The organism is Streptomyces sp. CB02980 (assembly GCF_014451325.2).
Classification (GTDB): domain Bacteria; phylum Actinomycetota; class Actinomycetes; order Streptomycetales; family Streptomycetaceae; genus Streptomyces.
Genome location: NZ_JACSCH020000004.1, coordinates 318,520 through 373,113, shown reverse-complemented (window position 1 = coordinate 373,113; position 54,594 = coordinate 318,520). Strand labels below are relative to the sequence as shown.

Sequence of the window (54,594 nt, the reverse complement as noted above, 5' to 3'; positions counted from 1 at the left end):
GGACTCCGATCACCTTGCCGGACTGCGCCGACAGTTCGATGCCGAAGCTGACGGCTACCTCCACGGACCCCTGCGGGTCGAGCCCGGCCCGCAGCGAGCCGACCACCCCGCGCACCACGTCCGTGAGTCCGCCGGCCATCGAGACCACCCGGTCCTTGACGCCGGTGTCCTGGAACCCACCGCCCCTGCCGAGTTCCTGCACGTCACTGACCCGGGCCCACACGGGCGTGCCGTCGTCCAGCCGAATACGCGCGATCCCGTGCGTCACAGCGCCCCCGCTCCCCGAAACGATGATGAGGAAGGCTAGTCGGTGGGACTGACGGGCGACAGGGGACGTGAGGTGTTCGGCCTATCCTGAACGCATGTACTTCACCGACCGTGGCATCGAGGAACTGGAGAAGCGGCGCGGCGAGGAGGAGGTCACCTTCGAGTGGCTCGCCGAGCAGCTGCGGACGTTCGTCGATCTCAATCCCGACTTCGAGGTGCCGGTCGAGCGCCTCGCGACCTGGCTGGCCCGTCTGGACGACGAGGACGACGAGGACGAGTAGGGCCCGCTCGCAGGAACGGCCGCGACCGACTGCGGGAGGGGTGACCCCGCGCGCGGGGTCACCCCTCCCGCAGTCGGTCGTAGACGAGGCCGAGCGCGCCGTGGGCGACGAGCAGCGCCCCGGCCGTCGCCCAGCCGCCACTGCGCCGGCCGAGGCCCCAGACCAGCAGCGGCACTCCCGCGGCGAGCTGGGCCCCGCCCAGTACGCGCGCCTTGGGGCCGCGCAGGTACGGGCCGAGGGGACCGCCCTCCACCACGTCGAGTTCGGCGCGTACGGCGTCCCTCCAGCCCGACCATTCGAGCTGCTCGGCACCCTGGGCCAGGGCCACGGAGCGGAGCCGGTCGGCGCTCTCGCCGGGGTGGAGCCCGGTCGGCAGGGCGAGCCCGACGCGGCCGAGGACGGCGACGACGCCGAGCAGCCGGCTGTGGGCGTCGGCCTCCGGATCGGGCTGGGTGAGCGGTCCCAGGGCCTGGACGTCCAGGACGGGGTCGAGCGCGAGCCGGGCGGCGAAGGTGCGCATGGCCTCGTCCTCGCCGACGGGGGTGCCGTCCGCGAGCCAGGTGTAGCCGACCGTGCGGCGGAAGCCTGCGGCGAGCGTGAGACCGGCCCGGTCGCGGTCCCACCAGAACGCGACGACGGGCCAGCCGGCGGCCGAGACGGCGAGTGCGGTGGCCCAGCCGGTGACGACCTGTTCGACCGGCTCCCCGCCGTGGAGCCAGGGCTTCCCCTCCGGTACGAGCACGCTCCAGTCGTCGCCCGCGGGAGCGAGCAGCAGGTGCTCGCGGAGCAGCTGGGCGGGTGGCCGGACCGCCGGGGGATCGGCACGGCAGAGGAGCAGCGCCCCGACGGGATTCGGTCCGGATGTCGCGTTCATGGACCCCACGCTAGGCCAATTTGTCCGTGTACGGAGGCAATTGCCCCCACCCTGTCAGGGGAGAGTCAGGGTTGACTTCCCTTCACCGCGATATATCGTGTCTATCGAGAAACACGATATGTTGCGTTGCCGAAACGGGAGGTCAGCACCATGACAGAGTGGTCCGTCACCGAGCCGACGAAGCTGGCCCCTGCCGACCCCGTGACCCGACTGCAGGTCCGCATCGTCAACGGCACGGTGAACGTGGTGGGGACGGACGAGAGTTCCGCCCGCGTGGAGGTCTCCGAGGTCGAGGGCCCGCCGCTGCTCGTGTCCCAGGACGGCTCCACCCTGACCGTGGGCTACGAGGACCTCCAGTGGAAGAGCGCCCTCAAGTGGCTCGACCGCAAGGAGTTCCGGCGCCGGGCCGTCGTCTCCGTAGCCGTCCCCGCGGGCGTCGACGTCGAGGTGACCGTGGTCGGCGCCGAGGCCGTCGTCACCGGCATCACGGGGCGTACGGAGGTGCGCGGCGTCTCCGGCGACACCACCCTCCTCCGGCTCTCCGGCCCGGTCCGCGCCGAGAGCGTCTCGGGCAATCTGGAGGCCCAGTCGGTCACGGGCGCGCTCCGGATCAACTCGGTGACCGGCGACGTGACGGTGATCGAGGGCGCGGGCGCCTCCGTGCGGGCCGAGACCGTCAGCGGCGACATGGTCATCGACCTCGACCCGGCCGAGCTCGACGGGCCGCCCGCCGACATCCGGCTCTCCAGCCTCTCCGGCGAGGTCGCCATCCGCCTCCCCCACCCGGCCGACGCCCGCGTCGAGGCCAACACGACGACGGGCTCCGTGTCGAACGCCTTCGAGGACCTGCGCGTGGCCGGGCAGTGGGGCACCAAATCCGTCACCGGCACCCTCGGTTCGGGGCGCGGCACCCTCAAGGCGACCACCGTCTCCGGCTCCATCGCGCTGCTCCGCCGTCCCGAGTCCGAAGAGGACGGCGGCTCCACCCCCTCCCCCACCCCCTCCGCGACCGGAAAGGTGCTCTGACATGCCGCCCGTCTTCGCGCACGGCCGCCTGCGTCTCTATCTGCTGAAGCTGCTCGACGAGGCGCCCCGCCACGGCTACGAGGTGATCCGCCTTCTGGAGGAGCGCTTCCAGGGCCTGTACGCACCCTCGGCCGGCACGGTCTACCCGCGCCTGGCCAAGCTGGAGGCCGAGGGCCTCGTCACCCACGCCAGCGAGGGCGGCCGCAAGGTCTACTCGATCACCGACGCCGGCCGTGCCGAACTGGCCGGGCGCGGCGCCGAACTGGACGACCTGGAGCGGGAGATCCGCGAGTCGGTGTCGGAGCTCGCGGCGGAGATCCGCGACGACGTGCGCGGTGCGGCGGGCCGGGTGCGCAGCGAGATGCGCGCGGCGGCGGGCCGGACCCGTGCGGCGGAGTCCTCCTCGTTCACCGAGGCCAAGGAGGAGCTGCGCCGGGTCGGGCAGGAGTGGAAGGAGCAGGCCCGCCAGGCCCGCGCCGAGGCGAAGTCCGCCCGCCATCAGGCGAAGGAGTTCCAGCGGATCGCCCAGCAGGTGCAGGAGGAGGTCCAGGACCGTTTCTCGCGCGGCGACTGGCCCAAGGGGGTCTGGGAGGGCCTCTCGGACATCACGGCCCAGCTCGGCGGCCTCGTGGCGGGCACGACCCACCCCAAGGCCGCAGGCCAGGAACCGCCGTTCGCGGCGGCCCCGGCCGGCGAGGTGCCGGAGTGGGCGCGGGACACGGAGGGCTCGGGCGACCCGGCCCGCGACCTGGACCGGCTCCTCGACCGCTTCCGCGACGAGATCAGGGACGCGGCCCGCGACCACGGGGTGAGCCAGGAGCAGCTGGCCGAGACCCGCGACCAGCTGTCGAAGGCGGCGATCCGGATCACGGGCCTGCTGCGGTCCCGGCCGAGAACGTGACCGCCGGGGTCACGCCGTCCGGGTCGAGAGCGTGACCGCCGGGGTCGCGAGGTCCGGGTCGAGAGCGTGACCGCCGGAGTCACGAGATCCCAGGCCGAGAGCGCGACCGCCGGAGTCACGAGATCCCAGGCCGAGAGCGTGACCGCCGGAGTCACGACGTCCCGGCCGAGCGTCTGACCCCAGCCTCCCGGCAGGGTCTCAGCGCCGGGTGACGGTCACCGTCACCCGGGCGCCCGGGACCGCGAGGACCAGGGCCCGGCCGGGGGTCGGGCGGAGCACCAGCGCCCCGCCCCGGGCCGTCACCCGCCAGTCGCCGGGCGGCAGGGCGAGCTCGGTGACCCGGGAGCCGCGGCGCCCCGCGGAGTCGTACGAGAGGCGGTAGACCCCGGCCCCCGGGTCGTAGGCGGCGGAGCGCACCGTGCCCGCGACCGCCTCCGCGTACGGCTCGGCGGTCAGCTCCTTGTTCGTACGGAACGCCCCCGTGCCGTCCACGGCGCAGTAGCCGCCGCCGTAACACCACTCCCATCCCGCCCAGCCGGAGCTGTAGCGGCCGAGCGAAGCCATGGCCTCCCGGTAGAAGCGGTTCATGTTCGGCTGGGAGTTGTTGAGCGGTCCCCACTCGCCCACCACCACGGGGACCTTGTACTCCTTCGGGTACAGGGTGACGGCCTGCTCGTAGTTCTCGATCCAGCGGGCTCCCGGGTCGTAGTCCCCACCGGCCTCCATCGCGCCGTTGTAGAAGTGCGGGGCGTAGACGATCTTCGGGTCGTCGATCCGGCCGAGCCCCGTGGGCACGCCCTCGCCCACGATGGGAGTCGGCTCGACGAAGATCCAGTTGTCCTTGTCGACCGAACGGATCGCGTCCGCGACGCGGTTGTACATCGGGGTGATCTGCTCCCGCTCGATGCGCCGGGCGGCGGTCGCCAGGTCCTCGCCCTCGCGCAGCTCGCCCATCGGCTCGTTGATCGGGTCGTAGCCGAGCACGGCCGGGTGGTCCTCGAAGCGATCGGCGAGCACCCGCCACATCCGGGCCTGGGCGCGCCGCAGGTCCGCGTCCTCGTACAGGTGGGTGAAGGCGCGCTGCACGGCGGGCTCGAAGTACTCGGAGAACCAGTCGTCGGGGTGCGGCGTGAACGGCAGTCCGTCGGTCCTGGTCGCCCAGGCGGGCACGCCACGATGACCGAAGGCGGGCCCGAAGACGTCCTGGTGCGCGTCGATGAGGACCTTGACGTCGTGCCTCTCGGCCCAGTCCAGGATCCGTTCGATCTTCCGCAGATAGGACTGGCTGTACTGACCGGGCCGGGGCTCCAGGTCGTCCCAGAAGACAAGGACCCGGGCGAAGTTGAAGCCCTTGGCCCGCATCTCGCGGAAGTGCTTCTCAGTGACGCCGGAGAGGGCGGCGTCACCGCTGTGCGCCTTGTCCCCGACGTTCCAGCCGCGCAGGGTGAGGACGCGGCCGCGCTCGTCGGTGAGGGCGGGTATCGCGTCCCCGCCAACCTCTCGGCGGTCGGCCGCGGCAACGGCAGGGACGGTGGGGGCGATCAGTGCGGCGGCGAGGGCGCCCGTGACAAGGGTGGTTCGCCACGCGTGGGTGGTTCGCGACAAGGTAGACCTCCGGCCCGACGAAGTGAGCGTTGTTCACGTTTCACGTGCCGGAGATCCCATCAGTCCTACCGACGAGTCATCAAGAGGTCGTCACGAGGTCTTCAAGACGATCTTTCCGAAGAGTTCGCCGGCGGCCAGCCGCTCGAAGCCCTCCCGCGCCCGGTCCAGCGGCAGGACCTCGTCGACGACCGGGCGGATCCCCGTCGCCGCGCAGAAGGACAGCAGGTCCTCCAGCTCGTCCTTGGAGCCCATGGTCGAGCCGACGACCTTCAGCTCCAGGAAGAAGATCCGGGTCAGCTCGGCGTGTGCGGGCCGGTCGCCGCTCGTGGCGCCCGAGATGACGAGCGTGCCGCCGGGCCGCAGCGACTTGACGGAGTGGGACCAGGTGGCGGCGCCGACGGTCTCGATGACCGCGTCGACCCGCTGCGGGAGCCGCGCGCCCGGCTCGAACGCCTCGACGGCGCCGAGCTCGACGGCCCGCTTCCGCTTCTCCTCGTCGCGGCTGGTGGCGAAGACCCGCAGGCCGGCGGCCTTGCCGAGGGCGATCGCGGCGGTGGCGACACCGCCGCCGGCGCCCTGCACGAGCACCGAGTCCCCGGGCCGTACGCCGGCGTTGGTGAAGAGCATGCGGTAGGCGGTCAGCCAGGCGGTGGGCAGACAGGCGGCCTCCTCGAAGGAGAGCTCCTTCGGCTTGGGCAGCACGTTCCAGCGGGGCACGGTCACCCGCTCGGCGAAGGTGCCCTGGTAGCGCTCGGTGAGGATGGACCGGGGCTCGTCGGGTCCGACGCCGTGGCCGGTCTGGCCGATCACGGAGTGCAGGACGACCTCGTTGCCGTCCTCGTCGATCCCGGCGGCGTCGCAGCCGAGGATCATCGGCAGCTTCTCCTCGGACAGCCCGACCCCGCGCAGCGACCACAGGTCGTGGTGGTTGAGCGAGGCGGCCTTGACGGTGACGGTGGTCCACCCCGGCCGTACCTCGGGTTCGGGACGTTCACCCAATTCGAGGCCGTTCAGGGGCTGGTCGCGGTCGATTCGGGCAGCGTAGGCAGCGAACATGGCCCGACCCTAGGCGGCCACGGGCAGGCCACGGAACCACGCACCCGTGTGACGCGCGTCCCTCCCCCGCCGGTACGGTGCCGGGCATGGCAGACATGCGCGGGTTCGCGGTCTCCTGGTGGGCCGCGCCGGAGAGCGGGACCGGCGCCCACGACGCGGTGAAGCCCTCGGTCGCGGCCCTGTTCCTCGCTGCCCGGTACCCGTCCGCGCACGGCTCCTGACCACCCCCGGGACTCGCCCGGCTCCTGACCGGCCCCGGGGAACTCGTACAGCTCCTGGCCGGCCCCGGGCACTCGTACATCCCCCGACCGGCCCTGGGCCGCCGTACCCGAAAGGGCCCCGTCCTGGGAGCAGGACGGGGCCCTTCACGGGGTGTGCGGCGCGTCAGCGGCGGGCGACGCCCTCCGCGCGGGCGGCGGCGGCGACCGCGGCCGCGACGGCCGGGGCGACCCGCTCGTCGAACGGCGACGGGATCACGCAGTCGGCGGCGAGCTGGTCGCCGACGACGTCCGCGATCGCGTTGGCCGCGGCGATCTTCATGCCCTCGGTGATCCGGGAGGCCCGGACCTGGAGCGCGCCGGCGAAGATGCCGGGGAACGCGAGGACGTTGTTGATCTGGTTCGGGTAGTCCGAACGCCCGGTCGCCACGACGGCCGCGTACTTGTGCGCGACGTCGGGGTGGACCTCGGGGTTCGGGTTGGCCATGGCGAACACGAAGGCGTTCGGGGCCATGGAGGCGACGGCCGCCTCGGGGACCGTACCGCCGGAGACGCCGATGAAGACGTCGGCGCCGGCGAGGGCGGTCTCCAGGGAGCCGCTGAGGCCCGCCTTGTTGGTGAGGTCGGCGATCTCGCGCTTGACCGGGTTGAGGTCGTCCCGGTCGCGGCTGACGATGCCCTTGCGGTCGGCGACGGCGACGTCGCCGAGCCCGGCCTCCAGGAGGAACTTGGCGATGGCGACACCGGCCGCACCGGCCCCGGAGATGACGGCGCGCAGGTCGCCGAGGGTCCGGCCGGTCAGCTTCGCCGCGTTACGGAGGGCGGCGAGGGTGACGATGGCGGTGCCGTGCTGGTCGTCGTGGAAGACGGGGATGTCGAGGCGCTCCTGGAGCTTGCGCTCGATCTCGAAGCACCGCGGTGCCGAGATGTCCTCCAGGTTGACGCCGCCGAAGGACGGGGCCAGCCGGACGACCGTCTCGACGATCTCGTCGGTGTCGGTGGTGGCGAGGGCGATCGGGACCGCGTCCACGCCGCCGAACTGCTTGAAGAGGATGGCCTTCCCCTCCATGACCGGGAGGGAGGCCTCCGGGCCGATGTCACCGAGGCCGAGCACCGCCGTACCGTCGGTCACGACCGCGACGACCTGGGACTTCCAGGTGTAGTCGTTGACCAGGTCGGGCTGCTCGGCGATCGCGGTGCACACCTTGGCGACGCCGGGCGTGTACGCGAGGGACAGGTCGTCCTTGTTCCGGACCGGAACGGTGGCCTGAATGGCCATCTTGCCGCCCCGGTGGAGGGCGAAGACAGGATCGAAGGGCTCCTCCGGAGCTCCTTCCGTACCGCTGTCATTGCGAGGATTGACGATCTCCGCTGCCATTGGGTTGACCCCTTAAGTCTGCTTCATTTGAGGGTTGGCCGCTCCTGGTGTGGAGCGGTGGGCGGGTCCCGCGGCCGCCGTGTCTGGTAGCCGCGCGGGCGCGCCGCACAACGCGCCCTGAGCCCCGGATGAGGGGTGTAAGGATCCTTCTTACCGGACGGACGGCACCGCAGACGAGTCCATATCCGCTCGGTGACGCGACTCATACCGAGCGCGTCCGGACACGGACGGAGGACGACACGTCACCCCATGTCCATATAGGTGCTTCAAGCACCCGATTGGTGGCCTTCGTGTCGTCCGAATGGCGAGATCAACAGGAAATTCTTCGGTGGCGTGGAAGGCATCCAGCAGAAGATCCGGCCCTGATGTACCGGCCTGTTGGCATTCGAGGGTCACCCGTTATCCGATTTTGACATCCGTGGCCGTCGGTTTGAGGCGGTCCGAATGGCAAGATGCCGTAATCACACGAGGTCACGACACTCGAAGAGACGTACGTGACCACTGGCAACTCCCTCACACGCCGGAGGAACCCGATCATGACCGCACGCTCCACGCGCTGTACGACCGCCAAGACCCGCACCTCCCGTCTTGCCGCGGTCGCCGCCATCGCGGTCGTCGGCTCCGTGCTGCTGACCGCCTGTGGCGACCAGACCGAGGGCGGCTCCTCCGCCACCCCGACGAAGGACGGCGGCTCCGCCAACGCCGCCCCGCTCTTCTCGAAGCTCCCCGCCGACATCCAGAAGGCCGGTGTCATCAACGTCGGCACGGACGCCTCGTACGCCCCGATGGAGTTCACCGAGGGCGGCAAGATCGTCGGCGTCGACCCCGACATCGCCGCGGCCCTGAGCAAGCAGCTCGGTGTCGAGCTCAAGTTCACCTCGGGCACCTTCGACGGTCTGATCACCTCGATCTACACCGGCCGCCAGGACCTGATCATGTCCTCGATGACGGACAACAAGAAGCGGCAGGAGGGCCTGGACGACAACGGGAAGAAGATCGGCAAGGGCATCGACTTCGTCGACTACTTCAGCTCCGGCGTCTCCCTGCTGGTCAAGAAGGGCAACCCGCAGGGCATCAACTCGCTCGACGACCTCTGCGGCAAGACCGTGGCCGTCCAGCGCGGCACGATCTACGAGGACACCTTCAAGGCCCAGGCCACGAAGTGCGGCGCCAACAAGCTGACGATCCAGGCCTTCGACACCGACGCCGAGGCGCAGACCCGCGTCAAGGCCGGCGGCGCCGTGGCCGACCTCAACGACTACCCGGTGGCCGCGTACATCGCGAAGACCTCGGGCGGCGGCAACGACTTCGAGGTCGTCGGCAGCCAGAGCGACGTCGGCCTCTTCGGCATCGGTGTCTCGAAGGAGAACACCCAGCTGCGCGACGCCGTCAAGGAAGCGCTCGACGCGATCATCAAGGACGGCACCTACGCCGATGCCCTGAAGAAGTGGGACGTCACGGACAGCGCCGTCAAGTCGGCCACCGTCAACGCCGGCGAGTGACCTTCCCCGTCAACGCCTGCAAGTGACCTCCCCGCTCCACTGAAGGGCAGTCGTCATGACTGACAAGATCTCCAAGGACCCGGCCGCCGCTCCGGCCGGGTCCGGCCCCTCGGGCACGCCGTACGAGGCGATCAAGGCCATCCCCGTACGCCACTACGGCCGCTGGATCAGCGCCGTCGTGGTCGTCGCGCTGCTCGGCTGGCTCGTCTACGCCTTCTCCCAGGGCAACATCATCTGGGACACGGTGTGGGACAAGCTGTTCGACCCGTCGATCCTCGACGGCCTGGCGAACACCGTGATCATCAGCGTCACCTCGATGGCCCTCGGCCTCGTCCTCGGTGTCGTCTTCGCCGTCATGCGGCTGTCCAAGAACCCCGTGACCGGCGCCGTCGCCTGGCTCTACATCTGGTTCTTCCGGGGCACCCCGGTCTACGTGCAGCTGCTGGTCTGGTTCAACCTGTCGCTGATCTTCGAGTACATCAACCTCGGGCCGATCTACAAGAACGAGACCGTCGACGTCATGACGCCGTTCATGGTCGCGCTGCTCGGCCTCGGCCTCAACGAGGGCGCCTACATGGCGGAGATCGTCCGGGCCGGCATCCAGTCCGTCGACGAGGGGCAGACGGAGGCCGCGCACGCGCTCGGCATGTCCCAGACCAAGACCATGGGGCGGGTCGTCCTTCCGCAGGCCATGCGGGTCATCGTGCCGCCGACGGGCAACGAGTTCATCAACATGCTGAAGACCTCGTCACTGGTCTCGGCCGTGCAGTACACCGAACTGCTGCGGGCCTCCCAGAACATCGGAAGCACGGCCGGCGCCGTGATGGAGATGCTGTTCGTCGCCTCCATCTGGTACCTGGTGCTGACCAGTGTGTTCAGCGTCGGCCAGTACTACCTGGAGCGTCGCTTCGCCCGCGGTTCGCTGCGGAGTCTGCCGCCCACCCCCTGGCAGCGGGTTCGTGCGAACCTGACTATGTTCAAGCGTTCGGAGGTGTCGGGATGACCGGCCAGCCCATGGTCAAGGCCGAAGGCGTCCACAAGTCCTACGGCGCGGCACACATCCTCCGGGGCATCGACCTGGAGGTCCAGAACGGAGAGGTCTTCTGCCTCGTCGGGCCCTCCGGCTCCGGCAAGTCGACCTTCCTCCGCTGCATCAACCACCTGGAGCGGGTCGACGGCGGCCGGCTGTCGGTCGACGGCCAGCTGGTCGGCTACCGGGAGAAGAGCGGCAAGCTCTACGAGCTGAAGGACAGTGAGGTCGCGGTCCAGCGCCGTGACATCGGCATGGTGTTCCAGCGCTTCAACCTCTTCCCGCACATGACTGCCCTGGGCAACGTCATGGAGGCGCCCATCCAGGTGAAGGGCGAGTCCAAGGCCGTGGCGCGCGAGCGGGCCCAGCGGCTGCTCGACCGGGTCGGCCTGGGCGACAAGATGGGCAACTACCCGTCGCAGCTCTCCGGCGGTCAGCAGCAGCGTGTCGCCATCGCCCGCGCACTGGCGATGGAGCCGAAGCTGATGCTCTTCGACGAGCCGACCTCGGCGCTCGACCCGGAGCTGGTCGGTGACGTCCTCGACGTCATGCGGGACCTCGCCGAGTCGGGCATGACGATGATCGTCGTCACGCACGAGATGGGCTTCGCCCGTGAGGTCGGCGACTCGCTGGTCTTCATGGACGGCGGTGTGGTCGTCGAGTCGGGCAACCCGCGCGACGTCCTGGGCAACCCGCAGCACGACCGGACGAAGGCGTTCCTGTCGAAGGTGCTGTAGGACAGAGGTGCCGTAGGACGAGTGCCGCGAGGCGCTTCCTACGGGAAGGGGCGGTACGGGAGAACCCGTACCGCCCCTTCCCGTATCCGCGCGGGCTACTTCACGGCGAGGAGCAGGGTGTCGGAGGGCGAGGCCCAGACGGTCCTTGCCTCGCCGAATCCGGCGGCAAGGAGGGTGTCGGCGTGCCAGCGCGGGGAGGGCGTGTCGCCGTCGGCGTGCTCGCCGTAGATCTCGAAGCGGCGGGCGGTGGGCTCGGCGAGGACGGGGTCCTTGGCGGCGAGGGCCCACCACTCGGCCCAGTCCAGGGCCCCGCCGGTCTTGGCGCGGTCCATGACGGCGTGGCGCTGGGCGCGCTCCGCGGCGTTGATCCGGGGGGTGGCCGTGTCGATCATGTGGTCGGCGTTCATGAAGACGCCGTCGTCGCGGACGAGACCGGCGAGCCGGCCGTAGAGGGCCGTCAGGGGCTCGCTGTGGAGCCAGTGGAGCGCGGTGGCGGTGAGGACGGCGTCGTACGAGTCGTGGGGCAGCCCGGCGGCCCAGTCGGGGTCCTTGAGGTCGGCGGTCACGAAGGTGACGCGCTCGTCGCCGGCGAAGTAGCCCTCGGCGATGGCGAGGAGGGCCGGGTCGAGATCGACACCGGTACTGGTCGCCTCCGGGAACCTCTTGAGGAGCCGATCCGTGATACTTCCCGTACCGCACGCGAGGTCGAGGACGCGGGGCTTCGGTCCCACCAAGGCCTCGACCATGTCGAGCATCACCCGGAAGCGCTCCTCCCGGTCCGGCATGTACCACTCCTGCTGACGGTCCCAGCTCTGCTGCCAGGCCGCCCAGTCGGTTCCGGTCATCGCCGTTCCTCCCCCTCTTTGTAATACCCTCAAAGGGTAAACAGTTGTTACCCCTTCCGACCGAGACACTAGCCCGCCGCAGTAAGGACTACAAGTGGAACTGGCCCATTACTCGGATTTCGCCGTACGTCTGGTCAACACCGAGGAGCCGGCGCGCGGCAAGGACTCCCTCACCTCCGTCGAGGTGATCCGGGAGCTCTTCGGCGCGGCCTCCCAGATGGCCCGGCGGGTCACGGAGGCGGACCTGCCCCGCTTCCGCGCGGTACGGACCCGGCTGCGGGCGGTCTTCGCCCTGGCCGACGAGGGCGACCACACGGGGGCCGTCGACCTCCTGAACTCGCTCCTCCTGGAGTTCCCGGTCAGCCCCCAGATCTCCGGCCACGACATCCTCGACGAGAACGGCCAGCCCCGGTGGCACATGCACCTCGCCGACCACTCCTCGAACGCGACCACGGGATACGCCGCGATCTGCGCGATGGGGCTGGCCTTCCACCTGACGGAGTTCGGCGCCGACCGGCTCGGCCTCTGCCAGGCACCGCCCTGCCGCAACGCCTACCTGGACACGTCCACCAACCGCTCCCGGCGCTACTGCTCGGACCGCTGCGCGACCCGCGCCAACGTGGCCGCCTACCGGGCCCGCAAGCGCCTGGAGGCCGACCGGCCGGACCGGACGGGCCTCACCGCCGAGAACAGCCAGGAGAGCGTCACCCCGGGCGACCGCTGACGCCCCGGCGTCAGCGGCCGGTAGCGCGCCCGCACCCGCCCGAGAACCAGCTCGGGCGGTACGGCCCCGAAGACCCGGCTGTCGCCCTCGGCGTCCGGGTTGTCGCCGAGCACCCACCAGCCGCCGTCACGTCGCTCGATCAGCCGCTTCACGATGAGCAGATCCTGCTGGAGCGGATGCCGCACCACGGCCACGCACCCCGGCCGCAGACGTCCTCCGTAGTGCACGAGCAGCTGATCCCCGTGGAGCAGGGTGGGCACCATGGACACCCCCGTCACCTCGGCGACACCGAACGGAGCCCCGGCCTCCGCCACCCGCTCCCGCCCCGATTCCCTCATCGGCACCTCCCGCTCCGCCCGCCGGTCCACACCCGCATCCACCCACACATCCGCTCGTTCACTCGTACACGAGTCCCATGGTGACCCTGGACTTTTGACCTAAGCCCCAGGGGGCGCCCGCGAAATCGCCCTTCTCACCGAGTAATGTCCCACCTGAGAAGACGATCACGAGGAAGGACGGCTCAATGCTCTCCCGCCTGTTTGCCCCCAAGGTGAAGGTCAGCGCCCACTGCGACCTCCCGTGCGGCGTGTACGACCCGGCCCAGGCCCGCATCGAGGCCGAGTCGGTCAAGGCTGTCCAGGAGAAGTACCAGGCGAACGAGGACGCGCACTTCCGCGCCCGCGCCACGGTCATCAAGGAGCAGCGCGCGGAGCTCGCCAAGCACCACGTCTCGGTGCTCTGGAGCGACTACTTCAAGGCCCCGCACTTCGAGAAGTACCCCGAGCTCAACCAGCTGGTCAACGACACCCTGAAGGCCCTCTCGGCCGCCAAGGCGTCGACGGACCCGAAGACGGGCGAGAAGGCGCTGGAGCTCATCGCCGAGATCGACCGCATTTTCTGGGAGACGAAGAAGGCCTGACCTTCTGGTTCTCTTCCGAAGGGGTACGACCGCCTGGCGGTCGTACCCCTTCGGACTTTCCCGCCGCAATACCGACGTTCCTACAGAAGGGTGATGCTCCATGCGCGTCAAAGCATTCGACCACCTGGTACTCAACGTGACCGACGTCGACAAGGCCCTCGCCTTCTACACCGGGCCCCTTGGGCTCGCCGGCGAGCGGGTCGAGGAATGGCGGGCCGGGAAGGTGTCCTTCCCGTCCGTGCGGATCGACGAGAGCACCGTCATCGACCTCTTCTCGCGCCCGCGCGGCGAGTCCAACGTCGATCACATATGCCTCGTCGTGGACCCCCTCGACTGGCAGGAGGTCCTCGACTCCGGGACGTTCGACGTCATCGAGGGCCCCGTCCCCCGCTGGGGCGCCCGCGGTTCGGCCCAGTCGGTCTACGTCAAGGACCCGGACGGCAACACGGTCGAGCTGCGCTGGTACCCGCAGGACGTCACGGAGTAGGGCCTACCCGCCCCTCCGTCGGCGCCGGCAGCACCAGGGCCCTGGCCAGCGCGGCTGCCACCGCGGTCGCGTGGCCGGGGACGTACCGGGTGGTCCACTCGGTTGCCGTCCGGAGGAAGCCGGCCAGATCGCGTTCCGCGCCGGCAAGGAGGCGCCGCAGGTCGGTGACGGGGAGCTCGATCACCGGGCTGTCGGCCCGTTCGGTGTCGACGGTCAGCCGCACCGTGTCGCCGACGCGCTCCGCGAGCGGCGAGGGGTCGTGGCCGAAGCCGGCCCACCCGTCCCCGTCGAGGACCTCGAACCAGTCGCGCCGCTCGTCCAGCCCGTTGCAGCAGCCGGGCAGGAGCGTGACGCCGGTCGCGGTGTCGGTGACCCGCAGCCCCCCGGCCGCGAAGAGGTCCTCCATGGTCAGCAGCCCATGAAGGAAGCCGCCCAGCGGATCGGCCGGGCGCTGCGGACGATCCTCGTCCACCGGATCGACGGTGTTGCACTCGGCGATGCGCATCACCGCCGTACCGACCTCCGCCGTACCGAGCCGGCCACTGAGCGGCAGGAAGCCGTACGTCCCCGAGTCCGCGACCGGCCAGAGGCCGAAGTCGCGCGTACCGAGGATCTCCAGGACGGGATGAAGGACGATCATCCGAAGAGTGTGCGTCACTGGGCTTCCCTGGAGCCCGCCCGTCGGGAGCTCGTGCGCTGGTGGCTGCGGGCCGGGCGGCTGCTCGCCGGGCCCTGGCCGCCGCCCCGCGGCTGAGCGCCTGCGGGCCGCCTACGCCTCCGTGCGGAGGCTGTAGCGCTGCTTCTCCTTCGACGTGGCGCCCAGCCGGTCGTAGAAGCGGATCGCGCTCTCGTTCCACGCGGGGGTCTGCCACTGGATCTCCGCGAGTCCGAGTCGGCTCGCCTCCGCGCGGACCGCCGCCATCAGGAGCGGGCCCAGGCCGTGGCCCCGGGAGGTCTCCGTGAGGTAGAGGCAGTCCATGTGGAGGTACTCCGTGCCGTCCCAGGTGGAGAGCTCCGGGGCGCAGCTCGCGTAGCCCGCGAGGGTGCCGTCGGGGAGGGCCGCGACAAGGCAGCGGAGGCGGGGCGCTTCGGTGCCGAAGAGGAGGCCGGTGAGCCGGTCCGCGAGGCCGGGCGCCGGGGGCGCCGCCTTCTCGTACGCCGCGTGCTCGGCGATGAGTTCCACGACCCGCGGCAGGTCCTCGGGGCGGGCGTGTCGGACCAGTGCCTGTGCCGGGTGTTCGCTCATGCCGTCATCATGCACGGCCCCACGGACAGCATCGCCGCCGTCCCCTGCCGCCGCAGCCACTCGCGGTACGGGGCCGCCCTCAGGGCCACCTCCCGGTAGGCCGCCGCGAGTTCCGCGTACAGCGTGTCCAGGGGCGCCCCGGGGCGCGCGTACAGCACGAGCCGGACGGCCAGCGGGTCGCCGCGCAGCGGGCGGACGGCCATGTCCTCGCGCGGGCCCGAGGTCGGCTGGCAGGGGGCGACTGCCTCGCCGAGGACGATGAGGGAGGCGGCCGTGTGGTAGTCGCCGTGCAGCAGCGGCGGGTCGATGCCGGCGGCGTCCAGGACCCGGCGGAGGCCGTCCCATTCGCCGTCCACGGTCGGGTCGACCATCCAGTGGTCGCCGGCCAGGTCGGCGAGGTCCACCACGGGCCGGGCGGCGGCCGGATGGTCGCGGGCCATGGAGACGAACTGCGGTTCGCGGGCGACCAGGACCCGCCCTTTGAGGCCCTCGGGGACCCGTAACGGGCAGCCCTCCACCTCGTGCACGAAGGCCACGTCGAGCTGCCCGGCGGCGACGCTCCGCAGCAGCGCGTTCGCGGAGACGTCCATCCGCAGGCCGATGTCGGTGCCGGGCAGCCGCTGGCGGAGCCGGCGCAGCCAGCCCGGGAGCGCCCGGCTCGCGGTGGAGCCGACGCGGAGCCCGAGTCCGTCGGTGCGGGCGGCGGCGGCCCGGGTCTCGGTGACGAGCGCCGCCATGTCGGCGACGAGCGGGCGGGCCCGGCTGAGCAGGGAGCGGCCGAGCGGGGTGGGGCGGCAGCCGGTGCGGCCGCGGGAGAAGAGCTCGGCACCCAGGGAGTTCTCGATGCGGCGCAGCTGGGTGGTCAACGACGGCTGGCTCATGCCCAGTTGCCGGGCCGCCTTGTGCAGGCTGCCCGTGTCCGCGATGGCGCAGAGCGCGCGCAGGTGTCTCACCTCCAGCTCCATGCCCCGAGGGTAGGGCGGCTCCATGGCTCGCACCAGATACCCGGAACCCCTCAATCACCTTTGATTTCAAGGGAGTTGGGGGTGTTTCGACCAGGTGATGCGGTGATGCTATCGCCGGTTGACATCATCCCCACGCGCCCCGGCTCCCCCGAGACTCTCTCCCATCCCCTACAGGAGGAGCCCCCCATGCGTCACCCCAAGGTCCTCACCTCTGTCCTGGCCACCGCCCTCGGCCTCGGTCTCGCCGCCTCCCTCGGCGCGGCCCCGGCCGTGGCGGCGAGCGCCCCCACCGGCGTCCCGTCCGCCGGCAACGCCGCCGTGGCGTACGCCGGTTCGGCCGAGGAGGCGAAGGCCAACCAGGCCTTCTTCGACGCCGTCGTGAAGTCGGTGGCGAAGAAGCGGGCCGCCGCTCCCGGCGCGGCCGCCGTCACCGTGGTCTACAGCGCCTCCAACGCGCCGAGCTTCCGCAGCCAGATCTCCCGCTCGGCCCAGATATGGAACAGCTCGGTGGCGAACGTCCGGCTCGTCGAGGGCGGCAACCCGGACTTCGCCTACTACGAGGGCAACGACTCCCGTGGCTCGTACGCGAGCACCGACGGCCACGGCAGCGGCTACATCTTCCTCGACTACCGGCAGAACCAGCAGTACAACTCCACCCGTGTGACCGCCCACGAGACCGGGCACGTCCTCGGGCTGCCGGACCACTACAGCGGTCCGTGCAGCGAGCTGATGTCGGGCGGCGGCCCCGGCACGTCCTGCCAGAACGCCCAGCCGAACGCCCAGGAGCGGTCCCGCGTCGACCAGTTGTGGCGCTTCGGCCTCGCCTCCGCGTTCAAGAGCTGAGCACGCGCAGAACGAGAAGCGGCGGCGCCCCCTCCCCGGGGCGCCGCCGTCCTCGTTCTCCGTTCCGGTACGGGTGCTCTCAGGCCGCCTGGAGCAGCCCTCAGGTCACCTGAAGCAGCTCTCAGGCCGCCTGGAGCAGTCGGCGGCCGAAATCCGCGCCGGGCGGCAGCTGGCGCCTGACCCGTTCGAGCGCCCCGTCGAAGTCACCTCCGGCGACGCACGCTTCGAAGGCGGCGCCCCCGTAGTGCAGCGTCAGGCTGAGGTCCGCGCGCTCACCGAGGGTCAGCAGGCAGCTCAGCGTGGCCTGCTGGGAGGCACCATCCATGACGACGGGGAGCGGCAGGTCCCACTCCAGGACGCAGGCGGTGAGGGCCTGCCCGCCCTCTGCCGCCGCGCTGAGCGCGGCGAATCCCTCGCCCGTGTACTCGATCCCCCTGATCCGGGTGGCGACATGCCGCCCGTCGGCCGTGATGACGATCGCTTCCGCGCCGCTGCGGTCCCGGTACCAGCCGGTCCAGACTTCCGTCGACTCCGATGACATGCGCGGACTGTAGCCGTATGACCGGCTCCGGCGCGCGTCCGGTCACCCCGTGGCCTGACTTCTCCCGATCTCGCCGTTCTTGCCGGTCACGTGCGTGCTCGCGGCTTCCGCACCCGCGACGGGACGCGTGCCCGCCACCACGTCGGCAGCCGTTCGCGCGCTCCCGCCCAGGTCCGCCTCCACGCCCTCGTAGAGCGTGCAGTCCGGGTTGCGGCAGGGCTGCACCTCCCACTCCGGCACCCAGGCCCCGAGGACCTTGTGCCGGGTGGCCGTCGTCGCTCGCGGCTGCCCGCAGGCCGGGCAGCCGTGCTCGCCCCGGGGGTCCCGCGTCGTGTGAGGCACCTCGTCACCCATAGATCCAGGGTAGGACGGCTCACACGGGAGCGCCTGCCGCCGTCTACCGCTTCCTGGTGTACGTACGGACGAACGCTCCGTTGCCGAAGACGCGCAGGTCCTTCAGCTCGAAGTCGCGGGGCTCGAAGTCGGCGCCGAACATCGGCATGCCGGAGCCGTACACCTGCGGATAGGTCTTGATGATCAGCTCGTCGATCTCCTCGATGAGCTCGCCGGCGATCGTGGAGCCACCGCAGAGCCAGACGTCCAGGGGACTGTCCTCGGCCTTGAGCTCGCGGACGCGGCCGACGAGGTCGTCGGCGATCAGCTCCACGTTCGCGTCGGGCGACTCGCCCAGCGAGCGGGTGGCGACGAACTCCCGCAGGTGGCCGTACGGGCTGGTGACACCGATGTCCAGGGCGATCCGGTACGACCCCAGCCCCTGGACGACGGTGTCGAACCGCTTGTTGTCGGCGTCGATCCCGAGCATCTCCCGGCCCTGCGCCGAGACGGTCTCCGGGTACTCGCCGGTCAGGAACTCCAGAAACGGGGCGTCCACGAACTGGTACATGGAGGTGGCATCACCCTTGGGGTCACCGATGAAGCCATCGATGGTGCAGGCGATGAAGTACGTGAGCTTGCGCAAACCGGTCCTCTTCCACTACTGATCGCGGCTGCGATCGCAACCACGACGGTTATAGTGCTTCATCTGTAGTGGTTGCGCAAGCTCTATTTTCGAAGAAGTTCGACGAAGGAGGAACACGACATGGCGAGAAACCCCGAACGACGTACGGCGCTGCTCGACGCCGCCATCCAGGTCCTGGCGGACGAAGGGGCCCGCGGGCTGACCTTCCGCGCGGTCGATGCCCGCGCCGGGGTCCCCACGGGCACCTCGTCCAACTACTTCCGCGACCGGGACCAGGTGCTCTCCGAGGTCGCCGACCGGATCTTCGTACGGCTCACCCCCGAGCCCGGAGTCATCGAGACCGCCATGCTGCCGGCGCCGAGCCGCGCCCTGGTCTTCGAGCTCATGCGCCAGGTCGCTCAGCGGCTCGCCGCCCAGCGCACCTGCTACCTCGGGCTCTTCGAGCTCCGCCTCGAAGCGGTGCGCCGCCCCGAGCTGCGCACCCAGCTCACCAAGGTGCTCCGGAGCGATCTGGACGCCAACATCCAGGGGCACCTGCAGGCCGGGATGCCCGGGGACGCGGACACCGTCCGGCTGCTCTACTTCGCCCTCACCGGGCTGCTGCTCGACCACTTCACGGTCCCCGGCCTGCACGGCGACCGGGACCTGGACGACCTGATCGAGACCGTGGTCAACCGGATCGTCCCCGAGGCGTGAAGAGGCCCCGGGGTCTCAGCGCGTGCGCCGCGTGACGAACTCCGCGAGCGCCAGCATGTCCCCCGCCGCCGCCAGGTCCGGGACCGCCTGGGCCAGATGCTCGACGGCGCGGCCCATCCGCTCGGCCGCCTGGTCCTGCGCCCAGTCGCGCCCACCGGCCCGCTCGACCGCCTCCGCGGCCGCCCGCACCGCCGCGGCGTCGAGGACCGGGCGGGCGTACAGCTCGGCCAGTTCGTCGCCCGCCGGGGTTCCCGAGGCGAGCGCCGCCACCACCGGCAGCGATTTCTTGTGGGCGACCAGATCGGCTCCGGCGGGCTTGCCCGTGCGGTCCGGGTCGCCCCAGATCCCGATGAGGTCATCGATCAGCTGGAAGGCGAGGCCCGCCTCCCGGCCGAACGCGTCCATCGCCGCGACCTCCTCCTCCCCCGCGCCCGCGTAGAGCGCGCCGATGGCACAGGAGGCGCCGAGCAGCGCGCCGGTCTTGGCCGTGGCCATGGCCAGGCACTCGTCGAGGGTGACCTCGCGCGGCGCCCGCTGCTCGAAGGCGCAGTCCGCCTGCTGTCCCGCGCAGAGCTCGATCACGCAGGCGGCGAGCCGGGCGGACGCGGCCGCCGAGGCGGGGTGCGGATCCTCGGCGAGCATCCGCAGGGCGAGCGCGCTCATCGCGTCACCGGCGATCAGCGCGTCCGGGATGCCGAAGACCGTCCAGGCGGTGGGCCGGTGCCGCCGGGTCACGTCCTCGTCGACGATGTCGTCGTGGAGCAGGGTGAAGTTGTGCGCGAGCTCCACCGCCGCCGCGGCCCTCACCGCCGGGCCCTCGTCGGCGCCGAGCGCACGGGCCGCCGCGAGGACCAGGGCGGGCCGGATGGCCTTGCCCGGCTGCTCCGTGGCCGGGGTGCCGTCGGCGTGCTCCCAGCCGAAGTGGTACATCGCCACCCGCCGTATCGAACCGGGCAGGGTCTCGACGGTCGAGCGCAGTTGGGGATGGACGGCCGCCCGCGTGCGGTCCAGGAGCCGCACGGCCCCCTGACCGTCGGTGACGGCATCCCCGCCGGCAATGGTCACGGTCACTTCCTTCGTCTCCTCCGTGGCGATGCTGCGCGGCGACGGGCCGGGAGCGCCCGGGGGCGGGAGGGTTCGGTCCCCGCCCCCGGGCGCCGTCGGCTCAACGCCAGCGGCTGACCTCGACGTTCTCCAGGACACCGAGCGCGTCCGGGACGAGGATCGCCGCCGAGTAGTAGGCCGTGACCAGGTAGGAGATGATCGCCTGCTCGTCGATGCCCATGAAGCGGACGGAGAGGCTCGGTTCGATCTCGTCGGGGATGCCGGTCTGGTGCAGACCGATCACGCCCTGGTCGGCCTCGCCCGTACGCATGCAGATGATCGAGGTGGTCCGGGCGTCCGAGACCGGGATCTTGTTGCACGGGTAGATCGGCACACCGCGCCAGGTCGGGATGCGGTTGCCGTTGATGTCGATCGTCTCGGGCACCAGACCGCGCTTGTTGAGCTCGCGGCCGAAGGCGGCGATGGCGCGCGGGTGGGCGAGGAACAGCTTGGATCCCCGGCGGCGGGAGAGCAGCTCGTCCATGTCGTCCGGGCTGGGGGCGCCGTCGTGGGGCTGGAGGCGCTGCTCGTAGTCGCAGTTGGCGAGGAGGCCGAACTCCTTGTTGTTGACCAGCTCGTACTCCTGGCGCTCGCGGAGCGCCTCGACCGTGAGCCGCAACTGCTGCTCGGTCTGGTTCATCGGCTGGTTGTAGAGGTCGGCGACGCGGCTGTGCACCTTCAGCACGGTCTGGGCGACGCTCAGCTCGTACTCGCGGGGCGAGGCGTCGTAGTCGACGTACGTGTGCGGGACGACGGCCTCGCCGACGTGGCCCGCGGAGAGGTCGATCTCGGCCTCGCCGTACTTGTTGGTCCGCTGGTGGGGCAGGGCGGCCACGCTCGCGAGGTGGGCGGCGAGCGAGCCGGCCCGCTCCGCGAGGTTCCGTACGTCGTCCCTGGTGAGCTCCAGGACCGTACAGGCGGTGGCGGCGCGGGCGGACCACTCCCAGGTGGCCTCCGGGTCGACGAGGGCGTTGTCGCCGAAGTAGGCGCCGTCGGCGAGGACTCCGAGGACTGCCTCGTCGCCGTACGGTCCCTCGCCGATCTGCTCGATCCTGCCGTGCGCGAGGAGGTGGACCCGGTCGGTCGGCTCGCCGGCGACGGCGACGACCTCGCCGGCCGCGTACTCCCGCTGGCGGCAGCGGGCCGCGAGCTCGGTCAGGGCCTCCTCGTCCTCGTAGCCGCGCAGGACGGGGAGTTCGCCGAGTTCGGCGGGGATGACCGCGACGCGCTCTCCGGTCTGGACGAAGGTGACCCGGCCGTCACCCACGGAGTAGCTGAGCCTCCGGTTCACCCGGTACGTACCGCCCTGCACCTGGACCCAGGGCAGCGCCCGCAGCAGCCACCGTGAGGTGATCTCCTGCATCTGCGGCGCCGACTTGGTGGTCGTGGCGAGGTTCCGCGCGGCAGCGGTGCCCAGACTCTGCTGCGGCGCCTGCTGCTCCGCGACGCGGACCTCGTCGCCAACCGAACCAACGGACATGGAACTCCCTCTCGTATGACTGAGTTGCGAGACGAAGCCTTTCAGCACGGAGCGTGTCGGCGCCATTACACATTCGAGTGGGACTGTTCGACGATCTTCGGGGCATGTCACGTGATTTCCATCCGAACAGCGGAGTCCCACCCGCCCCACGGGGCCCTGTCCGGATCGGCTCGCACACGGCCCGAACGGCTGGCAGCGGAGTGGCGGACTCCGGTACTCCGGAACCTCCGGCACTCCGGACTCCGGCGTTCCGGAAGCCCCCACCCGTCCTCCGAAGGGAGTCGGTCATGTCCACCCCCATGTCCGCGAGCAGGTTCCTCGACGCGCTGCGCGACGCGGACCTCGCGGTCGTCCAGGTCGGCGAATGGTCCACCCACAACCGCAACCACAAGGGCCCCTGGGGCCCCGTGCACGGCGTGATGATCCACCACACCGTGACCCGCGGCACCGCCAACACCGTCCGGATCTGCCGGGACGGCTACGAGGGCCTGCCGGGACCCCTCTGTCACGGCGTGATCGCCAAGGACGGCACCGTCCACCTCGTCGGCTACGGCCGCGCGAACCACGCGGGCCTCGGCGACGACGAGGTCCTCAGGGCGGTCGTCGCCGAGCAGGGCCTGCCCCGGGACGACGAGGCCACGACGGACGGAAACCGGTACTTCTACGGCTTCGAGTGCGAGAACCTCGGCGACGGCGCGGACCCGTGGCCGAAGGTCCAGCTGGAGGCCATCGCGAAGGCGGCGGCCGCGCTGTGCCGGGTGCACGGCTGGACGCAGCGCTCGGTCATCGGGCACCTGGAGTGGCAGCCCGGGAAGGTGGACCCGCGCGGCTTCACGATGGCCTCGATGCGCGAGCGGGTGGCCGACCTCCTGCGCTGACCGTTCGGAGCGCGCGGACCACGGCCCGGCACCCGGACAATGGCCGGGTGAACGCGTTCGACCTCTCCCGCCTGCGGCCCCGGCTCCCCTCGCCCCTGGAGCCGGTGGAGGACGAGCGCTTCACCCGGCGCGGGCTCACGCTGTCGCTCAAGCGCGAGGACCTCATCCATCCCGATCTGCCGGGCAACAAGTGGCGCAAGCTCGCGCTCAACCTGGAGGCGGCGGGCGGCCGTCCCGTGCTGACCTTCGGCGGCGCGTACTCCAACCACCTGCGCGCGGTGGCGGCCGCCGGACGGCTGCTCGGTTTCCCCACGGTCGGGATCGTGCGCGGCGACGAGCTGGCCGGGCGGCCGCTCAACCCCTCGCTCGCGCGGTGTGCGGCGGACGGGATGCGGCTCGTGTTCGTGGACCGGGCCACGTACCGCGCGAAGAACGACCCGGCCACGCGCGCGATGCTCCTGGAACAGGCCCCCGCGGGCGCGTACGTGGTCCCGGAGGGCGGCAGCAACGCGCTCGCCGTCCAGGGGTGCGTGGAGCTGGGCCGGGAGCTCGCCGGGGTGGCGGACACGGTCGCCGTCGCCTGCGGCACGGGCGGCACCCTCGCGGGTCTCGCGGCCGGCCTGTCCCCGGGGCCGGGGGCGCCTCCCGCCGGAGGCAGGGGGAGGGCGCTGGGCGTCCCGGTCCTCAAGGGCGGTTTCCTGGGCGGGGAGGTACGCGCCCTCCAGGAGGCGGCGTTCGGCGGTCCGCGCGGCGACTGGAGCCTGGACGAGCGTTTCCACGGCGGGGGCTACGCGCGCGTGTCCCCGGCTCTGGACGCCTTCGCACGCGACTTCGAGGCGCGGCACGGACTCGCCATCGAGCGGCTGTATGTGGCCAAAATGCTGCTCGGCCTCACGGCCCTGGCGGAGGAGGGCGCGTTCCCGGCGGGCACCCGGCTCGTGGCGGTCGTCACGGGCGCCCCGGACACGCCTCGGCAGGACGACGGGGCCGAGCCGAGGGGCGAGGCCCGGCAGGACGGCGGGGCCCCGCAGAAGAGCTAGACCCGGCAGGACGGCGGGGGCTCAGCCCGCGGTCTCCTCGCGGTAGGCCGCCGCCTCCTCCAGGTCGAGGCGGCGGAGCAGCGTCCGCATCATCTCGTCGTCGATCCGCCGGGCGTCGCGCAGCTGCACGAAGACCTCGCGCTCGGCGTCGATCATCTCGCGCGACAGGCGCCGGTAGGTGTCGTCGGCGGTCTCCCCGGTGACCGCGTTGACGGCACCGAGCCGCTCCCAGACCGCGTTGCGGCGTCGTTCCAGGACCGTGCGGAGCCGGTCGGCGAGGGGCTTCGGCAGGGCGTTGCGCTCGTCGGCGAGCAGCGCGTCGAGGCGCTCCTCGGCAGCCTGCGAGGCCTCGCTCTGGGCCTGTGCCTCGGCCAGGGTCTCGGCGTACCGGTCCTTTCCGGGAAGCTTCAGGAAGCGGATGAGGGGCGGCAGGGTGAGGCCCTGCACGACCAGGGTGCCGATGACGGTGGTGAAGGTGAGGAAGAGGACGAGGTTGCGGGCCGGGAACTCCACGCCGTCCGTGACCACGGGGATGGAGAAGGCGATGGCGAGCGAGACCACCCCGCGCATGCCGGCCCAGCCGACGACGAGCGGGGCCCTCCAGTCCACCTCCGGCTCCCGTTCCCGGACCCGGGCGGAGAGCCGGGGCAGGAAGGTCGCGGGATAGACCCAGACGAACCGGACCACGACCACCGCGACGAACACCCCGACCGCGTACCAGGCCGCCTCGCCGATCCCGTACGGCCCGAGTTCCTGGACGACGTACGGCAGCTGAAGGCCGATCAGGGCGAAGACGGCGGACTCCAGGACGAAGGCGACCATCTTCCAGACGGCCTCCTCCTGGAGGCGGGTCGCGAAGTCGACCTGCCAGGCGCGGTGGCCCAGGAAGAGGCCGACCACGACGACGGCGAGGACGCCGGAGGCGTGGACCTCCTCGGCCGCCGCGTAGGCGACGAAGGGGATGAGGAGGGAGAGCGTGTTCTGCAGGAGGGAGTCGCCGAGGCCCCGGCGCAGCCAGTGGATGGGGACCATGAGGACCAGGCCGACGCCGATGCCGCCGAGGGCCGCGAGCGCGAACTCCCCGAGGCCGCCGGCCCAGCTCAGGCCCTCGCCGACGGCCGCCGCGAGGGCGACCTTGTACGCGGTGATGGCGGTGGCGTCGTTCACCAGGGACTCGCCCTGGAGGATCGTGGTGATCCGGTTCGGCAGGCCGAGCTTGCGGGCGATGGCGGTGGCGGCGACCGCGTCCGGCGGGGCGACGACCGCGCCGAGCACCAGGGCGGCGGTGAGCGGCAGATCGGGCACGAGGACGTACGCGAGCCAGCCCACGGCCACGGTGGCGAAGAGGACGTACCCGACGGAGAGCAGGGCGACGGGCCGGATGTTGGCCCGCAGGTCGAGGTACGAGGAGTCGACGGCCGCCGTGTAGAGGAGCGGGGGCAGGATCAGCGGCAGCACGATGTGCGGGTCGAGCGTGTAGTCCGGCACTCCGGGGACGTAGGCGGCGGCGAGACCGGCGGCGACCAGGAGGAGCGGCGCGGGCACCGGGGTCCTGCGGGCGAGCCCCGCGATCGCCGCGCTCGCCGCCACGAGTGCCACCAGCTGTAGAGCGTCCATGCCCGTCCCCGTCTCGTCCCGCAACGTAACCTGGCCATCATGAGCGAGTGCCCGCACGTTGCCGAAATGCCGCGCCCCGAACCGGCGCCGCTGGCCGACACCTGCCCGGAGTGCCTGGCGGACGGCACGCATCCGGTCCAGCTGCGGCTCTGTCTGACCTGCGGGCACGTGGGCTGCTGCGACTCGTCGGCGGGGCAGCACGCGACGGGGCACTTCTCCACGACGGGGCACCCGGTGATGCGGACCTTCGAGCCGGGCGAGGCCTGGCGCTGGTGCTTCGTGGACGGGTCGATCGTCTGAGTCCGCGGCCGGGCCGATGGTCCGACCGTCCGGCGATTCGGCCGTTCGACGATTCGCCCGCCCCACGGTTGGGTACGTCACCCCTCCGCCGGTCGCTCGCTTCCGGCCCCCGCAGACCCCTACCCACCGTCCGCACCCATGGGCCTACCATGGGTGACGACCGGCGACCGGGGGCCGGTGGGGGCAGGGGTGCACGGCGACACGGCGGGACGGATCGCGATAGCGTCACGGCGGACTGCGCAGCCCCCTGCGTACCGCCCGGTTCGGGGGCCTCTCCCCCCGAGCCCCGAATGAGCTTGTGCCACCTTGGAGGTGAGGGTGTCCCAGATCGCAGGCGAGCCCGGGACCCAGGACTTCGTGGAAGTCCGGCTGCCCGCTGCGGGTGCCTATCTGTCCGTGCTGCGTACGGCCACGGCCGGCCTCGCGGCGCGCTTGGACTTCACCCTCGACGAGATCGAGGACTTGCGGATCGCGGTCGACGAGGCCTGCGCCATCCTGCTCCAGCAGGCCGTGCCGGGATCCGTCCTCAGCTGTGTCTTCCGGCTGGTCGACGACTCCCTCGACGTGACCGTCTCCGCCCCGACCACGGACGGCCGGGCGCCCGAGCGGGACACCTTCGCCTGGACGGTGCTGTCGGCACTGGCCGGGAAGGTGGAATCGTCGGTGGCCGATGACCGTACGGTCTCGATCAGCCTGTACAAACAGCGCGGCGCGGGGCCAGGCCCGGCGTGAGGCGCGGGGACGCGACGGCCGGCATCCCTGAGCAGCAGGCACGGCCGTATGAGGTCGCTACGGAGCAGGCGGACCAGATGAGCGAGCACGAGCAGCACCACGAGGTTCCCGAGACACCAGGCGTCTCCGAGGCCCCCCGGGGCCCCGCGCGTGCGGAGGGCTCCTCCGAGGCGGGCGGGACCGCGGCGGCGACCGCGGAGCCGGCCACCGAGGCCGTCGCCGGGACGGCCACGGAGCCGGTCGCCGAGGCGGAGAAGGCGGAGGACGCAGACGAGTCCGACGACGTCCCCGACGTCCCCGTCACTCCGGACCCGCACGACCGGAGCGGCGCCCGGAAGCTCTTCGTCACGCTGCGTGAGCTGCCGGAGGGTTCCCCCGAGAAGGCCGAGCTGCGCAACCAGCTGGTGCGGATGCACCTGCCGCTGGTCGAGCACCTGGCCCGGCGCTTCCGCAACCGCGGCGAGCCGCTGGACGACCTGACGCAGGTCGCGACCATCGGTCTGATCAAGTCGGTGGACCGGTTCGACCCGGAGCGCGGCGTCGAGTTCTCGACGTACGCGACCCCGACGGTCGTCGGCGAGATCAAGCGCCACTTCCGGGACAAGGGCTGGGCGGTCCGGGTGCCGCGCCGGCTCCAGGAGCTGCGGCTCTCGCTGACCACGGCGACGGCGGAGCTCTCCCAGCAGCACGGCCGCTCGCCGACCGTGCACGAGCTGGCCGAGCGGCTCGGGATCTCGGAGGAGGAGGTCCTGGAGGGTCTGGAGTCGGCGAACGCCTACTCGACGCTCTCCCTGGACGTCCCCGACACGGACGACGAGTCGCCCGCGGTGGCGGACACGCTCGGCGCGGAGGACGAGGCCCTGGAGGGGGTCGAGTACCGCGAGTCGCTCAAGCCGCTGCTCGAGGACCTGCCGCCCCGGGAGAAGCGGATCCTGCTGCTTCGCTTCTTCGGGAACATGACCCAGTCGCAGATCGCGCAGGAGGTCGGCATCTCGCAGATGCACGTCTCCCGGCTGCTGGCTCGGACCCTGGCGCAGCTGCGGGAGAAGCTCCTGGTCGAGGAGTAACCCTCGTCAGCTTTCCTGACCGGGGCGCCGGATGCCGAGCGCCTCGGTCGTGGCCGGGTTCACCAGGAGGACGAGCCCGGTGACGGCCAGGACGCCGAGGACGACGCCGGCCGGGATCATCACGCTGTTCGCCTGGAGCATCTGCCAGGCGACCGGCAGGGCCAGGATCTGGGTGATCACGGCCGGACCGCGGCTCCAGGAACGGCGCATCCACAGGCCACGGGCGGCGGCGAGCGGGATGAGTCCGAGTGCGACGAGCGTCACGGCGCCCGTCGCGGCGCCGGTGAGGTCCTCGGACGTCCCGGCCAGCGCGTGCACCAGCATGTAGACACCCCCGACGAAGAGGCCGAGGGCCTCGACACCGGCCACGGCCGCCGCGGCGGCGAGTCGGGCGGGGCGGGGGGTCTGCTCCGTGCTGCTCTCAGCGGGACTGCTCATACAGGGCAGGGTAGCGGGGGCCGGCCGGCCCGGCCGAAGCCGGGCGAGTGCCCGCTACGCGAAGCCGGCCGAGGGACGACGACCGAGCCCGGACGGACAGCCGAGGGACGGCGGCCGAGCCCGGACGGACAGGGGCCCGAGCCGTGCGGGAGCAGTCGCCGGGGCCGGGAGGGTACGGCGCCGGCGGCGGGCGGTCACGCTTGCCCGGGGCCGGGCGGATACGTCCAGGGATCGGGCTGGACTGGGCCCGGTACCGCCGGGTAGGTACCCTGGCGCTCATGCGCGCACTTCTCGTGGTCAACCCGGCAGCCACCACCACCAGTGCCCGCACCCGTGACGTGCTCATCCACGCGCTCGCGAGCGAGATGAAGCTGGAGGCGGTCACCACCGAGTACCGCGGGCACGCGCGGGACCTCGGCCGACGGGCCGCGGACTCCGGCACCATCGACCTGGTCGTGGCCCTCGGCGGCGACGGCACGGTGAACGAGGTCGTCAACGGACTGCTGCACGGCGGGCCCGACCCCGACCGGCTCCCGGGCCTCGCGGTCGTCCCCGGCGGATCGACGAACGTGTTCGCCCGCGCCCTCGGACTGCCGAACGACGCCGTGGAGGCGACCGGCGCCCTGCTCGACGCGTTGCGTGAGCGGCGGGCACGCACAGTGAGCCTCGGTCTCGCCTCGGGAACGCCGGGCACGGAGGACGAGTCCGTCCCGTCCCGCTGGTTCACCTTCTGCGCCGGTCTCGGTTTCGACGCGAGTGTCATCGGCCGGGTCGAACAGCAGCGGGAGCGCGGGAAGAGATCCACCCACGCCCTTTATCTGCGCCAGGTGGTGCGCCAGTTCCTGGAGGAACCGAACCGCCGGCACGGCACGATCACCCTGGAGCGCCCCGGCGCCGAGCCGGTCGAGGACCTGGTCCTCTCCATAATCTGCAACACCTCCCCCTGGACCTACCTGGGCAATCGCCCGGTGTACGCGTCCCCGGAGGCCTCCTTCGAAACCGCGCTGGACGTCCTCGGACTGCGCCGTCTCTCCACCCCGGCGGTGGCCCGGTACGCCACCCAGCTGCTCACCTCGACCCCGGAACGAGGGCCGCGCGGCAAGCACGCGGTAACTCTGCACGACCTGACCGACTTCACCTTGCATTCCAAGGTTCCCCTCCCCCTGCAGATGGACGGAGACCACCTGGGACTGCGTACGAGCGTGACGTTCACAGGCGTACGCCGTGCACTGCGTGTGATTGTGTGAGTGGAAGGGCCCAAAGTCCTTTCACTCGAACGTTTAGGCGCGCATCCACCCCTTAGAAGTACGGCTGTGACCTAGCCGACACCGAGGAATCAAAAAAAACTTTCCGGAAGGGGTTGTATCCGTTGCTGGGGTTTGGGAGTCTCTTCTTGGCGATCGGGACGGCCCGCAACACCGGCCTCCACTGAGAGCCAGAACCCCTCCTCAGTCTTAGGACCACACCAGTTCATCTGGCAGTCGGCCCTTCCCTTGCGGGGGGATTCGTGAAAGCGTTCACATTCACAAGCAACCAGCTTGTAACACCCTAGAGAGGTAGCAGCCATGGACTGGCGTCACAACGCCGTTTGTCGTGAGGAAGACCCCGAGCTGTTCTTCCCCATCGGCAACACCGGTCCTGCGCTGCTGCAGATCGAGGAAGCCAAGGCCGTCTGCCGCCGCTGCCCCGTCATGGAGCAGTGCCTGCAGTGGGCGCTCGAGTCCGGCCAGGACTCCGGCGTCTGGGGTGGCCTCAGCGAGGACGAGCGCCGCGCGATGAAGCGCCGTGCCGCTCGCAACCGGGCGCGTAACGCCAGCGCCTGACGCCCACCGACAGCCTGAGGCGAGCGGCGCATACATCGCGTATGCAATCACCGCCCTTGAGCCGCAGCGCGCAGCAGTAACCCACAGCATTCGAGCCCCGGACCGACTTCTTCGGTCCGGGGCTCGCTGCTGTGTCCGCGGCCGGCGCTTCTACGACTGTCGCTTCTACGGCCGGTATTTCTGCGGCCGTTACTTCTGCGGCTGCTACTTCTGCGGCTGTACGGGGATGTCGAGGACCACCTTCGTACCGCGCTCGGCGCCCGGCAGCATGTCGAAGGATCCGCCCAACTCCCCTTCCACCAGGGTCCGTACGATCTGCAGACCCAGGTTGCCGGCCCGCTGCGGGTCGAATCCCTCGGGCAGACCGCGGCCGTCGTCCTGGACCGTGATCAGGAGCCGGGCCTCGGGCCTGGGCTCGCCCCGTACGGCGGTGACCTCGACGGCGCCCTCGTCGCCCTGTGCGAACGCGTGCTCCAGGGCGTTCTGGAGGATCTCGGTGAGGACCATCGAGAGCGGGGTCGCGACCTCGGCGTCGAGAATGCCGAAGCGGCCGTTGCGCCGGCAGGTCACCCGGCCCGGGGAGATCTCGGCGACCATCGCGATCACGCGGTCGGCGATCTCGTCGAACTCCACCCGTTCGTCCAGGTTCTGGGACAGCGTCTCATGGACGATCGCGATCGAACCGACGCGCCGCACGGCCTCGTTGAGGGCCTCGCGGCCGCCCTCGGAGTCCATCCGGCGGGCCTGGAGGCGCAACAGGGCGGCCACCGTCTGGAGGTTGTTCTTCACCCGGTGGTGGATCTCCCGGATGGTGGCGTCCTTGGTGATCAACTCGCGCTCGCGGCGGCGCAGTTCGGTGACGTCCCGGAGCAGCACGAGCGAACCGATACGGGTGCCCTTCGGCTTGAGCGGGATGGCCCGGAGCTGGATCACACCGCTGTTCCCCTCGACCTCGAACTCGCGCGGCGCGTAGCCGGAGGCCAGCGTGACCAGGGCTTCGTCCACCGGTCCGCGGGAGGGGGCGAGTTCGGCGGTGATCTGGCCGAGGTGCTGGCCGACGAGGTCGGCGGCGAGGCCGAGCCGGTGGTACGCGGAGAGGGCGTTGGGCGAGGCGTACTGGACGATGCCCTCGGCGTCGAGGCGGACGAGTCCGTCGCCGGCTCGGGGCGAGGAGTCCATGTCGACCTGCTCGCCGGGGAAGGGGAAGGTCCCGGCCGCGATCATCTGGGCGAGGTCGGAGGCCGACTGGAGGTAGGTGAGCTCCAGACGGGAGGGGGTGCGGACGGTCAGCAGGTTGGTGTTGCGGGCGATGACGCCGAGAACCCGGCCCTCGCGGCGGACGGGGATGGACTCGACCCGTACCGGGACCTCCTCGCGCCACTCCGGGTCGCCCTCGCGGACGATCCTGCCCTCGTCGAGCGCGGCGTCGAGCAGCGGGCGGCGGCCGCGCGGCACGAGATGGCCGACCATGTCGTCCTGGTAGGAGGTGGGGCCGGTGTTCGGCCGCATCTGCGCGACGGAGACGTACCGCGTCCCGTCGAGGGTCGGGACCCAGAGGACGAGGTCGGCGAAGGAGAGGTCGGAGAGCAGCTGCCACTCCGACACCAGCAGGTGGAGCCACTCGAGGTCCGAGTCGCTCAGGGCGGTGTGCTGGCGCACGAGGTCGTTCATGGAGGGCACGGTGCGAGCGTACCCGCGGAATAAAGGGGCGGTGAACCTGGATCTCCGGCGCTCCGTACTGGAGGATGGGCCAGGAAGGACCGCGTTCCCGTGGATGGACAGACAAGAATGGTCTAGTCCACAATGAATGCGATAGACCTCCATCCTCCCCGCACAGGAGGATGGAACGAGGTACCCGACGCTCTCTGCCCTGACTGCGTCGAGACCTCCCACACGGCCGAGGGACCGCACACCCCCGGCCGGAGCAAAACTCCGGGCTGCGGTGCCGGGCGGGCTGAGGGTCCCGCCGGGCGCCGCGGCCCGCGGGTGTTTCCGGGGCCGCCCGGCAGCGGAACCGGGCCTCTCACCTCTGCTCCCGTTCCGCGCGCCGCGGCGGCCGGGCCGGCAGCTACCTCTGCTCCCGTTCCGGCCGCCGCGGCGGCCAGGCCAGCATCGCCGTCGCCGCGACGGCCGCCAGCTCCTCCTTGGTCGCCCCGTCGCGGGCCTGCTGGGACAGCCCCTGGAGAACGGCACCGCTGAAGCGGGCGAGGGCCCGGGCGTCGGTGTCGGCGGGCAGCTCCCCGGAGGCGATGTCCTGGCGTATCCGGGTCTCGAAGGAGGCCAGGTTGTGGTTCCTGCGCTCCCGCAGGGCCTCCTCGACCTCGGGGGTCGAGCAGTTGATCGCGGCGGAGATCATCAGGCAGCCGCGGGGGTGGCCGGGCTCCGTGAAGAGCTCGGCGGCCTCGCTCAGGACCCGGCCGATGGCGCCGCGGGCGGTCGCCTCCTCCGCGAAGGCCCGGCCGCCGTACGCGCCGTACGAGCCGGCGTACGCCTCGACGACCTCCTCGAACAGCGTCTTCTTGTCACCGAAGGCCGCGTAGAGGCTGGGGGCGCTGATGCCCATGGCGCGGGTGAGGTCGGCGACGGAGGTCGTCTCGTAGCCGTGCTCCCAGAAGGCCATCGTGGCCTTCTCCAGAGCCGTGAGCCGGTCGAAGGAGCGGGGGCGGCCACGCTGTGTCGTCACCATGGAGTGAATTCTATAGCGGGTGCTACGGAAGTGGGGTACGGTCTTTCCATAACGACCGCTACAGAAATGAGGGGGGCGTCGCCATGGGCGTGCTCGACAGCAGGACCACGGAGCAGCGGGCCGGGAGGCTGGCCGGGAAGACCGCACTGGTGACGGGTGGCAGCCGGGGCATCGGCCGCGGGATCGCCGAGCGGCTCGGCCGGGACGGCGCGCGGGTCGCGGTGCACTACGGGAGCAACGAGGCGGCGGCGAAGGAGACGGTCGCGGCGATCGAGGCCGCCGGTGGCGAGGCCTTCGCGATCGGGCAGGAGCTGGGGGTCCCGGGGGACGCGGAGGCGCTGTGGGCCGCGTTCGACGCCCACGCCGACGGCCTGGACATCCTGGTGAACAACGCGGGGATCGGGGCCTCCGCACCGTTCGCGACGATCGGCGCGGAGGAGTACGAGCGGATCTTCGCCGTCAACACCAGGGCGCCGTTCTTCCTCGCCCGGCTGGGCGCGGAGCGGCTGCGCGACGGGGGCCGGATCGTGAACGTCTCGACGGGCCTCTCGCACGCGGCGGTGATGCCGGACCTGATGGCATACGCGATGTCGAAGGGCGCGCTCGACGTGTTCACCCGCTATCTGTCGAAGGTGCTGGGCTCGCGCGGGATCACGGTCAACGCGGTGGCGCCGGGCATCGTGGACACCGACATCAACGCCGGCTGGCTGCGGGGGAACGACGAGGCCTGGGCGGGAGCGGCGGCGATGTCGGCGTTGGGCAAGGTCGGCACCCCGGAGGACATAGCCGACGTGGTGGCCTTCCTGGTCTCGCACGACGGGCGCTGGGTGACCGGGCAGTGGATCGACGCGACGGGGGGCTCACTGGCCTGAACTGGAGGGGTCAGAGGTTCGAGTGGCTGGTGGGGCAGGGGCGGCCGACGATGGAGGCGGCGGGGGCGTCCGGGGGGCGGAACGGCATGAGGGGAAGGCCCCTCCTCTGCTAGATTTGGCTTTGATTGGTCTATACCACATGGCTCCTCACCAGCCCCTCACCAGATCGGCAGGCACAGCGTGGAAGTTGTCATCGTCAAGGACGCCAAGGCGGGCGGCGAGCTCATCGCGGACGGCATCGCCGACCTCCTGCGCCGCAAGCCCGACGCGCTGCTCGGCGTGGCCACCGGCTCGACTCCGCTGCCCATCTACGACGCCCTGATCGCCCAGGTCAAGGCCGGTTCCGTGGACGCCTCACGGGCCCGGATCGCCCAGCTGGACGAGTACGTGGGACTGCCCTCGGGCCACCCCGAGTCGTACCGCTCCACCGTGCTCCGCCAGGTCGTCGAGCCGCTCGGGCTCTCCCAGGAGGCCTTCATGGGCCCCGACGGCTCCGCCGAGGACGTCCTGGCGGCCTGCGAGGCGTACGACACGGCGCTCTCCAAGGCCGGTGGCGTGGACCTGCAGATCCTCGGCATCGGCACCGACGGGCACATCGGCTTCAACGAGCCGTGCTCCTCGCTCGCCTCCCGCACCCGGATCAAGACGCTCACCGAGCAGACCCGCGTGGACAACGCCCGCTTCTTCGACAACGACATCGAGCAGGTGCCGCACCACGTCATCACCCAGGGCATCGGCACCATCCTGGAGGCCCGTCACCTGGTGCTGCTCGCCACCGGCGAGGGCAAGGCCGAGGCCGTGGCGCAGACCGTCGAGGGACCGGTGGCGGCCCTCGTGCCGGCCTCCGCGCTGCAGCTGCACCCGCACGCCACGGTCGTGGTGGACGAGGCCGCCGCCTCCAAGCTGAAGCTCGCGGACTACTTCCGTCACACCTTCGCGAACAAGCCCGCCTGGCAGGGCATCTGAGCAGCCCGGACTCCCCGCGCACGACGAAGGGGCCCGGCACCTGTTCAGGTGCCGGGCCCCTTCGCGTACGTCCCGTCAGGCGCCGGTTCCGGCGACGGCCTCGGCGGCCGCGCGGCCGCAGACCCGGGCCGCGCCGTGCGTGGCGATGTGCAGGGCCCCGCGGGGCTCCGCCTCGTTGAGGCCCATCTCGACCACGACGGTGTCCGGGCGGGCCGCGACCAGGGCGTCCAGGGCCTCGGTCATCCACGCGTGCCGGTGGGCGTCGCGTACGACCGCCACGATCCGCCGCTCGCCCGCGGCGGCGAGGAGGGCGTCCACGGAGGAGTCGGCGTACGAGCCGGTCTCCGTGCCGGGCAGCAGCCGCTCCAGCTCGGCGGCGATGCCCCAGGGGGTCTCGTCGCCGACCGCGAAGTTCGCGACGGGGGTGAAGGAGGCGACATAGGGGGCGCTGCTCATCGGGGTGTACGGCCGCTCCCCCCGGGTCACCTTCAGAGCCCGGCGGGCGGCCACGAGTCCGATGTCGGCGCCGGGCGCGGTCCCCTCCTGCACTGCCGCGCCCGACACCGATTCAGCCCCCCTGGCCCGGTGCGCCTGGGTCCAGGACGCCAGGGCGCGCACGCGCGCCGCGGCGTCGGCCAGCCGCTCCTCGGGCAGTTCACCGGTCCGTACCGCAGTGACGAGCGCGTCGCGCAGCTGCAGCACCGTGTCCTCGTCGCACAGCCCGCCGCCGACGCAGATGGCGTCGGCGCCCGCGGCGATGGCGAGGACGGATCCACGCTCGATGCCGTACGTCGCCGCGACGGCCTGCATCTCCATGCCGTCGGTGACGATCAGCCCCTCGAAGCCCAGCTCCTGGCGCAGCAGACCGGTGAGGATCTGCGGGCTCAGGGTGGCCGGACGGTGGGGGTCGAGCGCGGAGAGAAGAATATGCGCGCTCATGACCGCCTTGGTACCCGCGGCGACGGCCGCGCGGAAAGGCACCAGCTCACGGGCGTGCAGTGTGGCGAGGTCCACATCGATCCGGGGCAGCGCGTCGTGGGAGTCCACGTTCGTGTCGCCGTGTCCGGGGAAGTGCTTGGTGCAGGCCGCGACCCCGACGCCCTGCAGGCCGTCGACGTACGCCACGGTGTGCCGGGCGACCAGGTCCGGGTCCGGCCCGAAGGACCGGACGCCGATGACCGGGTTCTCGGCGTTGGAGTTGACGTCGGCGGACGGCGCCCAGTTGAGGTCGACGCCGCAGGCCGCGAGCCGGCGGCCGAGTTCACGGGCCACGGCCCGGGTGAGCTCGACGTCGTCGACGCTGCCGAGGGCGTAGTTGCCGGGGAACGAGGAGCCCTGCTTGACCTCCAGGCGGGTGACGTCGCCGCCCTCCTCGTCGATGGCGACGAGGACGTCGTCCCGCTCGGCCCGCAGCTGCGCGGTGAGCGCGGCGAGCTGCTCGGGGCTGACGATGTTCCGGCCGAACAGGCCGACGGACGACAGGCCCTCGCCGATGCGGCGGAGCAGCCAGTCGGGCGCGGTGGTGCCGACGAAGCCGGGCTGGAGCACCGTGAGCGCGTCACGGGTCAGGGTGTCCGTGCCGTGTACGAGTGTGGTCATGGGGAGCCCTTATCCCTTCACCGCGCCGGCGGTCATGCCGCCGACGGCCTTGCGCTGGAGGAAGAGGAAGACGACGAGCACGGGAAGTGCGAAGAGCGTCGAGGCGGCCATGGTGGCGCCCCAGTCGCTGCCGAACGCGGTCTGGAACTGGGTCAGCCAGAGCGTCAGCGTCTGCGACTCCTTGTCCTTGTTCAGCATGAGGATCATGGCGAACTCGTTCCAGGCGGTGATGAAGCCGAAGAGCGAGGTCGACATCAGGCCGGGGGCGAGCAGCGGGAAGATCACCTTGCGGAACGCCTGGCCCCGGGTGCAGCCGTCGATCTGCGCGGCCTCCTCCAACTCGACCGGGACGGCGGCGATGAAGCCGCGCAGGGTCCAGATCGTGAAGGGGAGGACCATGACGAAGTAGATGAGCGTGAGCATCGGAATGCTGTTCAGCATGTCGTTCTCACGGGAGATCATGTACATCGCGATGACCATGACCTCCCAGGGGGCCATCTGCGCCATCATCACGATGAGGACGATGCCCTTGCGCCCCTTGAACTTCATCCGGGCGATCGCGAAGCTCGCGGCCAGCGCGACGAGAAGGGCGAGCACCACGGCACCGATGGTGACCATGAGGCTGTTGGTGACGTACGTCCAGAACAGGTCCACCCCGGTCGCGGTCGAGTAGTTCTCGAGCGTCGGCGTGAAGACGAAGACGGGGTCCTTCGTCATGATCTCGTGCTGCGGCTTCAGCGAGGACGAGAACATCCAGTACACGGGGAAGACGAACACGACCGCGAGGACGAGGGCGGTGAGGTTCTTGGCGACCACGCCGACCGTGAGCGGCCTCCTGGTGCGCAGCTTCTGCGGAGTCTCGGTGGTGGCGCTCACAGCTCCTCCTCCTCCTTCAGGATCAGGCGGAAGTAGAAGGACATGACCGCGATGAGCATCACGATCGTCAGGATGGAGATGGCGGCGGCGACACCGTAGTGGAACTGGCCGACGCCCTCGATGTAGGCGAAGACGGGGAGCGTCTCGGAGCCGCGGTCGGGGCCGCCCTGGTTCATGGCGTAGACCTGGGCGAACGCCTTGAAGATCCAGATGATCTCCAGGAACGTCGTGATCATGAAGAAGGACTTCAGGTTCGGGAAGACCACGGCCCAGAAGGTGCGCCAGCCACTGGCGCCGTCCATCCTCGCGGCCTCGTACAGCTCGGACCCGATGGTGGTCAGGGCGGCGTACATGTTGAGAGCGACGAACGGGATGGATCCCCAGACCAGCAGGATCATGATGATGACGAGGGTGGAGAACCCGGTCTCGAACCAGTTGTGCTGCTCGTAGCCGTCGAAGCCCAGGGTGCGCATCAGCCAGTTCACGACGCCGAACTGCTCGTCGAAGAGCCAGCGGAAGACCGTGACGGAGGCGACGATCGGCATGGCCCAGGCGAACATCAGGGCCAGCGAGAGGACCAGTCGCATCTTCTTGCCCAGGCGGTTGAGCAGCAGGCCCACGCCCGTGCCGATCGCCATGATGAGCGCGACGTTGACGGCCGTGAAGACGACGCTTCGGACGACGACGGTCCAGAAGTCGGGGTCGCCGAGGAGCTCGGTGTAGTTGTCGAAGCCGGTCCAGACGGTCTCGCGGGTGATGAACTCCTTCCGGTTGAGCTCCTGGAAGGAGAGGATCACATTGCGGATCAGCGGGTAGAGCAGCAGCACCGCCATGGACAGCAGGGCCGGCGCGACGAGCAGATAGGGCAGCCACCCGCTGGGCAGGGAACGTCTGCCGCGCGAAGGCTTAAGGACTTCCTTCGGGCCCGAAGGGGGTGGCGGAGTCTGAGACTTCCCTGCCGCCCTCCCGGGCGCGTCCTGAGGATCGGCGGTCGCCGTCCCCTGGGAGTCCACGGTCATGGTCTTATTCCTCGCGGTTCTGGGGCTCCCGCGCCCACCGGGGCGCGGCCCGGGGGAGCGGGCCGCTGATCACTCGTGAAGCGCCGATGGTGCGGCCGGTGCGTGACCGGCCGCACCACCGGGCTACGGATTACTGCTGGTGCTGCTGATTACTGCTGGTTGATGCGCTCGTTGATGACCTTGTCGGCCGCCTCGCCGGCCTTCTTGGCGTCCTCACCCTTCAGGACCTTGGTCATGAAGTCCTTGATCGGGTTCGGGGCGGTCTCTACGTTCGCCCAGCCCGGGGTCACCGGGGTGACCTTGCCGGAGGCGGAGGAGGCGGCCATGGCCTCGGCGAAGGAGCCGGCGGCCGGCTTGAACTGCGCGGCGTCGGTGTTCGGAAGCAGCGCGCCCTCGGTGGCGGTGGCGTACTTCGTCATGTACTCCTTGCCGGCGGCGAGCGCCAGCCACTCCTTCGCGAGGTCCTTGTTCTTGGAGCGCTCGGCGATGGCGAGGTTCGAGCCACCGAGGAAGACGGAGCCCGGCTTGTCGGCCGTCTTGCCCGGGATCGGGAAGTAACCGAAGTCGGCGGTCTTGCCGGCCTTCTTCATGGCGTCGATCGCGCCGCCGGCCTCCCAGCCGAGACCGATCCAGGACGCCACGCCGCCCTTGGGGACGACGTCGGTGGACTGCTGCGGGGTCGCCTCGTCCTTGTCCTTCGGAGCGGTGGAGTAGGACGCCAGCTCCTTGTAGAAGTTCATGGCGTTGACGGCCTCGGGGGAGGACAGGTTGCCCTTCCACTTGTCGCCGTCCTTGACCGCGAGGTCGCTGCCCTCGTCCCAGATGAGGCCGGCGAGGACGTACCAGGACTGACCCGGCAGGTAGATCGCCTGCGACTTCGGGTCGGACGCCTTGAGCTTCTTCAGACCGTCGACCCACTCGGCGCGGGTCTTGGGCGGGGTGACACCGGCCTTCTTGAAGGCGGCCTTGTCGTAGACGACGACACGGTTGGCGGCGTACCACGGAGCCGAGTAGAGCTTGCCGTCCAGCTCGTTGGAGGCGACCATGCCCTTGTTCCAGGCGTCGTAGCCCAGCGTGGCCTTGTCGCCGGACAGGTCGGCGAGGCCGCCGGTCACGGCGTAGCCCGCGGTCTGCGTGTTACCGAGCTCCAGAACGTCCGGAGGGGTGTCCTCGGAGAGCGCGGTGGTGACCTTCTCCTGGATGCCGTTCCAGATCTGCTTCTCGACCTTGACCTTGACGCCCGGGTGCTTGGCCTCGAAGGCCTTGTTCACCTCGGCCATCCACGCGTCCGGCGCGGAACCGTCCATGACCCAGACGGTCAGAGTCTTGTCGCCCCCGGCCGGCGCCTTGGCGCCGTCCTTACCCTTGTCACTGTCGGAACCACACGCAGCGATAGAGACCATCATGCCTGCGACGCCGATCGCCGCGATGAGCTTGCGCTTCACGCCACCCTCCTCAGGGATGCCTGCAACCCCTGCCCACCGCGCGAAGACATACGTCAGGTAGTGCTCGTGGGGCTGGGACCTGGTCTTTAATGGTTTAGACCAGTACCCGGAGCTTGGCCTAGACCTTTAGGGGTGTCAAGGGTGTATAAGAAGGGCAGTCGCGTCCGTTATCGGACCGACACCTGAGGGAGGGCGACGACCCGTGACCGGTCCGTGCCACCATGTGAGCCGCGACAGACGGAGGAGCCGGTGACGGCAGCAGCACAGGAGTCGGGAAGGCAGGCAATGGCCACGGACGCGGGCAGCACGGAGTCGGAGGGCGGGACACCCACCCGTACCGCGCGCGTGCCCAAGTACTACCGACTGAAGCGGCATTTGCTCGACATGACGGAGACCCTGCCGCCCGGCACACCGGTCCCCCCGGAGCGCACACTCGCCGCCGAGTTCGACACCTCGCGCACCACGGTGCGCCAGGCCCTCCAGGAGCTGGTCGTCGAGGGCCGCCTGGAGCGCATCCAGGGCAAGGGCACCTTCGTGGCCAAGCCCAAGGTCTCCCAGGCGCTGCAACTCACCTCGTACACCGAGGACATGCGCGCCCAGGGCCTGGAGCCCACCTCGCAGCTCCTCGACATCGGCTACGTCACCGCCGACGACACGCTCGCCGGGCTGCTCGACATCTCGGCCGGCGGACGGGTGCTCCGCATCGAGCGACTGCGCCTCGCGAGCGGCGAGCCGATGGCGATCGAAACCACCCATCTCTCCGCAAAGCGCTTCCCCGCGCTGCGTCGTTCGCTTGTGAAGTACACCTCGTTGTACACGGCCCTCGCCGAGGTGTACGACGTGCACCTCGCCGAGGCCGAGGAGACCATCGAGACCTCCCTCGCCACCCCGCGCGAGGCCGGTCTGCTCGGCACGGACGTGGGCCTGCCGATGCTGATGCTCTCCCGCCACTCGCTGGACGCCGAGGGCGAGCCGGTCGAGTGGGTACGGTCGGTCTACCGCGGCGACCGGTACAAGTTCGTGGCGCGCCTCAAGCGCCCCAACGGCTGAGCGACGACGCCACCTCGGCACGACACGAACGGCCGCACCCCACCGGGTGCGGCCGTTCGGCGTTTCCGGAGGCCGCACGAAGGGACACCGGGGCGGTACGAAGGATTCCGCGGCCCGCACGAAGGGACACCGGGGCGGTACGAAGGGTTCCGGGGCCCGCACGAGGATTCGGGGCGCGTACGAGGAGGTGACGGCCACCCGGCACCTTCCGCCTGGCAGGAACGTGACGCCTCCCGGAAACCCCCAGATCAGCGGCGCGCGGCGGCCGTACGCACGGGCTGGCTCCTAACGGCCACGCGCTTGGCGCCAGTCGTTCTCCGGTGACAGGGCACCCCCGGCGGGCCAGTCTTGGACCTGTCGGAGCCGCCCGGAAGAGCCCGGGAGCGGCGCCGGGAGACCCGCCCCCGACATTCCTCGTCCGCATCGCAAGGAAGGCACTTCCGTCATGCCCAGCAGCGCCCGTTTCGCCACTTTCGCCCGCGTTCAGGTCCGCCCCGTCCTCGCCCTGCTCGTCCCCGCCGCGGCCGCGCTGACCCTCGTTCTGGCGGCGGAGCCGGCGTCCTCGGGATCCCCGGCGGCCGTCGCCGCCGACGGCGTACCGGCCGCGACCGCGACCCCGCAGACGAACGACAGCGACAACGGCTTCTCCTGGGGCTGATCGTCATCTACCTCGTCGGCATCTCGATGAGGGCATCGGACGACGACCCCGCCCCGGACACCGACCCCCCACCGGCCCCGTCCGCCGCACTCCTCGTCGAGACGCTGCACCGCGTCGCCCGTCCGCAGGACCGTTTCGAGTCCGCACGGGCGCTGGTTCTCGACCGAACGATCCGCCTGGCCCTCTACGTCGGGGGCCCCGACGAGATCGAAGCCGTCGGCCACGCGCTGCTGCTCTGCCGGCGCCTCCTCGGCCACTCCCCCGAGCTCTCCCACCACCGCATCGCGGACTTCCGGCTGCTCTGAAGCGCCCCACACGCCGAAATCCCCTGACCGCCCTCCCAAGGAACCCCCATGTCCAGGGCTCGTCCCAGCGTGTCCGTCGTCATCCCCAACTACAACTACGAGAAGACCCTCCACGCCTGTCTGACCTCGGTCTTCGCCCAGACCCACGCCCCGCTCGACGTCATCGTCGTCGACGACGCGAGCACCGACAGGTCCCGGGACATCGCCCGGGAGTTCGACGTCGTCCTGATCGCCAACCCCCACAACAGCGGGGTGTCCGCCGCCCGGAACCTCGGGGCCGCCGCCGCCCGGGGCGAGATCCTCTTCTTCCTCGACTCGGACACCGCCCTCCACCCCGAGGCCCTTGCGAACGCCGCCGACCTGCTCCGGGACGATCCCGGTCTCGGCTGCGTCCACGGAGTGCTCGACCCCGAACCGCTCTTCGACGACGGGCCCGTGGAGCGCTACCACGCCCTGCACGCCCACTTCTGGCGCCGCCGCGCCGTCGGCGAGGTCCGCACCGCGTTCTTCGCCCTCGGCGCGATCCGCAAGGAGGTCTTCGAGGCCACCGGGCCCTTCGACGAGAACCTCCGGGACTCGGAGGACGTCGAGTACAGCGGCCGGCTCGTCCGCACCCACCGGATCGCGATGACGGAGGCGATCCGCGGCCGGCACGACGACGTCGACCGGCTCGGGGCGATGCTCCGGGAGCAGTACCGGCGTTCACAGCTGCTCATCGCGGCGCTCGGGCAGCTGCGGGAGGGCGGTCTCACCGCCAACCGGCCGCTCGGCGTCCTCGCCGCCGCGCTCACCCTCCCCACCCTCCTCCTCGGTCTGCTCACCCCGTGGCTCCTGCTCGTCCCCGCCCTGTGCGCGCTGGTCTTCGCCTGCGCCGACCCGGGCCTGAGCCGGTTCGCGCTGCGGAGCCGCGGTCCCGGCTTCCTCCTCTACTTCACCGCCGTCCACTTCGTGCTGCACCAGGCGATCGTGCTCGGCGCGGCCCGGGGCACCGTCCGCTGGATCACCGAGCCGGACTTCGGGCCCAGCGTGCGCCGCCGCGGAAACGCCCTCCCGGCGGACCGCCCCGAAGCCACCGCCACCGCCCATGCCGCCGCCGCGTCCGTATCCGCCGCGTCCGCGTCCGCCGCTTCCGCCGCTCCCCTCTCCTCCACCGCCACCGCCACCTCCCCCTTCACCGGATGACCGCCGCCCCTCCCCGTACGCCCCTCCCCCCAGGAGTCCGTTCATGGCCACGCCCACGCTCACCGGCCGAGAGGCGCCGACGGCCCGCCCGCCGGCCTCCCGCCCGCCCAGTCGGCTCGCCGACCTGACCTCCCTCGTCCGGCCCCACCAGTGGACGAAGAACCTGGTCGTCGTCCCCCTCGGCCTGCTCGGCGCCCCCCACCTCGACGGTGCCGCGCTCGGCGGAGCCCTCGCCGCGATCGCTGTCTTCACCCTCGCGTCCGCGCTGATCTACCTGGTCAACGACCTCGGCGACCGGGACAGGGACCGCCGCCACCCGGAGAAGCGGCACCGGCCGATCGCCGCCGGCCGGATCGGCGTCGCGACCGCCGTCTCCTTCGCCGCCGCCCTCGCCGTCCTCCTCGCGGCGACGGTCGGTCTCACGGTGTTCACCGGGACGGCCGCGCTCCTCGACTGGTGGCCGGTCGCCGCGTACGTCGCGCTGAACGCCGCGTACAGCAAGGGACTCAAGCACGTCCCGCTCCTCGACGTGTTCATCGTCGCCCTCGGTTTCGTCCTGCGGCTCGCCCAGGGCTGCCTCGCCTCGGGCAACCCCGTGCCGAGCTGGCTCACCCTCTGTGTCTTCTCCCTCTGCCTGCTGCTGATCCTGGGCAAGCGGCGCCATGAGATGGCGGTCGGCGGGGTGCTGCACCGGCCCGCGCTGCGCGGCTACACCCTCGGCTTCCTCGACCAGCTGCTCGCCTTCACCGCGGTGCTCACGGCGGTGAGTTACGTCCTGCAGGTGCAGGACAGCCCCGTCTTCGGCCCGCACGGACCGCTGGTCGCGGTGCTCACGGCCCCGTTCGCGCTCTTCGGCCTCGCCCGCTACCTGCAGCTGCTCGTGGTCGACTCGGGTGGCGGAAATCCCTCGCGGGCGCTGTTCAGCGACCGGATGACCGTCTCCAACGCCCTGCTCTGGTCGGCGCTGCTGGCCGTCGCGTGGCCGCTGAGCCACCTCGGGTCATGACGGTGCCGACCACCGCGCCGCCCGAAACCAAGTCCGACACCAAGCCCGTCCCGACGTCCGACCCGAATTCCGACCAGAAGTCCGACCCGAATCCCGACCCGAATCCCGCCGCGGCCGAAGCTCCCCCGGCCCCGCGCGGCCGCCTCCGCCGCGCCCTCCCCGTCCTCTTCCCGGTCGCCGTCGTCACCGGCATCGGCTTCGCCCTGTACGGCCGGGCCGGCGAGCTCGCCGCCCTCGTCCTGCGCCCCGACTCCGTCCCGTACCTCCTCGCGGCCCTGGTCGCCAACGCCCTCGCCGTCCTGCTCTCCATGACCACCTGGCGGACCCTCCTCGCCGACCTGGGCCCCGGGGTGCCGGGCCGGACCGCGACCCGGATCTACTTCACCTCGTACCTCGGCAAGTACGTGCCGGGGGCCGTCTGGGGCGTCCTCGCCCAGCTGCGGATGGGCGGTGCGGCGGGGGTGTCCGCGCCGGTCGTGCTCGCCGTCTTCCTGCTGAACCTGATCGTGGCCGTCCTCACCGGCCTCGCCGTCGGCCCGCTCGCCGCTCCCTGGACGATCGGCGCCGAGGCCTGGTGGCTGGTCCTGCCGGGCGCGGTCACCGCCGCCTGGGCCGTGCGGCCCGGACTGCTGCACCACCTGGCGGCGTTCGCCGCCCGGCTCGCCCGCCGGGCGGCGCCCGCCACCCGGGCGAGCGACCGGGGCATGCGGCGGGCCCTCGCCTCGGCCACCGCCTCCTGGGCGGTCGGCGGGCTGCACCTGTGGGCCCTCGCCGTGATGCTCGGCGCCCCGCCGCTGACCGCGCTGCCGGTCTGCGTGGGCGGCTTCGCCCTGGCCACCGCCGCCGCCAGCCTCGTGGTGGTGCTGCCGGACGGCTGGGGTGCCCGCGAGGCCCTGCTGCTCCTGGCGCTGACCGCCGTACTGCCCTGGCAGGAGGCGACCGCCGTCGCCGTCGCCAGCCGGGTGGTCTGCACCCTCAGCGAGGTCCTCGTCGGAGGCGCCGCCCTCCTCCTGACCCTCCCCCGCCGATCCACTCCCCCCACCCACCCGATCCCCGCGAAGGACTGACCATGCCCCCGCTGTACTCCGTCGACGACTGCGAGTCGCTGACGACGAAGCAGGTCCACGGCCTGTACAAGGACCACGTCAACAAGAGCCAGGTCTCCCTGATGACCTCCTTCGGCTTCGGCCAGGAGCTCGTCGAGAGCGCCGAGGGCGTCTGGATCACCCAGCGCGACGGCCGCCGCGTGCTCGACTTCACCGGTGGCGTCGGCGTCCTCAACCACGGCCACAACCACCCCCGGATCCTCGCCGCCCGGCAGCGCTTCCAGGAGCGGAAGAGCATGGAGGTCCACAAGACCTACTTCTCGCCGTACATCGCGGCTCTCGGCCACAACCTCGCGGAGCTGCTGCCCGGCGACCTGAACATGTCGTTCTTCCCCAACTCCGGTGCGGAGGCGGTCGAGGGCGCGGTCAAGCTGGCGTACAAGTACCACGGCGGCCGGCGCTCCCGGGTGCTGCGGGCCGACATCTCCTTCCACGGCAAGCTGCTCGGCTCGGGCAGCCTGACCGGCCAGAACCAGTCCGGGTTCCAGTTCCCCGGCATCCCCGGCGTGGAGATCTTCCGGTACGGGGACCTGGACTCGGTCCGGCAGCTGGTCGCCGAACTCCGCACCGGCAAGGGCGAGTCGGACGTGTACGCGATCCTCATCGAGCCGCTGTCGGCGTCGACGATGAACGAGTGCTCGGAGGAGTTCCTGCGCGGTCTGCGGGAGTTGTGCACGGCCGAGAACATCGTGCTGCTCTTCGACGAGATCTACACCGGCTGGGGCAAGACGGGCACCCTCTTCCACTTCATGCGGTACGAGGGTCTGGTCCCCGACATCCTCACCACCTCGAAGTCCTTCGGCGGCGGCAAGTCCTCCGTCTCCGCCTTCGTGGCCCGCGAGCCGGTCTTCCGCAAGGCCTACGACAACCTCACGGACGCCCTGCTCCAGTCGACGTCCACCACCTACTACGGCTTCGGCGAGGAGGCGGTCACCGCCATCGAGGCCGTCAACGTGGCCGTCGAGGACGACTATCCGGCCCGCGCCCGGGACATCGAGCGGATCCTCGCCCCCGGTCTCGAACGGATCGCCAAGGAGTACCCGGACGTGGTGGCCGAGGTCCGCGGCCACGGCGCGCTCCACGGGGTCTTCCTGCACAAGGGCCCGAAGATCCTGGAGCTGGTGACGAAGCTGGTGCCCGGCGCGATGACGAAGGACCCGCGCTTCCGCACCAAGCTCATCACCTCGTCGGTGGTCAACGCCCTCTACCGGGACCACGGCATCTACACGTACTACACGCTCAACGGCGAGAACCCGCTGATGGTCGCCCCCTCGCTGGTCGCCGAGCCGCACGAGGTCGAGTACTTCCTGGACTGCCTCGACAAGACCCTCGCCCAGGGTCTGCCCCGTCTGCTCACCCGTTTCGTCAAGGAGAAGGTGTCGTCGCTGTGGTAGAGCGCATTGTGGTGACCGGCGGTGCCGGCATGCTCGGTTCGACCCTGATCGACCGGCTGCTCGGCGACGGCCGCCAGGTGCACTGCGTGGACCTGCGGGCCCCGCGTACGGAGCACGAGAACCTGACCCACACCGTCTCGGACGTCCGGGACGCGGTGACGATGAAGCGGGTCACGGCGGACGCGGACGTGGTGGTGCACTGCGCCGCCGCCCTGCCCAGCTACCCGGCCGACATGATCCGCTCGGTGATCGTCGGCGGGACCGAGGCGGTCCTGACGGCCGCCGAGGCGAACGCCGTGCCCCGGGTCGTGCACATCTCCTCGACCGCCGTGTACGGCCTGCCGAAGGTGGTGCCCACGCCGGAGGAGTATCCGCGCGAGCCCGTCGACACGTACAGCGCCGCCAAGGCGGAGGCCGAGGAGGTCGCCGAGCGGTTCCGCGGCCGGGAGATGTGCGTACCGATCCTGCGGCCCAAGACCTTCCTCGGGCCGGGCCGGATGGGGCTGTTCGCGATGCTCTTCGAGTGGGCCGAGGAGGGCCGGAACTTCCCGGTCCTGGGCCGGGGCGACGTCCGCATCCAGATGTTCGACGTGGACGACCTGGTCGACGCGGTCGTCACCGCGATGGACGCGCCGGCCGGGACGGCCGACGACACCTTCAACCTGGGGGCCACCTCGTTCGGCACGATACGCGAGGACTTCCAGGCCGTCCTGGACGCCGCCGGGCACGGCAAGCGGGTCCGGTCGATGCCCGCGAGGCCGGCGCTCGCCGCGCTCAGCCTGCTCCAGCGCTCCGGGCTCTCCCCGGTCTACGGACGCCTGCTGCACAAGCTCCTCGACGACAGCTTCGTCTCCACCGACAAGGCCCGGGACGTCCTCGGCTTCCGGCCGAAGCACTCCAACCAGGACGCGATCCTGCGCACCTTCGCCTGGTGGCGCGAGCAGCGGCTCACCACCGCCGCGCTCCCCGCCGGCGCCCGCCCCGCGAAGAAGGGCGAGGGCGTCACCAGTGTCGAACCGTGGCGGCAGGGGGCCCTCTCCCTCGCCAAGGTCCTTTTCTAGGAGAACCCGATCATGTCCGTTCCGCTGGTCTCCGTCATCGTCCCCAACTACAACTACGGCCGCTCGATCGGCCTGTGCGTCGAGGCCGCCCTCGCCCAGACGTACCCGAACATCGAGGTCCTCGTCGTCGACGACTGCTCCACCGACGACTCCGCCGCGATCGCCGCCGCGGCCGGCGCCCGGGTGGTCTCCACCGGCGTCAACAGCGGGGTCGCGGTCGCCCGCAACCTCGGCGCCGAACTGTCCTCGGGCGAGATCCTGGTCTTCCTCGACTCCGACGTCGCCATGCACCCCGACGCCGTCGCCAAGTCCGTCGGACTGCTCGGCTCCGGACAGGGGTACGGGGCGATCTGCGGCACCTACGAGCCGGAGCCGCTCATCCGCGACAGCCTGATCGAGGAGTACCGCTCGCTCCAGCAGTACTACCTGCTCCTGAAGTCCGAGGGGGTCATCGACACCGTCCACACCGCGATCCTGGCGATCCCCCGGCGGGTCTTCGACGAGGTGGGACCGTTCAACCCGATCCTGCGGCACACCGAGGACCAGGACTACGGGCGCCGCATCTCCGAGCGGTACACGGTGCTCAGCTCCCTTGAGGTGCGCGGCCGGCACGACCACGACGACACCGTGCGGATCGTCCTCGGCAAGGTCTTCGCGCGGGCCCGGCTCGCCGTCCCGCTCATCCTCGGCCGACGGCACCTCCAGGGCGGCTTCGTCACCGGCCCGCGCGCCGGGGCCAGCCTCGCCGCGCCCCTGACGGTGGCCGCGCTCGCCGCGCCGCCGCTGTGGGGGGCGGTGTGGGCGCTGCTGCCGCTCGCCCTGTTCGTCCTCGGTGTGTGGGGCGATCTGGACATGTACCGGGAGGTGCGGCGGCACCGGGGACGACTGTTCCTCGGGTACTTCGTGGCCGTCAACTTCCTGGTGAACCTGACGGTGTTCGCGGCGATCGGGGTCGCGGGCGTGCAGTGGCTGTGCTCGAAGCGGTTCCGGCACCTGTACGACCCACAGCCCCGGCCCGACCTTCCGGCGGCGACGGCCGGGGTGGCCGCGGGGGCCTCCCGTGGCTGACACGCTCGCGCCGACGGAGGCCGCGGCGGACACCGCGGCCGTACGGGTCGCCCCGGCCCGGCGGCGCCTGAACCGCCTCGTCCTCGGCGCGGCCCTCGCCTGGCTCGTCCTCCTCCTCGTCGAGTGGGCGGCGGACGGCCGGATCTGGCTGGGGCATCTGGTGGGCATCGTCCCGCCGGCCGCCTTCGCCCTGGTCCCGCTGCTGCTCGCCGCGCTCGCCGCGCTCGCCCGGGGCGCCGCCCGGTGGCGGAGCCTCGCGGCCGCCGCGCTCGCCCTGATCGTGGGCTTCGGGCAGTCGGGCTTCGACCCGGCGGCGCTGTGGCGGTCGGAGCCGAGGCCCGGCCCGGACTCCGTGCGGGTCTTCGCCTGGAACACCAACTCGTGGAACCAGCTCCTCGGCACCCAGGACCACTTCTACGCGTTCCTGAAGGCGAAGGACGCGGACGTCTACCTGCTGCACGAGTACCAGCACGTGACAGCCGACCGTAAGGGCAAGCTGCCCATCGACGACCTGGCGCGGCTGCGCCGGGAGTTCCCCGGCTACGAGGTAGCGGTCCGGGGCGAGCTGGTGACGCTCTCCCGCTTCCCGATCCTGCGGCAGCCGGCCGTGGGCCCGGCCGGCGACCTGCCGCCGGGCGCGGACTGGCAGGCGGAGTACCGGGAGAACAAGGTGCTGCGGACGGACGTGCGGGTCAGAAACCGGACGGTGTCGTTCTACAACGTGCACATGCCGGTGTGGAACAGCATGCCGGACGGGCTGCTCTCCGCCGACTTCTACCGCCACATGCGGGAACGGTTCGGCCCGCGCCGGGCGCAGTACGCCGGTCTGGATGCCGACCTCGCGGCCAACCGCAACCCGGTCGTGGTGGCCGGTGACTTCAACGCGACGGCGGCGATGTCGGACCTCGGCCCGCTGCGGGAGCGCCTCGACGACGCGGCGGACGTGAGCACCGACCCGTATCCCACGAGCTGGGAGGAGGGCGGCTGGAAGCCCTTCTGGCGGACCGACTGGGCGTTCACGGGCAACGGGGCGAAGGCCGAGCGCTACGAGTTCAACGGGCCCGAGAAGCTCTCCGACCACGCGGTGCAGGACCTGTGGGTGTCCCTGCCGGGGAACGGGTGACCGACGTGCTGCTGTCCTGCGCCCTGGTCTGGGCGGTGTTCCTCGCCCTGCACCTCGCGCTGAACGGGCGCTGGTGGCCCTGGCTCGCGGTCTCCCTGCTGCCGCCGGTCGCCTTCGCCGCCGTCCCGCTCGCCCTGCTCGCGGCCGCCGCGGTCACCGACGGGTGGGCGGCGGGGGCTCTCGCCGCGGTCTTTCTGGCGGCGGGCTGGACGCAGAACGGGATCAACCTGCGGGCGCTTGGCCGCCGTTCGGAGTCCACGGAGGGGCTGCGGCTCGTCTCCTGGAACACTCAGCACTGGAACCAGGGCGGCGACCCCGAGCGCTTCTACGCCTTCCTGCGCTCCCTCTCGGCGGACGTCTACGTCCTCCAGGAGTACCTGAACGGCTTCGAGGGCGGCGAGGTCTGGGACATCGACGACGAGCAGCGGATCCGGGCCGCGTTCCCCGAGCATCACCTGGCCGTCGACAACAACTCCGTGACGCTGTCCCGGTTCCCGCCCGTGGGGCCGCCCGTGCCTCTCGGGGCCTGCTCGCTCCGGGTGGACCTGCGGGTCGGGGGCGGCATCCTGTCGACGTACAACGTGCACATCCCGGTCCAGCTCACGGTGATGAACCCGCTGCGGCCGGCCTTCCTCCGGGACATGCGGCGCCGGGCCGCCGCCCGCGACCGGGAGTACGCGGCGCTCATCGCCGACCTGCGGGGCAACCCGCACCCGGTCCTGGTGACCGGGGACTTCAACACGAGTGCCGCCATCGGCGACATCCGCCGGATGCCGCGCTCGCTGCGCGACGCGATCGGTGCCTGCCGTTCGGTCCTCCCGGCCAGCTGGAACGCCCGCGCGCGGCTGCGGCTGTGGCGGATCGACTGGGCGTTCACCGGCGGCGGCGCCCGGGTCGGCTCGTACCGCTTCCGCGCCGCGGAGGGCCTCTCGGACCACCTGGTCCAGGAGCTGACCGTCACCACCCCCCACGTATGAGAGAGAGGGAAGAACCGATGGAGTACACCCGCCTGGGCGGCCCCGAGGGCCCCCGCGTGAGCACCCTGTGCCTGGGCACACTGCCGTTCGGCACCCGGATCGACGAGGCTGCCGCCTTCGCCGTCCTCGACCGCTTCCACGAGGCCGGCGGCACCTTCATCGACACCGCCAACACCTACGCGTTCTGGGAGCCGGGCGCGACCGGCGCCGAGAGCGAGCTGCTGATCGGCCGCTGGCTGCGCAGCCGGGGCGTCCGGGACGAGATGGTGCTCGCCACCAAGGTCGGCGCGCTGCCGGACCCGCCCGGTTCGGCCTGGCCGGAGTGCGCGGAGGGGCTCTCGGCCCCGGTGCTGCGCCGGCAGGTGGAGGAGAGCCTGCGGAACCTGGGCACGGACCGGATCGATCTCTACTACGCGCACATCGACGACCGGCGGACGCCGGTCGCCGAGACCATGGGCGCTTTCGGCGAGCTGGAGGACACGGGGAAGATCGGCCGGGCCGGCTGCTCCAACTTCGCGGCCTGGCGGATCGAGGAGTCGCGGGGCGCGGCGGTCGCCGCCGGGGTGCCGGACTACGCGGCCGTGCAGCAGCGGTACACCTATCTGCGGCCGCGCCCCGGTGCGGAGTTCGGGGTGAACCCGCACGCCTCGGAGGAGCTGCTCGACTATCTGGCGACCCGTCCGGATCTGACGTTCACGGCGTACACGACCCAGCTGACGGGGGCGTACACCGATGCGGGCAAGGAGGTGCCGGAGCAGTACCGGCACGAGGGTTCGGAGCGGCGCCTCAAGGTGCTCGCGGAGGTCGCGGCGGAGCTGGGCGTGACCGCCAACCAGGTGGTCCTGGCCTGGGCCTTGGGCGGCGAGCTGCCCGTACTCCCGGTGATCGGGGCGAGTTCGACGGCGCAGCTGGACGAGACGCTCGGCGCGGTGGGGCTGCGCCTGGACGCCGAGCTGAGGAAGCGGCTCGACGATGTCGACTGAACAGACCGTACGGATACGGGATTTCGCGCTCCGCCACCGGGTGGCCTTCGGCGTGGTGTGGCTGCTCGCGCTGCTGCTCGGCGGCGCGGTGGCGGTGGCCGGGCTCGGGCGCCTGGACCAGTCGTTCACCGCCTCCGGCGGGCCGGGACACCGCGCGAACCAGGCGATCCAGGAGCGGTACGGGAACGGGGCGGCCGTCGCCCCGCTGGTCGCGGTCGCGACCTGGCCGGCCGCCACGGACGTACGCGTCCCGGACACGGCCGGGCGGTTCGCGGACGCCGTCCGGCGGGCGGCGGGCCCGGGCGCGCGGACGGTCTCGTACGCGGGCACGGGCGACGAGGGGTTCCTCGGCGCGGACGGCCGCACGGTGTACGCGCTGGTCTACCCGGGTGCGGGAAAGCCGGACCTCGCGGGGCTCACGGCCGTCGAGGAGGCGGCGGGCACCCTGCGCACGGGACTGCGGTCGGCGCTGCCGGGGGCCCGGGTCGAGGTGACGGGCGTGCTCCCGCTCCAGCACGACAGCGCGGTGGCGGGGCCGGGCGCGGTGGCCCTCGCGGCGAAGGCGGCGTGTGCGCTGGGGCTGCTCGTGCTGCTGGTCCTGGCGTTCCGCTCGCCGCTCGGGGTCCTGGCGCCGCTGCTGCTCGCCGGGGTGATCTCGGTGGGGGCGCTGGTCCTGGTGGAGGCGGTCGCCGGGTTCACCGAGATCAGCTTCATCGTGGTCTACCTGGTGCCGGTCACGGCTCTGGTGCTCGCGGTGCACCGCTGGGCGCAGCCGCCGGAGACCGCCGCCCGGTCCGCGGTGGCGGCCGGTGCGGCGGGGGCGGCGGCCTGCGCGGTCCTCGCGCTCTTCCCTGCGGCGTTCCTGCGCTCGGTCGGGGTCGCGGGGCTCGCGGTGTGGGCGGTGGGCACGGCGGCGGCCCTGACCCTCGCGCCGGTGCTCCGCTCGGTGACGACGCGGCCGACGCGGACCGCCCGGCCGACGCGGACCGCCCGGACAACGAGGAGCACGCGGACCGCACGGACCACGCGGACCGCAGGTACGACACGGCCCGCAGGTACGACACGGACGGCAGGTACGACGCCGGTACGGGTCCGGCGGCGGCCCCGTCCGATTCCGGCTGCGGTCGGCCTGACCCTCCTCGTGCTGCTCGCCGGCGCGGCCACGCAGCTACGGGTGGGCAATCCGGAGGCGCACGCCCTGGTGGCGGGCGGCCCCGCCCGCGACGGCCTCGACCGGCTCGCGGCGGCCGGGGTGCCGTCGGGGGCCCTGAACCCGCTGGAGGTCCTGGTCCCCCGGGGCGCGGACGCCGAGGCCGTGGCCGCGCGGGCGGCCCGGGTCCCGGGGGTGCTGCTCGCGGCGGCGCCGGCGGCGGCCGAGTGGCGCCGCGACGGTTCGGCCGTGGTCGTGGTCGTACCGGAGGAGGAGCCGATGACGGCGGCGGGCGCGGCGACGGTGACGGCACTGAGGTCGGCGCTCTCAGGAGGGGCGCACCCGGCGCTGGTCGGCGGCTCGGGCGTCGTCGACCGCGATCTCGTGGACGGCGTCTACGGGCTCCTCCCCTACGCGGTCCCGGCGGCCGCCCTCGCCGCCCTCCTCGCCCTCGCCGCCCTCACCACGGCGGGCACGGCGGCCCGCGCCGTGTTCCGCGCCCTGCTCGCCTCCGTCTCCGCGGCGGGTGCGCTCACCGTCCTGTGGCAGTGGGGCCCGCCCGACACCGGGGCCGTCACCGGCTGGGTCCCCCTCGTCGTCGGCGCCTTCGCCTTCTGCGTGTCGCTGGACCGCTCGGTCGCGGCGGCGGCGGGCGGCCCCTCGTGGGCGGGGCCGGTGGCGGCCGGGGCGGGCGCGCTCGCGGTGCTCGCGGTCGGGATCGGTCCGCAGCTCGAACTGGCGTTGCTGGTCTCGGGGTTCGCGATGGCGGCGCTGTTGGACGCACTGGCCGGCCGCCACCGCACCCCGCCCGCGTCCTCCGCGCGTCCCACATACCGGAGTTCATTCCAATTGGTCTAGACCTAGATGGCTCCTCCCGCTTAGCATCGACGACCGCGATCACGATTGCGGGGCGGTCGCGGTACGGAACGTGACGAGGGGGAGACAGGGAATGTTGGAGGCGCTCGGCATAAAGGAGTCGACGGAGGCCGTCTACCGTTTGCTCCTGGAGCGACCCGAGTACGACGTGACGGAGATGGCGGCCCATCTGGGCCGCCCCGAGTCCGAGGTCCGCGAGGCGCTCGCCTGTCTCGCGGACCTCAAGCTCGTGCTGATGGACGACTCCTCGGGCGAGGTCGAACCCTTCAACCCGGACGTCGGCTTCTCCTTCCTGCTCTCCCGCGCCGAGGCCGAGCTGAGCAAGCGCAAACGCCAGGTCGAACGGGCGGGGCGGGCCGTGGCCGGCATCCTCGCCTCGTACGCGGACCACTCGGAACCGGGCGTCCGGCACGACCTGGTGGACCGCATCACCGGCCTCGACAACGTCCGGGAACGCCTGGAGGACCTGGCGGCGAACGCCCGCACCGAGTGCCTGTCGCTGCTCCCGGGCGGCGCGCAGCTCCCCGACACCATGGACGCGAGCCATCCGCTCGACCAACTCGCCCTGGAACGCGGCGTGAAGATCCGGTCGATCTACCAGGAGAGCTTCCGCAACGACCCGCCGACCGTCGAGTACGTGCGCTGGTACTGCGATCTCGGCGGCGAGGCGCGGACCGTGCCCGTGGTGCCGATGCTCATGGTGATCGTCGACCGGGAGGCCGCGCTCGTCCCCGTCGACCCGGAGGACGGGCGCGCGGGCGCCCTGGAGGTCCGCAGCCCCGGCCTGGTGCACGCGCTCGTGGTGCTCTTCGACCGGCTGTGGGACGCGGGCACGCCGTTCGGCGAGAGCCCGCGCCGCGACGAGCACGATCTCTCCCCGCAGGAACGGGAGTTGCTCATGCTGCTCGGCATCGGCTGCACGGACGACATCGCCGCCCGGCGGCTCGGGATCTCGCTGCGGACCGTGCGCCGGATGAGCTCGGATCTGATGAACCGGCTCGGCGCGCGCAGCCGGTTCGAGGCGGGGGTGCGGGCCGCCAAGGAGGGCTGGCTCTGAGCGCCGCGCCGGGGGACCGCTCCCACGACCGCAACTGACGTAGTCCCATCCGTTATGCGGACAGGGGTTCCATGGAGCGGAACAGTCCCCTAGATTTCCCCAGCATTACCGAGGTGATCAGCGAGGGGACCGGAATCGCCATGCCACAAGCGACACAAGGGAAACAACCCACCATCACGCCCCTGAGGGTGGTGATCGCGCTCTGTCTGTTCGCGCCGTTCGTGGCGATGCTCTGGGTGAGCTCGTACGCGAAGGTCGAACCGCTCTTCGCGGGCATCCCGTTCTTCTACTGGTACCAGATGCTCTGGGTGCTCATCTCCACCGTGCTCACCATGGTCGCGTACAAGCTGTGGCAGCTGGACCAGCGTGCCCGCAAGGGGGGTGACGAGCGATGAAGGACGGCGTGAACGGCGTCGCACTCGCCGTCTTCATCTTCTTCTTCCTGGCCGTCACGGTCATGGGATTCCTCGCCTCGCGCTGGCGCAGGGCCGAGAACGAGAACAGCCTCGACGAATGGGGCCTGGGCGGCCGGTCGT

The 54,594-nt window shown here is 71.4% G+C and carries 60 protein-coding genes (2 of these 60 cut by a window edge); 37 read left to right on the top strand and 23 right to left on the bottom strand.

The features are described 5' to 3' along the window. Positions 1-268 carry the 5' portion of a CU044_2847 family protein gene (locus E0F75_RS11945; RefSeq protein ID WP_187622484.1) on the bottom strand. Its footprint begins 185 nt before the window's first position, so 268 of the gene's 453 nt are visible here — the first part of the coding sequence; it begins with the start codon at positions 266-268; the stop codon falls past the left edge of the window. A gap of 94 nt (positions 269-362) precedes the next feature. Between E0F75_RS11945 and E0F75_RS11940 the strand changes: the two genes are divergently transcribed. After that, positions 363-548, top strand: coding sequence for a DUF6104 family protein (locus tag E0F75_RS11940; RefSeq protein WP_010061466.1), 186 nt, complete (start codon positions 363-365; stop codon positions 546-548). A gap of 58 nt (positions 549-606) precedes the next feature. Here E0F75_RS11940 and E0F75_RS11935 read toward each other — a convergent pair whose 3' ends face one another. Beyond that, a complete protein-coding gene (locus E0F75_RS11935) occupies positions 607-1,422 on the bottom strand; it encodes a hypothetical protein (RefSeq protein ID WP_187622483.1) in 816 nt (271 codons plus the stop codon). 150 nt (positions 1,423-1,572) lie between these two features. Between E0F75_RS11935 and E0F75_RS11930 the strand changes: the two genes are divergently transcribed. Together E0F75_RS11930 and E0F75_RS11925 are read left to right on the top strand one after the other, a co-directional pair. Then, a complete protein-coding gene (locus tag E0F75_RS11930) occupies positions 1,573-2,448 on the top strand; it encodes a DUF4097 family beta strand repeat-containing protein (protein ID WP_187622482.1) in 876 nt (291 codons plus the stop codon). Between the two features lies 1 nt (position 2,449). Then, on the top strand, positions 2,450-3,349 hold the full coding sequence (locus E0F75_RS11925) for a PadR family transcriptional regulator (RefSeq protein WP_187622481.1): 900 nt from the start codon (positions 2,450-2,452) through the stop codon (positions 3,347-3,349). 198 nt (positions 3,350-3,547) lie between these two features. Here E0F75_RS11925 and E0F75_RS11920 read toward each other — a convergent pair whose 3' ends face one another. Further along, a complete protein-coding gene (locus E0F75_RS11920; protein WP_374115397.1) occupies positions 3,548-4,891 on the bottom strand; it encodes a cellulase family glycosylhydrolase in 1,344 nt (447 codons plus the stop codon). A gap of 153 nt (positions 4,892-5,044) precedes the next feature. After that, a complete protein-coding gene (locus E0F75_RS11915) occupies positions 5,045-6,010 on the bottom strand; it encodes a zinc-binding dehydrogenase (RefSeq protein ID WP_187622480.1) in 966 nt (321 codons plus the stop codon). A gap of 86 nt (positions 6,011-6,096) precedes the next feature. Here E0F75_RS11915 and E0F75_RS40005 point away from each other — a divergent pair, with 86 nt between their 5' ends. Beyond that, positions 6,097-6,231, top strand: coding sequence for a hypothetical protein (locus tag E0F75_RS40005; protein WP_267499404.1), 135 nt, complete (start codon positions 6,097-6,099; stop codon positions 6,229-6,231). Between the two features lie 163 nt (positions 6,232-6,394). Here the strand turns inward: E0F75_RS40005 and E0F75_RS11910 are convergent, their stop codons facing one another. After that, complete coding sequence (locus E0F75_RS11910) at positions 6,395-7,606, bottom strand: NADP-dependent malic enzyme (RefSeq protein ID WP_187622479.1); 1,212 nt, start codon at positions 7,604-7,606, stop codon at positions 6,395-6,397. A 536-nt stretch (positions 7,607-8,142) separates the two neighbouring features. On the opposite strand from E0F75_RS11910, the gene E0F75_RS11905 reads away from it, so the two are divergent. Genes E0F75_RS11905 through E0F75_RS11895 form a run of 3 tightly spaced genes read left to right on the top strand, consistent with a single transcriptional unit; the run spans position 8,143 to position 10,875 of the window. Further along, on the top strand, positions 8,143-9,108 hold the full coding sequence (locus E0F75_RS11905; RefSeq protein WP_187622478.1) for an ABC transporter substrate-binding protein: 966 nt from the start codon (positions 8,143-8,145) through the stop codon (positions 9,106-9,108). Positions 9,109-9,163: 55 nt separating this feature from the next. Further along, a complete protein-coding gene (locus tag E0F75_RS11900; protein ID WP_187622477.1) occupies positions 9,164-10,111 on the top strand; it encodes an amino acid ABC transporter permease in 948 nt (315 codons plus the stop codon). Continuing rightward, entirely contained in the window at positions 10,108-10,875 is a 768-nt protein-coding gene (locus E0F75_RS11895) for an amino acid ABC transporter ATP-binding protein (RefSeq protein ID WP_308189572.1), read from the top strand. The genes E0F75_RS11900 and E0F75_RS11895 overlap by 4 nt, the downstream gene beginning before the upstream one ends. Before the next feature lie 95 nt (positions 10,876-10,970). Here E0F75_RS11895 and E0F75_RS11890 read toward each other — a convergent pair whose 3' ends face one another. Further along, complete coding sequence (locus E0F75_RS11890) at positions 10,971-11,720, bottom strand: trans-aconitate 2-methyltransferase (protein WP_187622476.1); 750 nt, start codon at positions 11,718-11,720, stop codon at positions 10,971-10,973. A 94-nt stretch (positions 11,721-11,814) separates the two neighbouring features. Here E0F75_RS11890 and E0F75_RS11885 point away from each other — a divergent pair, with 94 nt between their 5' ends. Continuing rightward, positions 11,815-12,444: a CGNR zinc finger domain-containing protein gene (locus E0F75_RS11885; RefSeq protein ID WP_187622475.1), complete on the top strand. Its 630-nt coding sequence runs from the start codon at positions 11,815-11,817 to the stop codon at positions 12,442-12,444. On the opposite strand, the gene sodX is transcribed toward E0F75_RS11885, so the two are convergent. Next, complete coding sequence (sodX, locus tag E0F75_RS11880; protein ID WP_308189571.1) at positions 12,348-12,824, bottom strand: nickel-type superoxide dismutase maturation protease; 477 nt, start codon at positions 12,822-12,824, stop codon at positions 12,348-12,350. The genes E0F75_RS11885 and sodX overlap by 97 nt on opposite strands. Before the next feature lie 143 nt (positions 12,825-12,967). Here sodX and sodN point away from each other — a divergent pair, with 143 nt between their 5' ends. Continuing rightward, positions 12,968-13,363 (top strand): superoxide dismutase, Ni, encoded by a 396-nt coding sequence (sodN, locus tag E0F75_RS11875; RefSeq protein ID WP_030320908.1) that lies wholly within the window; start codon positions 12,968-12,970, stop codon positions 13,361-13,363. Positions 13,364-13,463: 100 nt separating this feature from the next. Continuing rightward, the gene (locus E0F75_RS11870; RefSeq protein WP_187622473.1) at positions 13,464-13,850 is read left to right on the top strand and encodes a VOC family protein; all 387 of its coding nucleotides are present in this window, start codon (positions 13,464-13,466) and stop codon (positions 13,848-13,850) included. On the opposite strand, the gene E0F75_RS11865 is transcribed toward E0F75_RS11870, so the two are convergent. From E0F75_RS11865 to E0F75_RS11855, 3 genes are all read right to left on the bottom strand, one after another. Further along, positions 13,840-14,490 (bottom strand): hypothetical protein, encoded by a 651-nt coding sequence (locus tag E0F75_RS11865; RefSeq protein ID WP_187622472.1) that lies wholly within the window; start codon positions 14,488-14,490, stop codon positions 13,840-13,842. The two genes, E0F75_RS11870 and E0F75_RS11865, sit on opposite strands and share 11 nt — an antisense overlap. A gap of 129 nt (positions 14,491-14,619) precedes the next feature. Then, positions 14,620-15,096 (bottom strand): GNAT family N-acetyltransferase, encoded by a 477-nt coding sequence (locus tag E0F75_RS11860; protein ID WP_187622471.1) that lies wholly within the window; start codon positions 15,094-15,096, stop codon positions 14,620-14,622. Continuing rightward, positions 15,093-16,061, bottom strand: a complete 969-nt coding sequence (locus E0F75_RS11855) for a LysR family transcriptional regulator (RefSeq protein WP_187622470.1) — start codon at positions 16,059-16,061, stop codon at positions 15,093-15,095. Before E0F75_RS11855 ends, E0F75_RS11860 begins: the two co-directional genes overlap by 4 nt. 186 nt (positions 16,062-16,247) lie before the next feature. On the opposite strand from E0F75_RS11855, the gene snpA reads away from it, so the two are divergent. Then, complete coding sequence (gene snpA / locus E0F75_RS11850) at positions 16,248-16,904, top strand: snapalysin (RefSeq protein WP_187622469.1); 657 nt, start codon at positions 16,248-16,250, stop codon at positions 16,902-16,904. 121 nt (positions 16,905-17,025) lie between these two features. Here snpA and E0F75_RS11845 read toward each other — a convergent pair whose 3' ends face one another. The 3 genes from E0F75_RS11845 to E0F75_RS11835 are packed head-to-tail and all read right to left on the bottom strand — an operon-like array spanning position 17,026 to position 18,424. Then, a complete protein-coding gene (locus tag E0F75_RS11845; RefSeq protein ID WP_187622468.1) occupies positions 17,026-17,445 on the bottom strand; it encodes a DUF6304 family protein in 420 nt (139 codons plus the stop codon). A 42-nt stretch (positions 17,446-17,487) separates the two neighbouring features. Further along, positions 17,488-17,799 carry a hypothetical protein gene (locus E0F75_RS11840; RefSeq protein WP_187622467.1) on the bottom strand — a complete coding sequence of 104 codons (312 nt, stop codon included), beginning with the start codon at positions 17,797-17,799 and terminating at the stop codon, positions 17,488-17,490. A gap of 43 nt (positions 17,800-17,842) precedes the next feature. Beyond that, a complete protein-coding gene (locus E0F75_RS11835) occupies positions 17,843-18,424 on the bottom strand; it encodes a dihydrofolate reductase family protein (RefSeq protein ID WP_187622466.1) in 582 nt (193 codons plus the stop codon). A 120-nt stretch (positions 18,425-18,544) separates the two neighbouring features. On the opposite strand from E0F75_RS11835, the gene E0F75_RS11830 reads away from it, so the two are divergent. Continuing rightward, complete coding sequence (locus E0F75_RS11830; protein WP_187622465.1) at positions 18,545-19,120, top strand: TetR/AcrR family transcriptional regulator; 576 nt, start codon at positions 18,545-18,547, stop codon at positions 19,118-19,120. A 15-nt stretch (positions 19,121-19,135) separates the two neighbouring features. Here E0F75_RS11830 and E0F75_RS11825 read toward each other — a convergent pair whose 3' ends face one another. Further along, on the bottom strand, positions 19,136-20,191 hold the full coding sequence (locus E0F75_RS11825; protein WP_374115391.1) for a family 2 encapsulin nanocompartment cargo protein polyprenyl transferase: 1,056 nt from the start codon (positions 20,189-20,191) through the stop codon (positions 19,136-19,138). A gap of 94 nt (positions 20,192-20,285) precedes the next feature. Continuing rightward, positions 20,286-21,704 (bottom strand): family 2B encapsulin nanocompartment shell protein, encoded by a 1,419-nt coding sequence (locus tag E0F75_RS11820; RefSeq protein WP_187622464.1) that lies wholly within the window; start codon positions 21,702-21,704, stop codon positions 20,286-20,288. 287 nt (positions 21,705-21,991) lie between these two features. On the opposite strand from E0F75_RS11820, the gene E0F75_RS11815 reads away from it, so the two are divergent. Together E0F75_RS11815 and E0F75_RS11810 are read left to right on the top strand one after the other, a co-directional pair. After that, entirely contained in the window at positions 21,992-22,582 is a 591-nt protein-coding gene (locus E0F75_RS11815; RefSeq protein WP_187622463.1) for an N-acetylmuramoyl-L-alanine amidase, read from the top strand. A 47-nt stretch (positions 22,583-22,629) separates the two neighbouring features. Further along, a complete protein-coding gene (locus tag E0F75_RS11810; protein ID WP_187622462.1) occupies positions 22,630-23,622 on the top strand; it encodes a 1-aminocyclopropane-1-carboxylate deaminase/D-cysteine desulfhydrase in 993 nt (330 codons plus the stop codon). A gap of 21 nt (positions 23,623-23,643) precedes the next feature. Here the strand turns inward: E0F75_RS11810 and E0F75_RS11805 are convergent, their stop codons facing one another. Next, positions 23,644-25,239: a Na+/H+ antiporter gene (locus E0F75_RS11805; RefSeq protein WP_187622461.1), complete on the bottom strand. Its 1,596-nt coding sequence runs from the start codon at positions 25,237-25,239 to the stop codon at positions 23,644-23,646. Positions 25,240-25,278: 39 nt separating this feature from the next. Here E0F75_RS11805 and E0F75_RS11800 point away from each other — a divergent pair, with 39 nt between their 5' ends. The 3 genes from E0F75_RS11800 to E0F75_RS11790 all read left to right on the top strand — a co-directional run bounded on the left by E0F75_RS11800 (position 25,279) and on the right by E0F75_RS11790 (position 27,338). Beyond that, positions 25,279-25,539, top strand: coding sequence for a UBP-type zinc finger domain-containing protein (locus tag E0F75_RS11800; protein ID WP_187622460.1), 261 nt, complete (start codon positions 25,279-25,281; stop codon positions 25,537-25,539). Between the two features lie 318 nt (positions 25,540-25,857). Beyond that, entirely contained in the window at positions 25,858-26,271 is a 414-nt protein-coding gene (locus tag E0F75_RS11795) for an anti-sigma regulatory factor (protein WP_019889334.1), read from the top strand. Next, the gene (locus E0F75_RS11790; RefSeq protein WP_187622459.1) at positions 26,268-27,338 is read left to right on the top strand and encodes an RNA polymerase sigma factor SigF; all 1,071 of its coding nucleotides are present in this window, start codon (positions 26,268-26,270) and stop codon (positions 27,336-27,338) included. Before E0F75_RS11795 ends, E0F75_RS11790 begins: the two co-directional genes overlap by 4 nt. 6 nt (positions 27,339-27,344) lie before the next feature. Here the strand turns inward: E0F75_RS11790 and E0F75_RS11785 are convergent, their stop codons facing one another. Then, positions 27,345-27,776 carry a hypothetical protein gene (locus E0F75_RS11785; RefSeq protein ID WP_187622458.1) on the bottom strand — a complete coding sequence of 144 codons (432 nt, stop codon included), beginning with the start codon at positions 27,774-27,776 and terminating at the stop codon, positions 27,345-27,347. Between the two features lie 278 nt (positions 27,777-28,054). Between E0F75_RS11785 and E0F75_RS11780 the strand changes: the two genes are divergently transcribed. Both E0F75_RS11780 and E0F75_RS11775 read left to right on the top strand, forming a co-directional pair. After that, the gene (locus tag E0F75_RS11780) at positions 28,055-29,023 is read left to right on the top strand and encodes a diacylglycerol kinase family protein (RefSeq protein WP_187622457.1); all 969 of its coding nucleotides are present in this window, start codon (positions 28,055-28,057) and stop codon (positions 29,021-29,023) included. Positions 29,024-29,341: 318 nt separating this feature from the next. After that, a complete protein-coding gene (locus tag E0F75_RS11775) occupies positions 29,342-29,599 on the top strand; it encodes a WhiB family transcriptional regulator (protein ID WP_003953983.1) in 258 nt (85 codons plus the stop codon). 204 nt (positions 29,600-29,803) lie between these two features. On the opposite strand, the gene E0F75_RS11770 is transcribed toward E0F75_RS11775, so the two are convergent. Both E0F75_RS11770 and E0F75_RS11765 read right to left on the bottom strand, forming a co-directional pair. Then, positions 29,804-31,270, bottom strand: coding sequence for a sensor histidine kinase (locus E0F75_RS11770; RefSeq protein WP_187622456.1), 1,467 nt, complete (start codon positions 31,268-31,270; stop codon positions 29,804-29,806). Between the two features lie 397 nt (positions 31,271-31,667). Beyond that, positions 31,668-32,285: a TetR/AcrR family transcriptional regulator gene (locus tag E0F75_RS11765; protein WP_187622455.1), complete on the bottom strand. Its 618-nt coding sequence runs from the start codon at positions 32,283-32,285 to the stop codon at positions 31,668-31,670. A gap of 83 nt (positions 32,286-32,368) precedes the next feature. On the opposite strand from E0F75_RS11765, the gene E0F75_RS11760 reads away from it, so the two are divergent. Both E0F75_RS11760 and nagB read left to right on the top strand, forming a co-directional pair. After that, a complete protein-coding gene (locus E0F75_RS11760) occupies positions 32,369-33,157 on the top strand; it encodes an SDR family oxidoreductase (RefSeq protein WP_187622454.1) in 789 nt (262 codons plus the stop codon). 180 nt (positions 33,158-33,337) lie between these two features. Next, positions 33,338-34,123, top strand: a complete 786-nt coding sequence (nagB, locus tag E0F75_RS11755) for a glucosamine-6-phosphate deaminase (protein WP_187622453.1) — start codon at positions 33,338-33,340, stop codon at positions 34,121-34,123. Positions 34,124-34,198: 75 nt separating this feature from the next. Here nagB and E0F75_RS11750 read toward each other — a convergent pair whose 3' ends face one another. The 4 genes from E0F75_RS11750 to E0F75_RS11735 form a co-directional block, all read right to left on the bottom strand. After that, positions 34,199-35,722, bottom strand: a complete 1,524-nt coding sequence (locus E0F75_RS11750; protein ID WP_187622452.1) for a glycoside hydrolase family 3 protein — start codon at positions 35,720-35,722, stop codon at positions 34,199-34,201. 9 nt (positions 35,723-35,731) lie between these two features. After that, positions 35,732-36,568 carry a carbohydrate ABC transporter permease gene (locus E0F75_RS11745; protein WP_187622575.1) on the bottom strand — a complete coding sequence of 279 codons (837 nt, stop codon included), beginning with the start codon at positions 36,566-36,568 and terminating at the stop codon, positions 35,732-35,734. Positions 36,569-36,594: 26 nt separating this feature from the next. Further along, on the bottom strand, positions 36,595-37,617 hold the full coding sequence (locus E0F75_RS11740) for a carbohydrate ABC transporter permease (RefSeq protein ID WP_187622451.1): 1,023 nt from the start codon (positions 37,615-37,617) through the stop codon (positions 36,595-36,597). A gap of 149 nt (positions 37,618-37,766) precedes the next feature. Further along, entirely contained in the window at positions 37,767-39,062 is a 1,296-nt protein-coding gene (locus E0F75_RS11735; RefSeq protein WP_187622450.1) for an extracellular solute-binding protein, read from the bottom strand. A 285-nt stretch (positions 39,063-39,347) separates the two neighbouring features. Here E0F75_RS11735 and E0F75_RS11730 point away from each other — a divergent pair, with 285 nt between their 5' ends. The 16 genes from E0F75_RS11730 to mctP all read left to right on the top strand — a co-directional run. Next, positions 39,348-40,112, top strand: a complete 765-nt coding sequence (locus E0F75_RS11730; RefSeq protein ID WP_030320859.1) for a GntR family transcriptional regulator — start codon at positions 39,348-39,350, stop codon at positions 40,110-40,112. A gap of 445 nt (positions 40,113-40,557) precedes the next feature. Further along, positions 40,558-40,770: a hypothetical protein gene (locus tag E0F75_RS11725; protein ID WP_187622449.1), complete on the top strand. Its 213-nt coding sequence runs from the start codon at positions 40,558-40,560 to the stop codon at positions 40,768-40,770. A gap of 26 nt (positions 40,771-40,796) precedes the next feature. After that, positions 40,797-41,075, top strand: a complete 279-nt coding sequence (locus tag E0F75_RS11720; protein WP_187622448.1) for a hypothetical protein — start codon at positions 40,797-40,799, stop codon at positions 41,073-41,075. A 48-nt stretch (positions 41,076-41,123) separates the two neighbouring features. Continuing rightward, positions 41,124-42,257 (top strand): glycosyltransferase family A protein, encoded by a 1,134-nt coding sequence (locus E0F75_RS11715; protein ID WP_229312644.1) that lies wholly within the window; start codon positions 41,124-41,126, stop codon positions 42,255-42,257. Between the two features lie 43 nt (positions 42,258-42,300). Next, the gene (locus E0F75_RS11710; RefSeq protein WP_187622447.1) at positions 42,301-43,263 is read left to right on the top strand and encodes a UbiA prenyltransferase family protein; all 963 of its coding nucleotides are present in this window, start codon (positions 42,301-42,303) and stop codon (positions 43,261-43,263) included. Then, positions 43,260-44,330 carry a lysylphosphatidylglycerol synthase domain-containing protein gene (locus tag E0F75_RS11705; RefSeq protein WP_187622446.1) on the top strand — a complete coding sequence of 357 codons (1,071 nt, stop codon included), beginning with the start codon at positions 43,260-43,262 and terminating at the stop codon, positions 44,328-44,330. Before E0F75_RS11710 ends, E0F75_RS11705 begins: the two co-directional genes overlap by 4 nt. 2 nt (positions 44,331-44,332) lie before the next feature. After that, positions 44,333-45,763 (top strand): aspartate aminotransferase family protein, encoded by a 1,431-nt coding sequence (locus E0F75_RS11700; RefSeq protein WP_187622445.1) that lies wholly within the window; start codon positions 44,333-44,335, stop codon positions 45,761-45,763. Next, a complete protein-coding gene (locus E0F75_RS11695; protein ID WP_187622444.1) occupies positions 45,757-46,824 on the top strand; it encodes an NAD-dependent epimerase/dehydratase family protein in 1,068 nt (355 codons plus the stop codon). The genes E0F75_RS11700 and E0F75_RS11695 overlap by 7 nt, the downstream gene beginning before the upstream one ends. A 12-nt stretch (positions 46,825-46,836) precedes the next feature. After that, positions 46,837-47,892: a glycosyltransferase family 2 protein gene (locus tag E0F75_RS11690; protein WP_187622443.1), complete on the top strand. Its 1,056-nt coding sequence runs from the start codon at positions 46,837-46,839 to the stop codon at positions 47,890-47,892. Further along, complete coding sequence (locus E0F75_RS40400; protein ID WP_187622442.1) at positions 47,885-49,015, top strand: endonuclease/exonuclease/phosphatase family protein; 1,131 nt, start codon at positions 47,885-47,887, stop codon at positions 49,013-49,015. Before E0F75_RS11690 ends, E0F75_RS40400 begins: the two co-directional genes overlap by 8 nt. After that, positions 49,012-49,992, top strand: a complete 981-nt coding sequence (locus E0F75_RS11680) for an endonuclease/exonuclease/phosphatase family protein (protein WP_187622441.1) — start codon at positions 49,012-49,014, stop codon at positions 49,990-49,992. The genes E0F75_RS40400 and E0F75_RS11680 overlap by 4 nt, the downstream gene beginning before the upstream one ends. Before the next feature lie 17 nt (positions 49,993-50,009). Continuing rightward, positions 50,010-50,975 carry an aldo/keto reductase gene (locus E0F75_RS11675; protein ID WP_187622440.1) on the top strand — a complete coding sequence of 322 codons (966 nt, stop codon included), beginning with the start codon at positions 50,010-50,012 and terminating at the stop codon, positions 50,973-50,975. Further along, positions 50,965-52,983, top strand: coding sequence for an MMPL family transporter (locus tag E0F75_RS11670; protein WP_187622439.1), 2,019 nt, complete (start codon positions 50,965-50,967; stop codon positions 52,981-52,983). The genes E0F75_RS11675 and E0F75_RS11670 overlap by 11 nt, the downstream gene beginning before the upstream one ends. 91 nt (positions 52,984-53,074) lie before the next feature. After that, positions 53,075-54,058, top strand: a complete 984-nt coding sequence (locus E0F75_RS11665; RefSeq protein WP_187622438.1) for a LuxR C-terminal-related transcriptional regulator — start codon at positions 53,075-53,077, stop codon at positions 54,056-54,058. Positions 54,059-54,198: 140 nt separating this feature from the next. Then, positions 54,199-54,453: a DUF3311 domain-containing protein gene (locus E0F75_RS11660; RefSeq protein WP_187622574.1), complete on the top strand. Its 255-nt coding sequence runs from the start codon at positions 54,199-54,201 to the stop codon at positions 54,451-54,453. Further along, positions 54,450-54,594: the start of a monocarboxylate uptake permease MctP gene (gene mctP, locus E0F75_RS11655; protein WP_187622437.1), read on the top strand. 1,478 nt of this gene lie beyond the right edge of the window; only the first 145 of its 1,623 coding nucleotides appear in the window; its start codon is at positions 54,450-54,452; the stop codon falls past the right edge of the window. Before E0F75_RS11660 ends, mctP begins: the two co-directional genes overlap by 4 nt.

Coding starts and splice junctions, on each gene's coding strand:
- E0F75_RS11820 (WP_187622464.1), bottom strand. CDS start 21,704: ATGTCCGTTGGTTCGGTTGGCGACGAGGTCCGCGTCGCGGAGCAGCAG.
- E0F75_RS11675 (WP_187622440.1), top strand. CDS start 50,010: ATGGAGTACACCCGCCTGGGCGGCCCCGAGGGCCCCCGCGTGAGCACC.
- E0F75_RS11715 (WP_229312644.1), top strand. CDS start 41,124: ATGTCCAGGGCTCGTCCCAGCGTGTCCGTCGTCATCCCCAACTACAAC.
- E0F75_RS11780 (WP_187622457.1), top strand. CDS start 28,055: ATGCGCGCACTTCTCGTGGTCAACCCGGCAGCCACCACCACCAGTGCC.
- E0F75_RS11760 (WP_187622454.1), top strand. CDS start 32,369: ATGGGCGTGCTCGACAGCAGGACCACGGAGCAGCGGGCCGGGAGGCTG.
- E0F75_RS11910 (WP_187622479.1), bottom strand. CDS start 7,606: ATGGCAGCGGAGATCGTCAATCCTCGCAATGACAGCGGTACGGAAGGA.
- E0F75_RS11935 (WP_187622483.1), bottom strand. CDS start 1,422: ATGAACGCGACATCCGGACCGAATCCCGTCGGGGCGCTGCTCCTCTGC.
- E0F75_RS11915 (WP_187622480.1), bottom strand. CDS start 6,010: ATGTTCGCTGCCTACGCTGCCCGAATCGACCGCGACCAGCCCCTGAAC.
- E0F75_RS11775 (WP_003953983.1), top strand. CDS start 29,342: ATGGACTGGCGTCACAACGCCGTTTGTCGTGAGGAAGACCCCGAGCTG.
- E0F75_RS11860 (WP_187622471.1), bottom strand. CDS start 15,096: ATGAGCGAACACCCGGCACAGGCACTGGTCCGACACGCCCGCCCCGAG.
- E0F75_RS11840 (WP_187622467.1), bottom strand. CDS start 17,799: ATGGGTGACGAGGTGCCTCACACGACGCGGGACCCCCGGGGCGAGCAC.
- E0F75_RS11700 (WP_187622445.1), top strand. CDS start 44,333: ATGCCCCCGCTGTACTCCGTCGACGACTGCGAGTCGCTGACGACGAAG.
- E0F75_RS11720 (WP_187622448.1), top strand. CDS start 40,797: ATGAGGGCATCGGACGACGACCCCGCCCCGGACACCGACCCCCCACCG.
- E0F75_RS11870 (WP_187622473.1), top strand. CDS start 13,464: ATGCGCGTCAAAGCATTCGACCACCTGGTACTCAACGTGACCGACGTC.
- E0F75_RS11855 (WP_187622470.1), bottom strand. CDS start 16,061: ATGGAGCTGGAGGTGAGACACCTGCGCGCGCTCTGCGCCATCGCGGAC.
- E0F75_RS11665 (WP_187622438.1), top strand. CDS start 53,075: ATGTTGGAGGCGCTCGGCATAAAGGAGTCGACGGAGGCCGTCTACCGT.
- E0F75_RS11925 (WP_187622481.1), top strand. CDS start 2,450: ATGCCGCCCGTCTTCGCGCACGGCCGCCTGCGTCTCTATCTGCTGAAG.
- E0F75_RS11940 (WP_010061466.1), top strand. CDS start 363: ATGTACTTCACCGACCGTGGCATCGAGGAACTGGAGAAGCGGCGCGGC.
- E0F75_RS11805 (WP_187622461.1), bottom strand. CDS start 25,239: ATGGACGCTCTACAGCTGGTGGCACTCGTGGCGGCGAGCGCGGCGATC.
- E0F75_RS11865 (WP_187622472.1), bottom strand. CDS start 14,490: ATGATCGTCCTTCATCCCGTCCTGGAGATCCTCGGTACGCGCGACTTC.
- E0F75_RS11905 (WP_187622478.1), top strand. CDS start 8,143: ATGACCGCACGCTCCACGCGCTGTACGACCGCCAAGACCCGCACCTCC.
- sodN (WP_030320908.1), top strand. CDS start 12,968: ATGCTCTCCCGCCTGTTTGCCCCCAAGGTGAAGGTCAGCGCCCACTGC.
- E0F75_RS40005 (WP_267499404.1), top strand. CDS start 6,097: ATGGCAGACATGCGCGGGTTCGCGGTCTCCTGGTGGGCCGCGCCGGAG.
- E0F75_RS11740 (WP_187622451.1), bottom strand. CDS start 37,617: ATGACCGTGGACTCCCAGGGGACGGCGACCGCCGATCCTCAGGACGCG.
- E0F75_RS11765 (WP_187622455.1), bottom strand. CDS start 32,285: ATGGTGACGACACAGCGTGGCCGCCCCCGCTCCTTCGACCGGCTCACG.
- E0F75_RS11710 (WP_187622447.1), top strand. CDS start 42,301: ATGGCCACGCCCACGCTCACCGGCCGAGAGGCGCCGACGGCCCGCCCG.
- E0F75_RS11705 (WP_187622446.1), top strand. CDS start 43,260: ATGACGGTGCCGACCACCGCGCCGCCCGAAACCAAGTCCGACACCAAG.
- E0F75_RS11660 (WP_187622574.1), top strand. CDS start 54,199: ATGCCACAAGCGACACAAGGGAAACAACCCACCATCACGCCCCTGAGG.
- E0F75_RS11670 (WP_187622439.1), top strand. CDS start 50,965: ATGTCGACTGAACAGACCGTACGGATACGGGATTTCGCGCTCCGCCAC.
- E0F75_RS11785 (WP_187622458.1), bottom strand. CDS start 27,776: ATGAGCAGTCCCGCTGAGAGCAGCACGGAGCAGACCCCCCGCCCCGCC.
- E0F75_RS11770 (WP_187622456.1), bottom strand. CDS start 31,270: ATGAACGACCTCGTGCGCCAGCACACCGCCCTGAGCGACTCGGACCTC.
- E0F75_RS11890 (WP_187622476.1), bottom strand. CDS start 11,720: ATGACCGGAACCGACTGGGCGGCCTGGCAGCAGAGCTGGGACCGTCAG.
- E0F75_RS11895 (WP_308189572.1), top strand. CDS start 10,108: ATGACCGGCCAGCCCATGGTCAAGGCCGAAGGCGTCCACAAGTCCTAC.
- E0F75_RS11830 (WP_187622465.1), top strand. CDS start 18,545: ATGGCGAGAAACCCCGAACGACGTACGGCGCTGCTCGACGCCGCCATC.
- E0F75_RS11725 (WP_187622449.1), top strand. CDS start 40,558: ATGCCCAGCAGCGCCCGTTTCGCCACTTTCGCCCGCGTTCAGGTCCGC.
- E0F75_RS11815 (WP_187622463.1), top strand. CDS start 21,992: ATGTCCACCCCCATGTCCGCGAGCAGGTTCCTCGACGCGCTGCGCGAC.
- E0F75_RS11750 (WP_187622452.1), bottom strand. CDS start 35,722: ATGACCACACTCGTACACGGCACGGACACCCTGACCCGTGACGCGCTC.
- E0F75_RS11690 (WP_187622443.1), top strand. CDS start 46,837: ATGTCCGTTCCGCTGGTCTCCGTCATCGTCCCCAACTACAACTACGGC.
- snpA (WP_187622469.1), top strand. CDS start 16,248: ATGCGTCACCCCAAGGTCCTCACCTCTGTCCTGGCCACCGCCCTCGGC.
- E0F75_RS11800 (WP_187622460.1), top strand. CDS start 25,279: ATGAGCGAGTGCCCGCACGTTGCCGAAATGCCGCGCCCCGAACCGGCG.
- E0F75_RS11730 (WP_030320859.1), top strand. CDS start 39,348: ATGGCCACGGACGCGGGCAGCACGGAGTCGGAGGGCGGGACACCCACC.
- E0F75_RS11900 (WP_187622477.1), top strand. CDS start 9,164: ATGACTGACAAGATCTCCAAGGACCCGGCCGCCGCTCCGGCCGGGTCC.
- E0F75_RS11845 (WP_187622468.1), bottom strand. CDS start 17,445: ATGTCATCGGAGTCGACGGAAGTCTGGACCGGCTGGTACCGGGACCGC.
- E0F75_RS11930 (WP_187622482.1), top strand. CDS start 1,573: ATGACAGAGTGGTCCGTCACCGAGCCGACGAAGCTGGCCCCTGCCGAC.